The sequence below is a fragment of the Winogradskyella algicola genome (genome assembly GCF_005869935.1).
GTDB classification, from domain to species: domain Bacteria; phylum Bacteroidota; class Bacteroidia; order Flavobacteriales; family Flavobacteriaceae; genus Winogradskyella; species Winogradskyella algicola.
Genome location: NZ_SZQF01000001.1, coordinates 115,343 through 173,013 on the forward strand (window position 1 = coordinate 115,343; position 57,671 = coordinate 173,013).

43 protein-coding genes (2 of these 43 running past the window's edge) are annotated in these 57,671 nt (G+C 34.7%); 21 read left to right on the plus strand and 22 right to left on the minus strand.

Annotated elements, in window-relative coordinates; translation table 11 throughout:
* Positions 1–76 carry the final stretch of a succinylglutamate desuccinylase/aspartoacylase family protein gene (locus FC091_RS00445; RefSeq protein ID WP_138432317.1) on the plus strand. It extends 890 nt beyond the left edge of the window, so 76 of the gene's 966 nt are visible here — the last part of the coding sequence; the start codon falls outside the window, past its left edge; it ends in the stop codon at positions 74–76.
* The gene (locus tag FC091_RS00450) at positions 76–639 is read left to right on the plus strand and encodes a 5-formyltetrahydrofolate cyclo-ligase (RefSeq protein ID WP_138432318.1); all 564 of its coding nucleotides are present in this window, start codon (positions 76–78) and stop codon (positions 637–639) included. The genes FC091_RS00445 and FC091_RS00450 overlap by 1 nt, the downstream gene beginning before the upstream one ends.
* On the opposite strand, the gene FC091_RS00455 is transcribed toward FC091_RS00450, so the two are convergent.
* The 12 genes from FC091_RS00455 to panC all read right to left on the minus strand — a co-directional run bounded on the left by FC091_RS00455 (position 611) and on the right by panC (position 17,095).
* Entirely contained in the window at positions 611–1,258 is a 648-nt protein-coding gene (locus FC091_RS00455; protein WP_138432319.1) for a lipoprotein signal peptidase, read from the minus strand. The two genes, FC091_RS00450 and FC091_RS00455, sit on opposite strands and share 29 nt — an antisense overlap.
* Positions 1,259–1,480: 222 nt before the next feature.
* Positions 1,481–1,864, minus strand: coding sequence for a TraR/DksA family transcriptional regulator (locus tag FC091_RS00460; protein WP_076619677.1), 384 nt, complete (start codon positions 1,862–1,864; stop codon positions 1,481–1,483).
* Between the two features lie 5 nt (positions 1,865–1,869).
* Entirely contained in the window at positions 1,870–5,274 is a 3,405-nt protein-coding gene (gene ileS / locus FC091_RS00465) for an isoleucine--tRNA ligase (protein ID WP_138432320.1), read from the minus strand.
* 126 nt (positions 5,275–5,400) lie between these two features.
* On the minus strand, positions 5,401–9,657 hold the full coding sequence (locus FC091_RS00470; RefSeq protein ID WP_138432321.1) for a LamG-like jellyroll fold domain-containing protein: 4,257 nt from the start codon (positions 9,655–9,657) through the stop codon (positions 5,401–5,403).
* A 210-nt stretch (positions 9,658–9,867) separates the two neighbouring features.
* Complete coding sequence (locus FC091_RS00475) at positions 9,868–10,665, minus strand: T9SS type A sorting domain-containing protein (protein WP_138432322.1); 798 nt, start codon at positions 10,663–10,665, stop codon at positions 9,868–9,870.
* A 244-nt stretch (positions 10,666–10,909) separates the two neighbouring features.
* Complete coding sequence (radA, locus tag FC091_RS00480) at positions 10,910–12,268, minus strand: DNA repair protein RadA (protein ID WP_138432323.1); 1,359 nt, start codon at positions 12,266–12,268, stop codon at positions 10,910–10,912.
* 58 nt (positions 12,269–12,326) lie between these two features.
* Entirely contained in the window at positions 12,327–12,476 is a 150-nt protein-coding gene (locus FC091_RS15130) for a hypothetical protein (RefSeq protein WP_171032426.1), read from the minus strand.
* Positions 12,463–13,644, minus strand: coding sequence for an alpha/beta hydrolase (locus FC091_RS00485; RefSeq protein WP_138432324.1), 1,182 nt, complete (start codon positions 13,642–13,644; stop codon positions 12,463–12,465). The genes FC091_RS15130 and FC091_RS00485 overlap by 14 nt, the downstream gene beginning before the upstream one ends.
* Positions 13,645–13,721: 77 nt before the next feature.
* Positions 13,722–14,870: an alpha/beta hydrolase gene (locus tag FC091_RS00490; RefSeq protein WP_138432325.1), complete on the minus strand. Its 1,149-nt coding sequence runs from the start codon at positions 14,868–14,870 to the stop codon at positions 13,722–13,724.
* 43 nt (positions 14,871–14,913) lie between these two features.
* Positions 14,914–15,873: a lysylphosphatidylglycerol synthase transmembrane domain-containing protein gene (locus tag FC091_RS00495; RefSeq protein ID WP_138432326.1), complete on the minus strand. Its 960-nt coding sequence runs from the start codon at positions 15,871–15,873 to the stop codon at positions 14,914–14,916.
* Between the two features lie 6 nt (positions 15,874–15,879).
* The gene (panD, locus tag FC091_RS00500; RefSeq protein WP_138432327.1) at positions 15,880–16,230 is read right to left on the minus strand and encodes an aspartate 1-decarboxylase; all 351 of its coding nucleotides are present in this window, start codon (positions 16,228–16,230) and stop codon (positions 15,880–15,882) included.
* 13 nt (positions 16,231–16,243) lie between these two features.
* Positions 16,244–17,095, minus strand: a complete 852-nt coding sequence (panC, locus tag FC091_RS00505; protein ID WP_138432328.1) for a pantoate--beta-alanine ligase — start codon at positions 17,093–17,095, stop codon at positions 16,244–16,246.
* 110 nt (positions 17,096–17,205) lie between these two features.
* Here panC and FC091_RS00510 point away from each other — a divergent pair, with 110 nt between their 5' ends.
* The 7 genes from FC091_RS00510 to FC091_RS00540 all read left to right on the plus strand — a co-directional run bounded on the left by FC091_RS00510 (position 17,206) and on the right by FC091_RS00540 (position 28,246).
* Entirely contained in the window at positions 17,206–18,018 is an 813-nt protein-coding gene (locus tag FC091_RS00510) for a glycogen/starch synthase (RefSeq protein WP_138432329.1), read from the plus strand.
* Between the two features lie 9 nt (positions 18,019–18,027).
* Positions 18,028–19,773 carry a DUF4270 domain-containing protein gene (locus tag FC091_RS00515; RefSeq protein ID WP_138432330.1) on the plus strand — a complete coding sequence of 582 codons (1,746 nt, stop codon included), beginning with the start codon at positions 18,028–18,030 and terminating at the stop codon, positions 19,771–19,773.
* Positions 19,774–19,786: 13 nt separating this feature from the next.
* On the plus strand, positions 19,787–21,634 hold the full coding sequence (glmS, locus tag FC091_RS00520; RefSeq protein ID WP_138432331.1) for a glutamine--fructose-6-phosphate transaminase (isomerizing): 1,848 nt from the start codon (positions 19,787–19,789) through the stop codon (positions 21,632–21,634).
* Positions 21,635–21,802: 168 nt separating this feature from the next.
* Complete coding sequence (locus tag FC091_RS00525) at positions 21,803–24,607, plus strand: TonB-dependent receptor (protein ID WP_138432332.1); 2,805 nt, start codon at positions 21,803–21,805, stop codon at positions 24,605–24,607.
* A 20-nt stretch (positions 24,608–24,627) separates the two neighbouring features.
* On the plus strand, positions 24,628–26,187 hold the full coding sequence (locus FC091_RS00530) for a G-D-S-L family lipolytic protein (RefSeq protein WP_138432333.1): 1,560 nt from the start codon (positions 24,628–24,630) through the stop codon (positions 26,185–26,187).
* A 181-nt stretch (positions 26,188–26,368) separates the two neighbouring features.
* On the plus strand, positions 26,369–27,877 hold the full coding sequence (gene atpD, locus FC091_RS00535; protein WP_138432334.1) for a F0F1 ATP synthase subunit beta: 1,509 nt from the start codon (positions 26,369–26,371) through the stop codon (positions 27,875–27,877).
* 75 nt (positions 27,878–27,952) lie between these two features.
* A complete protein-coding gene (locus tag FC091_RS00540; protein ID WP_138432335.1) occupies positions 27,953–28,246 on the plus strand; it encodes a F0F1 ATP synthase subunit epsilon in 294 nt (97 codons plus the stop codon).
* Between the two features lie 57 nt (positions 28,247–28,303).
* Here the strand turns inward: FC091_RS00540 and FC091_RS00545 are convergent, their stop codons facing one another.
* The 3 genes from FC091_RS00545 to FC091_RS00555 all read right to left on the minus strand — a co-directional run bounded on the left by FC091_RS00545 (position 28,304) and on the right by FC091_RS00555 (position 31,082).
* Positions 28,304–29,278, minus strand: coding sequence for a Gfo/Idh/MocA family protein (locus FC091_RS00545; protein ID WP_138432336.1), 975 nt, complete (start codon positions 29,276–29,278; stop codon positions 28,304–28,306).
* Between the two features lie 27 nt (positions 29,279–29,305).
* A complete protein-coding gene (locus tag FC091_RS00550; protein WP_138432337.1) occupies positions 29,306–29,749 on the minus strand; it encodes a LexA family protein in 444 nt (147 codons plus the stop codon).
* Positions 29,750–29,825: 76 nt separating this feature from the next.
* A complete protein-coding gene (locus FC091_RS00555) occupies positions 29,826–31,082 on the minus strand; it encodes a Y-family DNA polymerase (RefSeq protein WP_138433058.1) in 1,257 nt (418 codons plus the stop codon).
* Positions 31,083–31,223: 141 nt separating this feature from the next.
* Here FC091_RS00555 and FC091_RS00560 point away from each other — a divergent pair, with 141 nt between their 5' ends.
* Positions 31,224–31,643 (plus strand): putative signal transducing protein, encoded by a 420-nt coding sequence (locus tag FC091_RS00560; RefSeq protein WP_138432338.1) that lies wholly within the window; start codon positions 31,224–31,226, stop codon positions 31,641–31,643.
* Here FC091_RS00560 and FC091_RS00565 read toward each other — a convergent pair.
* Complete coding sequence (locus FC091_RS00565; RefSeq protein WP_138432339.1) at positions 31,630–33,126, minus strand: aminotransferase-like domain-containing protein; 1,497 nt, start codon at positions 33,124–33,126, stop codon at positions 31,630–31,632. The two genes, FC091_RS00560 and FC091_RS00565, sit on opposite strands and share 14 nt — an antisense overlap.
* 70 nt (positions 33,127–33,196) lie before the next feature.
* Here FC091_RS00565 and FC091_RS00570 point away from each other — a divergent pair, with 70 nt between their 5' ends.
* From FC091_RS00570 to FC091_RS00595, 6 genes are all read left to right on the plus strand, one after another.
* Complete coding sequence (locus tag FC091_RS00570) at positions 33,197–35,014, plus strand: TonB-dependent receptor plug domain-containing protein (protein WP_138432340.1); 1,818 nt, start codon at positions 33,197–33,199, stop codon at positions 35,012–35,014.
* Positions 35,015–35,348: 334 nt separating this feature from the next.
* Complete coding sequence (locus tag FC091_RS00575) at positions 35,349–35,993, plus strand: hypothetical protein (protein ID WP_138432341.1); 645 nt, start codon at positions 35,349–35,351, stop codon at positions 35,991–35,993.
* Between the two features lie 26 nt (positions 35,994–36,019).
* Entirely contained in the window at positions 36,020–37,444 is a 1,425-nt protein-coding gene (locus FC091_RS00580; RefSeq protein WP_138432342.1) for a flotillin family protein, read from the plus strand.
* A gap of 135 nt (positions 37,445–37,579) precedes the next feature.
* On the plus strand, positions 37,580–38,440 hold the full coding sequence (locus FC091_RS00585; protein WP_138432343.1) for a cupin-like domain-containing protein: 861 nt from the start codon (positions 37,580–37,582) through the stop codon (positions 38,438–38,440).
* Positions 38,441–38,496: 56 nt separating this feature from the next.
* The gene (locus FC091_RS00590; RefSeq protein ID WP_138432344.1) at positions 38,497–38,982 is read left to right on the plus strand and encodes a DUF6646 family protein; all 486 of its coding nucleotides are present in this window, start codon (positions 38,497–38,499) and stop codon (positions 38,980–38,982) included.
* A 286-nt stretch (positions 38,983–39,268) separates the two neighbouring features.
* On the plus strand, positions 39,269–41,464 hold the full coding sequence (locus tag FC091_RS00595; protein WP_138432345.1) for a T9SS type A sorting domain-containing protein: 2,196 nt from the start codon (positions 39,269–39,271) through the stop codon (positions 41,462–41,464).
* A gap of 62 nt (positions 41,465–41,526) precedes the next feature.
* On the opposite strand, the gene FC091_RS00600 is transcribed toward FC091_RS00595, so the two are convergent.
* Entirely contained in the window at positions 41,527–41,997 is a 471-nt protein-coding gene (locus FC091_RS00600) for a regulatory protein RecX (protein ID WP_138432346.1), read from the minus strand.
* Between the two features lie 104 nt (positions 41,998–42,101).
* Here FC091_RS00600 and FC091_RS00605 point away from each other — a divergent pair, with 104 nt between their 5' ends.
* Positions 42,102–46,910, plus strand: coding sequence for a lamin tail domain-containing protein (locus FC091_RS00605; protein WP_138432347.1), 4,809 nt, complete (start codon positions 42,102–42,104; stop codon positions 46,908–46,910).
* Between the two features lie 57 nt (positions 46,911–46,967).
* Here the strand turns inward: FC091_RS00605 and FC091_RS00610 are convergent, their stop codons facing one another.
* From FC091_RS00610 to gdhA, 4 genes are all read right to left on the minus strand, one after another.
* Positions 46,968–49,397, minus strand: coding sequence for a TonB-dependent receptor (locus tag FC091_RS00610; RefSeq protein ID WP_138432348.1), 2,430 nt, complete (start codon positions 49,395–49,397; stop codon positions 46,968–46,970).
* A 30-nt stretch (positions 49,398–49,427) separates the two neighbouring features.
* On the minus strand, positions 49,428–50,147 hold the full coding sequence (gene recO / locus FC091_RS00615) for a DNA repair protein RecO (RefSeq protein ID WP_138432349.1): 720 nt from the start codon (positions 50,145–50,147) through the stop codon (positions 49,428–49,430).
* 1 nt (position 50,148) lies between these two features.
* A complete protein-coding gene (gene porZ / locus FC091_RS00620; RefSeq protein ID WP_138432350.1) occupies positions 50,149–52,530 on the minus strand; it encodes a type IX secretion system anionic LPS delivery protein PorZ in 2,382 nt (793 codons plus the stop codon).
* Between the two features lie 119 nt (positions 52,531–52,649).
* A complete protein-coding gene (gene gdhA / locus FC091_RS00625; protein ID WP_138432351.1) occupies positions 52,650–53,993 on the minus strand; it encodes an NADP-specific glutamate dehydrogenase in 1,344 nt (447 codons plus the stop codon).
* A 219-nt stretch (positions 53,994–54,212) separates the two neighbouring features.
* Here gdhA and FC091_RS00630 point away from each other — a divergent pair, with 219 nt between their 5' ends.
* Entirely contained in the window at positions 54,213–55,016 is an 804-nt protein-coding gene (locus tag FC091_RS00630; protein WP_138432352.1) for a THC0290_0291 family protein, read from the plus strand.
* A 10-nt stretch (positions 55,017–55,026) separates the two neighbouring features.
* Here FC091_RS00630 and FC091_RS00635 read toward each other — a convergent pair whose 3' ends face one another.
* Entirely contained in the window at positions 55,027–56,166 is a 1,140-nt protein-coding gene (locus tag FC091_RS00635) for a cystathionine gamma-synthase (protein ID WP_138432353.1), read from the minus strand.
* A gap of 118 nt (positions 56,167–56,284) precedes the next feature.
* Between FC091_RS00635 and FC091_RS00640 the strand changes: the two genes are divergently transcribed.
* From FC091_RS00640 to FC091_RS00650, 3 genes are all read left to right on the plus strand, one after another.
* Positions 56,285–57,013, plus strand: a complete 729-nt coding sequence (locus FC091_RS00640; RefSeq protein ID WP_138432354.1) for a DUF3298 and DUF4163 domain-containing protein — start codon at positions 56,285–56,287, stop codon at positions 57,011–57,013.
* A 69-nt stretch (positions 57,014–57,082) separates the two neighbouring features.
* Positions 57,083–57,436, plus strand: coding sequence for an arsenate reductase family protein (locus tag FC091_RS00645; RefSeq protein WP_138432355.1), 354 nt, complete (start codon positions 57,083–57,085; stop codon positions 57,434–57,436).
* Positions 57,429–57,671, plus strand: partial view of a DMT family transporter gene (locus tag FC091_RS00650; RefSeq protein ID WP_138432356.1) — the 5' portion only. It continues 651 nt past the right edge of the window; the window shows 243 of its 894 coding nt (coding positions 1–243); the start codon lies at positions 57,429–57,431; its stop codon lies off the right edge, out of view. The genes FC091_RS00645 and FC091_RS00650 overlap by 8 nt, the downstream gene beginning before the upstream one ends.

A 57,671-nucleotide genomic window follows, 5' to 3' on the forward strand; every position in this document is an offset into this window, starting at 1 on the left:
CATTTTTAATGTAAATGAATCCCCAATTATTTATCAAGGTGATGCTATTTTTCATATTTCAACAAAGATGAAATAATGACAAAATCAGAACTTCGTAAAAAATATAAAGCCTTAAGGAAATCACTTGGCTTAGAACAAGTTGAAGGTTTTAGTCTAGCCATTGCTAATCAATTATTACAACTTGATATTTGGAATAAGTCGTTCTATCATATTTTTTTAAGCATTGAAGAACAAAAGGAAATCAATACCGAGTATATCTTAAATATTCTAGCAGGAAAAGATAAAAATATAGTGGTATCTAAAAGCAATTTTGAAGATATTTCTATGACACATTTTCTTTTAACAGATAATACTACAATCAGAAAAAATAATCATAGTATTCCAGAGCCTGTTGATGGTATAGAAATTAACACATCAAAAATAGAAGTCGTATTTGTACCACTTTTAGCTTTTGATAAAACTGGAAATCGAATCGGCTATGGTAAGGGATTTTACGACCGATTTTTAGCAAATTGCAAACCTGAAACTATAAAAATTGGATTGTCATTTTTTGAAGTCGAAACCGAATGTTTTGAAACAGACGACAATGACGTTAGTCTAGATTATTGTGTTACACCGAATCTGGTATATCAATTTTAGAATCTTCTTTAAAAGCCTTTTTATTAAATAAAATCAGAATGAAGATACCTGTACTTATAGCCATATCTGCTACATTGAATACAGGATCAAAAAAAGAAAAATACTTTCCGCCAATTATTGGTAACCATTCTGGCAATACACCACTCCAGATTGGAAAGTGCAGCATATCTACTACATTACCATAAAACACACCCGCATAACCTCCATCTTCTGGAAGAAACTCAGCCACTTGCATGTGACTATCGCCAAATAAAATTCCATAAAAAACAGAATCTAAAATATTACCCAATGCCCCTGCAAATATTATAGAAATAGCAAATATTAATGTTTTAGATTTTTTCTTTTTAGTGACATCTACCAGCCAAAAACCAATACCTGTAACAGCAACAATTCTAAAAAGTGTTAAAATAAGTTTTGCAGATTTATCTGAAATAAAGGTAAAAAAATCGCTCAGTTTAGTGCCCCAAGCCATACCGTCATTCTCTACAAAAGCAATCTTAAACCATGAAAATATAGTAACATCATCATTTAACGCAAAATGTGTTTTAATGTAAATTTTACTAATCTGATCAACTAGTAAAATAAGGATGATAATTATTGAGGCTTTTTTTAAGGACATACCACATTCCTGCGAAAGCAGGAATCTCTTAATGTTAAACAATATCACAAATGTAACGGATTATTCTTGTCTTGCAACTAGATAAGAACAATGATATTCTTAAGCTAAACACAATAGACATGAAACAAAAGACCTCCAAGGTTTTAAAAACCTTCGAGGTCTAATATCGTAATCAAATTACCTAACTTTATCATGAGATCCCTTTTTTTAAAGGGATTCTGTTTACTTCTGCATATTCTTAGCTTCGATACTAAGCGTTGCGTGTGGCACAAGTTTTAATCGCTCTTTATTGATTAATTTTCCTGTTACACGGCAAACACCATAAGTTTTATTTTCAATTCTAATGATAGCGTTTTTTAAGTCTCGTATAAACTTTTCTTGACGAATTGCCAAAGCTGAATTTGCTTCCTTGCTCATCGTTTCACTACCCTCTTCAAATGCTTTAAATGTAGGCGAAGTATCATCAGTACCATTGTTATGATCATTCATATAAGCACTTTTAATTAACTCTAAATCGTGTTCAGCTTTATCAATTTTATCTTGAATTAAAACTCTAAATTCTTCTAAATCTTTATCTGAATATCTATTTTTTGTATCAGTTGCCATAGTCTCTAATGTTTTTGAATGAATAATTTGGTATTTACCTCATCGAAAGCAATTTCTATACCATCATTTAAATTATCCATTAATTGTAATTCTTCAGTTAATGTCTCCGACTTAATATAATCCTCATTTGAAGCGATTGCTGCTGCAACTTGGGCATCATTTTGTAATTGCACATCGATACGGTCTGTAACTTCAAATCCAGAATCTTTGCGCAAATTTTGAATACGGTTTACGAGCTCACGAGCAATACCTTCTTTACGCAGTTCTTCTGTAATTGTAATATCTAAAGCTACTGTTAATGCACCTTCATTGGCAACAAGCCATCCCTCAATATCCTGCGATGTAATCTCTACATCCTCAAGTCCTAAAGTAATGTTTTTTCCGTTAATTTCAACGTCTAAATTCCCGTTTTGCTCGATTTTTTTGATGTCTTCTGCCGAAAATGCACTTATTGTACTGGCTATCAACTTCATATCTTTACCAAAACGAGGGCCAAGTGCTTTAAAGTTTGGTTTTATTTGTTTTACCAATATATCTGAAGCATCTTGTAAAAGCTCTATTTCCTTGATATTTACTTCGTGTTTTATTAAACCAGAAACGGCCTCTATCTCTTCCTTTTGTTGGTCATTATCAATAGGAATCATTATTTTTTGAAGTGGCTGACGCACCTTAATCTTCTCTTTAGCTCTTAACGATAATACTAAAGACGATATTGTTTGCGCATTTTCCATTTTGCGTTCTAACACTTTATCAATCGCACTTTCATCTGCTTTAGGAAACTCTGCTAAATGCACACTCTCAAAACTTTCTTTTTGAGTAACTGCATTAAGGTCTAAATAGAGTCTATCCATAAAGAATGGCGCTATTGGTGCACCAAGTTTAGCGATGGTTTCCATACACGTATAAAGCGTTTGGTATGCCGAAATTTTATCAGCTTGGTAATCTCCTTTCCAGAAACGCCTTCTACTTAAACGCACATACCAGTTACTTAAATAATCTTGTGTAAAGTCTGAAATTGCTCTGGCAGCTTTTGTTGGCTCATATTCGGCATAATACTCATCTACCTTTTTAATTAAGGTATTTAATTCTGACAAAATCCAACGGTCTAACTCTGGCCTTTCATTAAGTGGAATATCTGCTTCTTCGTATTTAAAACCGTCTAAATTGGTATATAAACTGAAAAATGAATACGTATTATATAACGTACCGAAAAACTTACGCTTTACTTCTTCTACTCCATCTAGATCAAACTTTAAATTATCCCAAGGATTAGCATTGCTTATCATATACCAACGCGTTGCATCTGCTCCGTGATTAGCCAAGGTTTCAAACGGGTCTACGGCATTACCTAGACGCTTAGACATTTTTTGTCCATTCTTATCTAAAACCAATCCGTTAGACACCACATTTTTGTATGCTACAGAATCGAATACCATTGTACCGATAGCGTGCAATGTATAGAACCAACCACGTGTTTGGTCTACACCTTCTGCAATAAAATCTGCTGGAAATGCTTCTTTTTTATCAATGAAATTTTTGTTCTCGAACGGATAATGCCATTGGGCATAAGGCATAGAACCAGAATCGAACCAAACGTCTATTAAATCGCTTTCGCGCTTCATTGGTTTTCCTGAAGGCGATACTAAAACGATTTTATCAACTACATTTTTATGAAGATCAATTTTTTCATAGTTTTCTTCATACATATTACCGACTTCGAAGTCTGCAAATATATCTTCAGACATTACGCCTGCTTCTACAGCTTTTGCGATTTCACTTTTTAATTCTTCTACAGAACCTATGCACAACTGCTCTTTACCGTCTTCTGTTCTCCAAATTGGTAATGGAATTCCCCAAAAACGTGAACGTGACAAGTTCCAATCGTTAGCGTTAGCCAACCAATTACCGAAACGACCTTCACCAGTTGATTTAGGCTTCCAGTTGATTGAGGTATTCAGCTCGTGCATTCTGCCTTTGACGTCGGTTACTTTTATAAACCAAGAATCTAACGGATAGTATAGAATTGGCTTATCTGTTCTCCAACAATTTGGGTAGCTGTGCTTATATTTTTCTACCTTAAAGGCTTTATTTTCTATTTTTAATTTAATGGCAAGTTCTACATCTACACATTTCTCTGGTGCTTCGCCATCGTTGTAATATTCGTTCTTTACGTACTTACCAGCAAACTCACCCATTTCTGGTCTAAAACGTCCTTGTAAATCTACAAGTGGCACTAAATTACCGTTCTCGTCTTTTACCAACATTGGTGGAATTTCTGGCGTAGCCTGTTTTGCCACCAAGGCATCATCTGCACCAAAGGTTGGAGCTGTATGTACAATACCTGTACCATCTTCAGTAGTAACAAAATCTCCAGAAATTACTCTAAAGGCATTTTCAGGATTATCGTTTGGTAAAGCATAATCTAAAAGTTGTTCATACTTAATACCAACTAAATCTTTCCCTCTGAATTCTTTAACGACGTAGAACGGAATTTTTTTATCTCCTTCCTTGAATTCAATAAGTTCTGGCTTGGTTTCTACTTGCTTGTATTTTCCATCGAACTGTTTACCGACAAGACTTTTTGCCAACACCACATTCATTGGTTTGAATGTATATTGGTTGTATGTTTCAACTAAAACATAGTCAATCTTTGGTCCAACAGTTAAAGCTGTATTACTTGGCAACGTCCAAGGTGTGGTCGTCCAAGCTAAGAAATGAATATCTCCTTCATCTTGAAGAAAATCTGGTAATGTTTCGGCTATGGCTTTAAACTGCGCAACAACTGTTGTATCTGTAACGTCTTGATACGTTCCTGGTTGATTAAGCTCATGCGAACTTAAACCTGTACCAGCTTTTGGTGAGTATGGTTGAATGGTGTAACCTTTGTACAATAAGTTCTTATCGTAAATTTGTTTCAATAACCACCAAACACTTTCCATATATTTGGATTTATAGGTAATATATGGGTCATCCATATCCACCCAATAGCCCATCTTTTTGGTAAGATCATTCCAAATATCTGTGTAGCGCATTACGGCTTTTTTACACGCTTCGTTATACTCTTCAATCGTAATTTTAGTTCCGATATCTTCTTTGGTAATGCCTAATTCTTTTTCAACACCCAACTCTACTGGCAAACCGTGTGTATCCCAACCCGCTTTACGCTTTACTTGGAAACCTTTCATTGTTTTGTAACGCGGAAAGATATCTTTAATAGCACGTGCTAATACGTGGTGAACACCAGGCAATCCGTTTGCAGAAGGTGGTCCTTCAAAAAACACATAAGGCTCTTTGCCCTCTCTGGTAGTTACACTTTTTTCGAAGATATTATTAGCTTCCCAATAGCTATTGATATCCTCAGCAACTTTTGGCAAGTTAAGTCCTTTATATTCAGGGAACTTTGTACTCATTATTCGCATTTCTTTTCGAGGTGCGAAATTAATGATTTTTTGCTAAAAATCAGGTGTGTTTATTGAAAACAAAAGGCTATCTCATTATCTATGAAATAGCCTTTACTTTTATTAAGATTTTGAACCTTACTTTACAATAATCTTTTTCGTTAGTACTGTATTAGTGTCAGTGGTTAAAGTTATAATATATGCTCCTGTATTTATATTATGCAAATCATATTCATTGTAGCTTCCTTCAAATACATTATTTATTGTGTAAACTGACTGTCCTAGCATGTTGACAACATCTATTTGCTTTATTGCTCTGTTGTTTGGATTAAGAATTACCAGCTTTTTTCTACTGATTGCGTAATACATGTCTAAATCCTCTATGATTTCATCTGTTTGAGATAAAGAGGCTGACTCTCCCTGAAATACAATTTCTAATCTATTGTTAAACTCGCCCGCTTCAGACAAAAACTCATATGGTTCACCTTGTCTTAAATTATAATATGCATTTGTAAGATTATCTCTAAGATAGATTTCCTGATCCTCTGGAATGTTTTCGGTTTCGGTTAACTTAATTGTATAATTATATACACCTGAAGCATTAAGCACTAAAGGAACAACTTTATCTTCTTCTATGACACTGTACGCCTGAATGGTATACTTTTCATTAGCCATAACTAAATTAAGGTCGTCATCATTTTCTTCAGTATTTTTAGCTTCATATCCATAATCAAATTCGTCTGAGGTGTCTTCACTAAAACCTAATAGCAGTTCTCTTCTGGTTTGAGGGCCATCAACTGAATTAAACTCAATACGAATCTTTTGCATAACACTCTCTTCTGAATCTGAACTGTTTTGTTCCGTTGAAGTTTGAGGATTAGGATTTCCTCTAAAAAAGACTGAACCAGAATTATAAGTTCCGTTTGCATCTGATTCTTTTATAAATATACGCTGATCATTATTGAATATAATATTGCCATTTGATACAATCTCAGTCATAAATCCTTGTCCTACTGGCAAATACCTTGTTGGCACTTTGGTACCATCCTGACTGCCATTTGTATCACCTTCAATACCAACAAATTGGTATGCTCGTATTGCTCCTGTTTTATTAACCTGCGCATAACCTCCATTGTACTCATCTAATATATGAGAGTCACCACTCCATTGTTGCCAGAGCTGAAGAGTTCCATCTATAACACCAATATTATCATCTATAAACTTATGAATGTCTAATGCTGAAGGGTAGGGATTACCTAGCAGATAATCTGTTTTAGAAACTGCGGGCACAGAACCACTACCTCCCGTATCTGAAACTGGAACTATTATGGTGCCGTTGTTTGGCTTACCTTCAAACAAATATTGTTGTTCAGTGCCAACACCAGTTCCTTTTTGCGTGTAACCAACACCTGGCTCTACTGGATTCGAGGTGTTTAGCCATGCCCAATCATAATACGTAACACCATTCTTGTAAGTGTATAACCAATATGTACTTATTTTACCAACTTCGTGATAGCTATTGGTGAACTGAAAATTATTACCGTTTGGATGTTTTAACATTGATATATTAAAGTTGGTGTTATTGTTATTATTTGAAGATGTATTGTTATCAGATAATGTTGTTACCGATGTGCTCCCAACTGGTGAAGACCAATAGTTATACCAATAGACACTACTATTTCCTTCTTGACGTCTTAAAATTTTACCAGATGCAGAAGTTACTAAATCACTATGTTTTGTTTGAATAAGTTGAGAATCACCTTCTAAATCAATAGCACCATTTAATTCTAAATAATAGCTGTTCTCAATTTTATTATTTCCAGTAATTGTAAACTTTTTATCATACTCTACGATTAACCCTAAACTAGTGTGAGAACTATTTGACGTAATGTTATTGTTAATTTGAACAATGCTCCAATTTTTGTTGTCATTTACCTCTTCAATATCCCAGACATCTCCATGCAACCAGGTTCCTTCCGTTGTCCAAGGTCCGTCGGTAGTTGTCACATAAGGCATAGGAGCCGTTTGCTCTTGGACTGTGGTAATATTTACGAGTCTTAAGGTCTTATTATTCCCGGAATAATCTACAGTTGTGCTATTTTTTATTCCAGACATAGGATAATAGCCTATCAAATTATTCCAAGAAACTGTCTCTAGTGTTTTAGTATCTATAAGATCTTTTGGAATGATGCTTCCTGTTACAATTCCATTATTGTTTTCAATTTCTTGATAAACCATCTGCTGAATTTGCTCATCAGACAAGGCCTTATTGAAAACTCTTACCTCATCAATAGAACCGTCAAAATACTCTTTATTAGTAACATTAGTTGATTTTCTTCCAACCTCAAAATTTCCATTAGCATTAGCGCTACCGCTAAGCACACCACCAACCATTCCACCTTTGGTTGCACTAGCAACCTCAACACCATCAATATAAAGTGTAAGTAATCCTGTTGTATTAGTAAAAACTCCGGCTACGTGATGCCATTCATTATAATTAATTATTCCTGGTGCATATAAATTTCTACCGCTAGTAGCGGTATAAGCGCCAAAAACAATTTTATTACCATTTTGAGTAAATATTCTGTAAGCAATATCCTCACCTACAATTGTAGAGTATGTTTGGTTAGCATTATTAGGATCAATCTTTATCCATGCCATTATTGTAACCTCTCCAAGACTATTCATAAGACTATTACCTGTTAAATAATCATCTACTCCATCAAAATCTATAGTTGCAGTAGCAGAAGGATTAATATTAAATAAATCTCTATAATCTAAATCACCACCAGAACTTAAGTCCCCATCTGAATCTGGTAATATTGAAATATTAGGATTATCTATTTCGTCATTAACGTCTAATGGATCATTTGTATTCGCTCCTTCAAAATTATTATCTAATCCATCAAAGTCTGAATCAATGCCTAATAATACATTAGACATTCCGTTCTCTTCAATATCTGGAATATTGTCATTATCACTGTCAGTATCTACGTAATCATAAATACCATCACCATCTGTATCTTCTGGCACTAAGAAAGTACCATAAGCATCGTCAACTCCATCTTCGTTAAAATCTACAAACAAATTCCCTATACCACTTGGATCTAAATAAGTTATAGTTGGCTGCGCCTCAATATTGTCAGGAATACCGTCATCGTCCGCATCAATATCCATAAAATCTGGATTAAAAATTCCGTCTGTATTTATAGGCACGTTTCCTGTACCAGCTGTTTGTGGTATTCCCATGGTCGCAACTAGCTTCCCAACTTTACCATCTGCCATACCATCTTTATTGCTATCTGTCCCATTAGATTCTAGAACATCTGTAATGCCGTCATTATCGCTATCTTTATCAAAATGATTAGGAACACCATCTGAGTCGAAGTCTAAATTTTCACATATTCCATGCGTATTTAGAACACAAAAGTCTGAATCTTCGTAATTTGGAATACCATCTAAATCATGATCTGCTGAAGGATCTATATTATTGGATTCATCTACGTCTTTTATGCCATCATTATCATCATCTAGATCATCAACATCACTCATTCCATCCTTGTCGTAATCGGGTAAGGTAAGAATGAACATCTTACCATCACCATTATCTTCAGTAGCAGCAGTTATTGTAGCCTTAGTTATTAACGAACCAGTAGGTGCGATATCATCTAAGTAAAAAAGTGCAATTCCTATGGTCCCCTTATTACCAACAACCCTATCACTTAACCAATAATCAGTTCCAGTAGGTGGTGGACTCACAGCTCCTGGTGTACCTAAACCATTTGGTCCACCTGTACCTGTGCCGCCAAACCCATAACGAATAGTCGTTTGATTTATAAATGTTTCACCTAAAGACTGCTCAACAGTACTATCTTCTGGATAGCCAAAAAATTCTATATGCAAACAATTGTTTGCGTTACGCTCAGTAACTGCAATTACACCACTAGAACTGGCAACTATGCCGCCACTGTAAAATAAAGTGTGTTTTTGTGCATCGGTTGTTGCTTCAGAAATGAAATCGTTACAGATGTCATCACCATTTCCGTTAGCTTCGAAAAAATAATTAAGATTTAAAGACTGAAAAGCATCTAATGCGGTTTCATCCCAAGTTGGGCTGTCACTCTTGTTTTCGATTCTAACGCCATTTTTTGCAATCTTATTAATGTTATGGCCTGCAGGACCAAGTTGTGTCATTTCATAAGCTGATGGCACACCAAAGTTGAAATATATGTTACCGTTAACAGTAATACTTTCAATAGTTGCTGGGTGATTTTGATGAGTTTGTATATCGCTCCATTGAAATGTTACACCAGACTGAATGCTAGGTGCATTTGTTTGAGCCGTTGCACTTGAGACCGCGCCAAAAAAAAGAAAATAGAAAATAGTTTTGTACATAAGCCTTATAATTTAGGGACTAACTTTTATGCACTTAAAACAAATTTTATGTCAATGGAATTATAAACTTTGAGGGAAGTCTGTGTTTAATTTATATCGTTAGGAAAAAAACACACTTTACAATAGTAATGATTATCAACGAGTTAAAAAAATAAAATATCGATAAAATACATGTTTTATCCGACAAAATGCTGAATCTGCAGCATTTTATTATATTCTTACCAATATCTTTTTGGTTAAAATATCTTTAGTTTCTGTAATCAATCTTACAATATATACACCTGTACTCATATTACTAAGCGTATACTCTATGTGCTGATTTTCATTTTCAACGATCTTATTTTCAACTATTTGACCAGAAATAGTATACGTTTCTATATTGCTAATCTTTACATTTTTTGGGTTATGAACAATAATTGTATTTGAATTGGCAATAAAATTTATATCAATATCTTCAAGTTCAAACTCAGATTGCGATAATGTTTGGGTTTTGAAAAATATCTCGAATCTATCTGTAAAAAAGCCAGGATCTGATGAAAATTGAAATGCATCACCACTTCTTAAATCATAAATATTCCCTGTGTATTTGTCTCTCAATCTAATACTCTGGTCTCCCATATTATCCATAGAAGTCAATTGAATAGTGAAGTCATAATTTCCAGTACTTTGTAGAGCTAATGGCACTAATTTTTCTTCAGTAATTGGTCCATAGGCTTGTACAAGCATAAGTTCTTCATCTAAAATTAGGTTTAAATCGTCAGCAAGAACATCTAAATTTTTAGTTTCGTACCCATCATCAAAACTGTCAGATGTCATTGAGCTAAAACTTAGTTGAAGTTCTCTTGCTACCTCTAATCCGTCTAAGCTGATAAATTCTAAAGTAAATCTTTGCATTTCATCTGCAACACTGTTACTTGATGTGTTTTGTGCAATTGAAACTTGTGTATAGCTAAAAGCTAAAAGAACAAATAGTGTAACGTTTTTCAGGTTAAGTAGTTTTGTTTTCATAGTATAAGGTTTAATGTTGTTGAGGTCCTTTTTAACTATGTACTACAATAAAATTTTAAGTCTAATGGATTATTTTCTGAGGGAAAGAATTGTAATTATCTGATTTACAATTACAATACAATAGTAGCCTCAAGAAATTTAGTTGCAATTCTTATTCGATAAAGTGAGAATAAAGTCGTTAAATCATTAATTTTTAACCAAAAAGACAAAAAAAATCGACAAAAAGACAGTCATTCCCAAGTAGTTAGACCAAGAAATCTACCAAATCCTCGATCTTAGAAATGAGTTGCACTTTAATCGAAGGGTTCTTAAATGTAATTTTATTGTATTTAGAAACGAAAATTGTAGAAAAGCCTAATTTTTCAGCTTCTAGAATGCGTTGTTCCACACGTTGTACTGGTCTTATTTCGCCAGATAGTCCAACTTCAGCAGCAAAACAATAATCACTTGGTAAAGCCACATCTTCGTTTGAAGACAAAATTGAAGCCACAACTGCTAAATCTATTGCTGGATCGTCAACGGTAATTCCACCTGTAATATTCAAAAAGACGTCTTTGGCTCCCAATCTGAAACCAGCACGTTTCTCTAAAACTGCCAATAACATATTTAAACGTTTAGCATTAAAACCTGTTGCCGAACGCTGAGGAGTACCATAAACTGCTGTGCTTACTAATGCTTGAACTTCTATCATTAGTGGTCTTAAGCCTTCAAGCGTAGCTGCAATTGCATTACCCGAAAGTTCCCCATCTTTTTCAGAAATCAATATTTCTGATGGATTAGAAACTTCACGTAAACCAGAGCCTTGCATTTCGTAAATACCTAGCTCATTGGTTGATCCAAATCGGTTTTTATGTGCTCTTAAAATTCTAAAGACGTGATTGCGGTCGCCTTCAAATTGAAGAACAGTATCTACCATATGTTCTAAAATCTTTGGCCCAGCGATATGGCCATCTTTAGTAATATGGCCTATCAACAGAACTGGTGTTGCTGTTTCTTTAGCAAACTTTATAAGCTCTGTAGTGCATTCTTTTATTTGCGAAATACTTCCTGCAGAAGACTCAATATAATCGCTATGAAGTGTTTGGATAGAATCTATTATTACCAAATCTGGCTCAACAGCTTCTATTTGCTTAAAAATATTTTGGGTTTTGGTTTCTGTAAGAATATAACAGTTGTTCTCTTTGGGGTTGATGCGCTCAGCACGCATTTTAATTTGTTTCTGGCTTTCTTCTCCTGAAACATAAAGGGTTTTATACGGTAAGCTTAAAGCTACTTGAAGCAACAATGTACTTTTACCTATTCCTGGTTCACCACCTAAAAGTGTCAGAGATCCTTGTACCATACCACCTCCAAGAACACGATTAAATTCAGCATCTTGCATATTTAATCGAGCTTCTTTAGCTGTGTCAATCTCATTAATTTTAAGTGGCTTTGAAACTCGCTTAGTTGTTGATGAGCTCGGTTTCCAATCGTTTTTCTCTGGTTTTTGAATAACTTCTTCAGCAATAGTATTCCATTGCTTACAAGAGTTACACTGTCCTTGCCATTTGGCATATTGCGCTCCGCAATTCTGACAAAAAAAAGTTGTTTTTACTTTAGCCATGTACTTTTAAAACCACAAGATTGAAGCTGATTTTTAGAATGGCTAAATTAAGATAATTTTAATTGATGTCTTTAAACCAAGTTGCAATAGTTAAAAGTTTCACGATTTGTAATTTTGAGTACTTTTCAATTGACACAAAAGACTTGACTTTTTTATACAAAGCTTCAAAATAATAATCTGTAGATAGTCCTCTTTTAGTTTTCTTCATTGTCCTCCTCCTCTTCTTGTTCGTCTGTATCAACTACGGTTAGTTCATCTATTTTGGAAAAAATAAAATCCCTATCTATATGACTTACATCGCTTAACTCTAATGCAGACTCATATAGCTTTTTGGCTTTTTTGTTTTTACCAATTTTCTCTGAGTGCTGCGCTAAATAATAGGTTCCTAATAAAGATCCTGGATTGAGTTTTTTAGCTAACCTCCCTATTTTCTCAAGAGATTCTAAGTCGTTGCGTTGCTCAGCAACTTTAACAACTTTTTCGAACTCTTCTTCTGTAATTGGCTTTTTTATTCCGAATAAATCTTCAATCCTATCGTACCTATCAACAAGATATTTGTCTAGTGTGCCTTCGTATGGTAGCACCTTTTCTTCTAACTCTTTTTCACGAAGTGGTTTGTAGAGTTCAAAAATTTTATCAAAAGATCTTGCTATTGCACTATTAACCAAAGTATAATGGTTGTCGTTTTCAAAATCATCAAAATAATAGGTTAGGTACTGATTTTTTACTTGAGATATTTGAGAATTAGCATTTATTACAGCTTCTCTAATGTATGGCAAATCCTTGTCTGATGTTGCCATGTAATAGAAAATATCATCTTTGAAAAACTCTAATCGTTTACCCAGATAATCTCTTACTGTACCAGATAAATCTGGACTTATACATACATAAGCGTTAAACAACGGATCCTCTTTAAACAAATATGAATTAATAAAATTACCCATTAAATCATGACCTACAGCAACTCTAAACTTACTAGTGTTATACCTATTATCTAAATATGGTATAAGTTCTTCAGAAACAAAATCATGGAAGCGCAAACCAGATTCTTTTGGTAGACCTGTAACTTCATCGCAATATCCATCATAACGTCTTTCGCTGCCTTGTACTACACCTACTATGATAGAACTTGGCATATCATCAAAATATGTTTGAAAATCTACTTGACCTGCAATAGGTTCAAATAAATAGTCACCATCAAAAACAATAATTAAAGGATATTTGATTTCTGATGAAGGATCGTAATTTTTGGGTAACTTTATTTTAAGTTTACGAACTGCATTTAATTTTGATGAATTAATTTCATCATAGCTAATTTGCGCAAAAATTGGCATACAAAGGAAACATGCCAAAAGTATTAGGGTAGCTTTTTTCATTTATAAGTAGGTTTGACTTGGGGTATCAAACATACTAAAATATCGTTAACTTGTGAATTTTTTTCGATGAAATACAGTTAGTCGTCCATTGCATCTTGAACCTCGTACATTTTTTCTAGCATCATTTCCTTATCAATATACTGAGATGGCTCTAACATTAAGCCTGCTTTATAACGAAGTAATGCTTTTCTTAGATTTCCTTCCTTTTCGTAATACATACCCATGTAATAAGCGCCTAGCATAGATTTAGGAAACTCTTTATTAACCAATTTAGCTAACTTTTCTAACGAATCTAAATCATCTCGTTTTTTACATGCTGCAGCAATAGCTCTAATGTCATTTTCTGTCAGCTTTTTTTCAAAACCATAAAAATACTCAATGTTTTCGTACTTTTTTATTAGGTAATCATACGGTGAACCTTCATATGTGAGTATTTTTTCTCTGTATTCTTTACCACTAATCGGCTTATAGAGTGTAAATATTTCATTCAATGCTTTTGGAATGCCTCTACCTACGAGTGAGTAATGGTTGGCATCTTCAAAATTGTCGAACTTATAATGGAGTTTGTCATTCTGTATAGACTTTAACTTAGCATCACACTCAACAATATCATTTCTTAAGACTTTAATATCTGCGTCTGCAGTCGCCATGTAATAAAATGTTTCTTGCTCTAAACCAGATAAACGTTCTTGCAACCTATTAACCATTTCTGGCGCCAAATCTGGACTTAGACTAATATACGCTCTAAACAATGGTTTATCCTTAAAAAGATAGTAATTGATAAAGTTAGCGCCAAGATCATGCCCAATGATAACCTTAAAGTTAGACACTTTATAACTTTCTTCTACATAAGGTATTAATTCACCACTCAAAAACTCATAAAAATTAGCTCCTCCGTCAGAAGGGAAATACGTACTATCATCGTAAGAAAAATCTACTTCTCGCGTTGTATCTTGTTTAACGCCAACTACGATACAATCTGGAATATCTTCCCAATACGCCTGATAATCAATATTACCCGCAACAGGTTCAAAAAGATAGTCTCCATCTAAAACAATTACCAATGGATACGCTCGTTCTGCTTCAGGGTCATAATTTCTAGGCAATTGAATCTTTAATTCTCTAGTACCATCTAATTTATAGGAATCAATGGTCTTATAAATAGCTTGTGCATGGCTATTAATTAAAAAACATAATAAAAACAAGGAGGTGAAGAATGTCTTCATACTGATGGTTGACTTAAAAGTTAAAGCAAGGTAAAAAATATTTCTAAATACTTTCTTGCTTTCTATTATAGATTGGTAAATAGATTAAAGAAATACCTCCAAGAATAATAATAACTAAAGTTTGTGTAGACCACATTATCCAACCAAAGGCTCTGCTTGGGTCTTCAGCAATATTGAATAATGCGAAAGCTATTACTATGGCTTCAGGAAATGAGCCTATACCACCATTGGTTGCAGCAATGCTAAAACTTGCTAAAATAAACCCTATTAAAATAGCTGCCAATGGTATTTTATCCAATTCTGGCAAGGCGAATGTTGTAACATAAAACATAGATAGATACATCACCCAAATGAAGATTGTATGAAAAATAAAAGACCACTTCTTTTTCATTTTAAAAATACTAAGTGCACCTTCCACCAATCCACCTATAAACTCTTTAATCTTTAATGCCATTTTAGAACCGCTTCTAACGACAAAAATGTACGTTAAAATAACCAATGCAATAAGAGCTAATGCTCCTATTATTAACGTTGAAGAATTAAGCTTGCTGGCAAAAAAGTTATAAATAAACTCAAACTCTAACGCCAGTGCCAAACCTATAATTAAAAAAAGCATTATAGTATCCGCAACACGCTCGGAAACTATTGTTCCAAAACCTTTTTCAAAAGGCAAACCTTCATAGTTGGCTAAAATTGAAGCTCTTGCCACTTCACCCGCTCTAGGTATAGTTAAGTTTATAAGATAAGCAGAATACACCGACATAAAGCTATTGGCCAGCTTGGGTTTATAGCCTAAAGGTTCTGCCATAAAAAGCCAACGATATGCTCTAGACAAATGGCTTAAAACACCGAAAATGACACCTAGAATTATCCAAAAATAATCAGCATCCTTAAAATACTGAACTAACTTTGAAACAGAGATTTGAGATAATGAGTACCAAACCAGCACCACTCCTAAGAGTAAGGGAATCACAACTTTTAGGATGGATTTGAATTTGCTCAAACAAATTTATTTTAGGAGATTGGTAGCTTCGTCTGGGAATACTAAAGAGGGTTTAAACACTTTGGCTTCTTCAATATCCATAAAAGCATAAGTGATTAAAATTAAAATGTCACCAACTGCTACCTTACGTGCAGCTGCGCCATTTAATGTTATTTCACCACTGTTTCTTGGGCCAGGTATACAGTAAGTTTCGAGACGCTCACCATTGTTATTATTAACAATCTGAACTTTTTCACCTTGTATAATATTGGCAGCATCCATTAAATCTTCATCAATAGTTATACTACCAATGTAGTTAAGATCTGCTCCTGTACATTTAACGCGATGTATCTTGGATTTTACAACTTGAATTTGCATGAGGCTAAGATAATTAATTTAAGGCGATATTGTCTATTAGTCTTATATCACCAGCATACACTGCAATGAAAGCTCTGTATGTCTTTTTTGTTGATTTACGTTTTACTGGTTTTAAGGTTTTTGTGTCTGCAATAATAAAATACTCTAATTCTAAAAGAGGTTGTTTATTAAATTGTTTCTCAACCCATTCCTTTACTTTTTTAGCACTTTTTGTGCCAAACTTAGTTTTGGCAGTTTTTAATATTTTGTATATAAATGGCGCAGCATTTCTGTGCTCTTCTGATAATCTGGTGTTTCTTGAGCTCATGGCCAAGCCATCTTTTGCTCTATGAATCGGACAACCTATTACTTTTACAGGGATATGATAAAGCTCAACTAGTTTCTTGATGATCTGTAATTGTTGAAAATCTTTTTCACCAAAGTACGCTCTGTTTGGTATTACAATTTCGAATAGTCGTTTTACAATGGTGCCTACTCCATCAAAATGTCCATCTCTAAAAGCTCCTTCCATCTCATTTTCGAGTCCATCGAACTTAAAAGATTGAGACTGTACGTCATCGTTGTAAATATCTTCAACTGAAGGTGCGTACACTATAACTTTATCGGTGCTAACAGTTTTTAGCAATTTTACATCTGCGTCTAGAGTTCTAGGGTATTTAATTAAATCTTCTTTGTTGTCAAACTGTGTAGGGTTGACAAAAATACTGACCACAACAACGTCATTTTCACTAAGTCCTTTTTCTACAAGTGATAAATGTCCATTATGTAGTGCCCCCATTGTTGGCACAAAACCAACTGCTTTATTATTAGCCTTGAACTCATCAATAAGATGAGACAATTCAGATTTATTATGAAAAATTTTCACTTTGGTAACAAAAAATTAACGCGTGCAAACATAATATTTTACTGGCAATCTGCACAAATTTTTGTAATTTTGCATGTTTTTTACTTTTAATTTACAAAAGCAGCAGATTTATGAAAGATAAACGAATATTGTATGTGTCCTCGGAAGTAGTTCCATATTTACCAGAAACAGAGATTTCTTCAATGTCATTTGAAGCTCCAAGAATGGTAAACAAACAAGGAGGGCAAATACGAATATTTATGCCACGCTTTGGTAATATTAACGAGAGAAGACATCAATTACATGAGGTTATTAGACTCTCAGGTATTAACTTGGTAATTAATGACTTAGATATGCCACTAATCATTAAAGTTGCCTCTATTCCAAAAGAGCGTATTCAGGTATACTTTATTGACAATGAAGAATACTTTAAAAGAAAAGCGACTCTAACTGATGAAGATGGAAACCTATTCCCAGATAATGATGAGCGTGCTATTTTCTTTGCTAAGGGTGTTATAGAAACCGTTAAAAAATTAAACTGGGCTCCAGATATTATTCACGTCAATGGTTGGTTAGCATCCTTGTTACCATTGTATCTCAAAGAATTCTATAAAACAGAACCGTTATTCACTGAAAGTAAAATAGTGACCTCTGTATACAATCAAAGTTTTGAAGGTACGTTAGATAAAGGAATGATTAATAAGGTGAAATTTGACGGGATTGATGAGGAGTCTATTAAATCCTTAGAAAAGCCTGATTATATAAACCTTATGAAAATAGCTATCGACAACTCTGACGCTATAATTAGAGGTTCTGAAGAATTACCTAAAGAGCTAGATAGCTATATTAGTGAGTTAGAAAAACCTGTACTAGATTTTCATTCTATTGAAGAGTTTGCAGATCCATACACAGAATTTTATAAAGAAGCTGTATTAAACAGTTAACATATATCTATGAAAAAAAATAAATTTGCCCTTAACATAATCATCCTCAGTCTCTTTGTTGGTAGTCTTATCGCTTGCGATAATGATTTTAACAACCTAGAGACCGATGTATTAAATAGTGATGTAGCGACAAATTTCAATATTAAAAAGCTAAGTGAAACTAATCCCGAATTCACCGATGTAATCACTTATTCACAAGTCTTAGGACCTGTACAAACTAATAACAGTTTAGGCCTAAGTACATTAGGGATATATGATGATGTTTATGGTAGGGTTACATCTAGTTTTGTAACTCAAGTCTCTTTGTCTGCATATTCGCCAACATTCTTAGGTGAAGCTAACGAACTAGAAATAGACTCAGTTGTATTAACGCTTCCCTACTTTTCTACTATTACCGACATTGACGAAGATAATAATATTACCTACGACGTAGATTCAATTTTCCCTAATAGCGATACTAACAATCCTATAAGATTAAGTGTTTACGAGAATAATTATTTCATAAGAAACTTTGATCCCAATGCAGAATTCAATGAAGCACAAAATTATTTTTCTAACAAAACTGCCTCTTCCTCTGAAGCAATAGCACCGTTAGAAGGTGCAGAATTAACTTTTGTGGAATATAATTCAGAAACCGATGAATTTGATGAGATAAGCGACGTTATTGATATTAATAAACAAGGATATATACTGAGGGCTGAAAGCGAAGATGGAGAAGAAGATAACTCTTTAACTACATATGTTCCACCAGGCATAAGAATTTTATTAGAACCTAGCTACTGGCAAAATAAAATATTTAACCAAGAAGGACAAGCTGTATTAAGTAACGAAAACAATTTCTCTGAATATTTTAGAGGTCTTTATTTTAAAGCAGAAGCAGTAAATAATGACGGAAGCTATCTTATCTTAAATACAAATTCTCCAAATTCTAACATCACTATTTATTATACCACCACAACCGTAACTGAAGATGAAAATGGAGAGGATGTTGTATCAGAAGAACAGCAAAGTTTTGTCTTAAACTTTAATGGTAACAAAATCAACTTTTTTGATAATGAATTTAATATTACCATCCCTGATAGCAACCCTAACGTTGGAGATGAAAGGGTATACTTAAAAGGTGGTGAAGGTTCAATTGCAAAAATCAAACTCTTTAATGGTGACGACCTCAATGACGGTGACAACACAACTTTTGACGATTGGAAAAACTTTTTTGTAGAAACCGATGCTGAAGGCAATTTTGAAGGTATTAAACGCATTGTAAATGAAGCTAATCTAGTTTTCCATGTGGACCAAGACTTTTTAAGTCAGTCTGCCTCTTATCATCCTGAAACAGAACCAGATCGTCTTTATATTTATGACTTAAATAATGAAACACCTCTCACAGACTATTTTTTAGACCCTACTATTAGTACCATTCCATATTTTTCTAAATTCAATCATCTTGGCGCTTTACAACGTGAAAACGATGAGTCAGATGAAAATGGCATAAAATATAAATTTAGAATAACCGAACACATTAACAATCTATTATTAAACGACTCAACAAACGTTGAGCTTGGTTTAGCAATTTCATTGAACGTCAATTTAGAAGAGCTTATTCAACAAGAGGTTCAAACTAGTAATGATTCGGATTTAAAGACACCTATAAGTTCAGTTTTAAGCCCAAAAGGCACTGTCCTACACGGAAATAACACAGGAAATCAAGATAAAAAAGTTTATCTAGAAATATATTATACAGAACCAAACAATTAAATAAAATTACCCTATGTGTGGAATAGTTGGTTATATTGGTCATAGAGAAGCTTATCCTATAGTAATTAAAGGGCTTCAAAGATTAGAATATCGTGGTTATGACAGCGCAGGCATTGCTTTATATGATGGCACTGACATAAAACTCTCTAAAACTAAAGGAAAAGTATCTGATCTAAAAGAAAGGTTAGAAAATGAGATCTCAACCAACGGCACTCTAGGTATTGGTCATACACGTTGGGCTACCCACGGTGTCCCTAATGACATAAACTCTCATCCTCATTATTCTAATTCTGGTGACCTAGTGATAATTCACAACGGAATTATAGAAAACTACGATGCTCTAAAAAAAGAGCTTATTAAGCGAGGTTATACTTTTAAATCCGATACTGATACTGAGGTTTTAGTAAATCTGATTGAGGATGTAAAAAAGAATGAAAACATAAAACTCGGTAAAGCCGTGCAAATTGCATTGAACCAAGTGATTGGAGCTTATGCAATAGCTGTTTTTGATAAAAACAAACCTAATGAAATTGTAGTTGCTAAACTTGGTAGCCCTTTAGCAATAGGTATTGGTGAAGATGAATTTTTTATCGCTAGTGATGCTTCACCTTTTATAGAATTTACTAAAAATGCCGTTTATCTTGAAGATGAACAAATGGCAATTATAAGAAGGGGTAAAGATATTAAGGTAAGAAAAATCAAAGGAGACTCGCTTGTAGACCCTTATGTCCAAGAACTTCAATTAAATCTTGAGCAAATTGAAAAAGGTGGTTACGACCATTTTATGCTCAAAGAAATATACGAACAGCCAGAAGCAATTTTAGACACCTTTAGGGGAAGGCTCCTTAGTAATGAAGCTGTAATAAAATTGGCTGGTGTAGAAGATAATATGAAAAAATTCCTAGCAGCAGACAGAATAATCGTTGTTGCTTGTGGTACTTCTTGGCATGCAGGTTTAGTTTCAGAATACATTTTCGAAGATTTAGCTAGAATACCTGTAGAAGTTGAATATGCATCAGAGTTTAGATACAGAAATCCTGTAATTACCGAAAAAGATATAGTTATAGCTATTTCTCAATCTGGAGAAACTGCTGATACTCTCGCTGCTATTAAGTTAGCAAAATCAAAAGGTGCTTTTGTATTTGGAGTTTGTAATGTAGTAGGTTCGTCAATCGCCAGAGAAACAGATGCAGGTGCTTATACACATGCAGGGCCAGAAATTGGTGTAGCTTCTACAAAAGCATTTACTACTCAGATTACGGTATTAACACTTATAGCTCTTCGATTAGCCAGAGCAAAGGGAACTATTTCGAGTTCAGAATTTAGACATCATTTGATTGAATTAGAAACCATACCAAGTAAGGTTAAAGAAGCTCTTGAATCTGATGGGTATGTTCAGACTATTGCGGATATATATAAAGATGCCAAAAACTTCTTATATCTTGGACGTGGCTATAATTTCCCAGTAGCCCTAGAAGGCGCATTAAAATTAAAAGAAATTTCTTACATTCATGCTGAAGGCTACCCTGCTGCCGAGATGAAGCATGGACCTATTGCCTTAATTGACGAACAGATGCCAGTTGTTGTTATTGCTACCAAAAAAGGCCATTACGAAAAGGTTGTAAGCAATATCCAAGAAATAAAATCTAGAAAAGGTAAAATCATAGGAATAGTAACTAAAGGCGATAAGAGTGTCAAAGAATTGGCTGACCATGTGATTGAGGTTCCTGAAACTATAGAATGCCTAACACCTCTTTTAACAACAATTCCTTTACAATTATTATCGTATCACATTGCTGTAATGTTAGATAAGAATGTAGATCAACCACGTAACTTAGCAAAGTCAGTTACTGTAGAGTAATCAACTTTTTTTAAAATAATACAAAAGCCTTAAAATTGCAGAATCCTCAATTTTAAGGCTTTCATTTTTTTGAATATTGCTATGCGTGCATAATTTTTTGAGAATTTCTTATCTAATTTTCATATATTTATTTAAATTGGCGTCAAATAAATTAACTAATTCTCTAAAATGAAGACAATCTTAAAGCTTTTTACAATGCTTTTTTGCGTGGTATCTTTTGCTCAGTCCACGGTTAAAGGAAAAATTATTGATGAAACTGGGTTACCCTTACCTGGTGCAAATATTGTAGTAGTGGGTACTAGCACAGGTACCGTTTCGGATTTTGATGGTAACTACACCCTATCTGTAAATCAAAATCCACCATTTTCAATTCGTGTAAGTTACACAGGTTTTGAAGCTCAGACTATCGAGATAACAAGTAATGAACAAACTGTTGATGTTACCCTCAAGGAAGGCAACTCATTAGATGAAGTTGTTATATCTGCTTCACGTACACCAGAGCGTATTTTTGAATCTCCAGTAACCGTAGAGCGTTTTGGAATAAAGGAAATAAAGAATACCGCATCTGTAGATTTTTACGACGGTTTAGAAAATCTTAAAGGAGTAGACATAAATACTAACAGTTTAACCTTTAAATCTATAAACACAAGAGGTTTTGCGACATTCGCTAACACACGTTTTATGCAATTGGTTGACGGTATGGATAACTCGGCACCAGCACTTAACTTCCCACTTGGTAACTTGTTAGGTATGACAGAAACTGATGTACAAAGCGTAGAATTGCTACCAGGTGCTGCTTCGGCATTATATGGTGCAAATGCTTTTAACGGTATATTATTTATGCGCAGTAAGAACCCTTTTGATCATCAAGGTATAAGTGGATATTTAAAAAGAGGTATTACATCTCAAGAAGCAGCTGGTGATAATGACTATACCGATCTTGGGATTAGAATGGCATACAAGTTTAGCGAAAAGTTTGCTGCTAAAGTTAATTTTGGCTACTTAAAAGGCACCGACTGGTTTGCAGTAAATGAAGCCGATAAGCTTAATAGAGGACTAACCAGAGCTGATATTGATTACGATGGAATTAATGTCTACGGTGACGAAGTTAGTACAAACATAAATGATGTAGCACAAACATTAGAAGGCTTAGGGCTTGCACCTTCAGGTTCCTCTGCACTTGTGCCTTCAGTTGACGTAAGTAGAACAGGTTACAACGAAAGAGATCTAACCAATTATAATGCTGAAAGTATAAAAGCTGACTGGGGACTTTATTTCCGCCCTTGGGAAAATGATTTTGAAATCCAATATGTTGGTAAAGTAGGTTCTGGTAATACTATTTACCAAGGTGCTAACAGATATAATATCAAAAACTTTTTCTTACAACAACACAAACTTGAAATTAGAAATGACAACTTCTTTGTAAGAGGTTATGTAACTGAAGATAAAGCTGGCGACTCTTACGACATGGTTTTTACAGGTATTAATATCAACAGAGCATGGAAAGATGATCAAACTTGGTTTGGGGAATATGTAGCATCTTATATCGGAGCTACTCTAGGTGGCGCTACAGACACTCAAGCTCATGCTGCAGCAAGAGCTCAAGCTGACACAGGTCGTTATTTACCTGGTACACCTGAATTTCAGGCTGCTTTCAACAGAAGTATTAACGACCCTGATTTAACTACAGGTTCGAAATTTCAAGACAATTCAAAAATTTATCATGCGGACGCCAATTACAACTTTGGTGAATTAATAGATTTTGCTGAAATTCAAGTTGGTGGGTCATATAGAAGATACAGTTTAAATTCTTTTGGAACAATTTACACAGATAATGACGGCCCAATTAATTACTCTGAAGTAGGGGTTTACACACAATTACAGCGTTCTTTAGAATTATCTGAGAGTGTAGAACTTAAGCTTACAGGTTCTTTGCGATATGATAAATCTGAATTGTTTGATGGATTTTTCTCACCGAGACTGTCAGCTGGTTTTACAATTAACCAAGACCACAATATACGAGCTTCGTTCCAAACAGGATTTAGAAATCCAACGACTCAAGATTTATATATCGGTTTAGATGTTGGTAGAGCTATTCTTATTGGTGGCGCTGCTGATAATCCAGCAAGGGATATCAGGAACTACGACTTAAGTGCTAATGGTACGGCTATTACCGGTCAAAATAATATTGCTTTTGATGGTACTGGTGCTTATAATAACTCTTTCGCCGCAAGCTCTGTATCTAATGGCTTTGCCCTTACAGGTAACCCAGCTGATTTAGAAATAGCAAATTCTAATTTAGTAAAGCCCGAACAAGTAAGTTCAGTTGAATTAGGGTATCGTGGCAAACTAGATGGTATAATTGTAGACGCTTCGGTTTACTACAATCAATATCAAGACTTCTTAGCTAATGAAACTGTAATTGCACCTTTTTATGGTGATGTTGAACTTACGGAAACATTACCAGACGGCACACCATTAGCAGTAGCTGCAATTGCAAATGGAGACTTTCAAGCGTACCAGACCTATACAAATTCTGATGAAGATGTTAATTCTTATGGTGCAGCGATTCAAGTTTCTGCAAAAGTATTTGACGGCTTCGATCTTAGTGCCAACTATACCTATGCTAAATTAGATTTTGATGTAAAACAAAATCCTGATTTTAGAACGTTCTTTAATACACCTGAGCATAAAGTGAAAGCATCTTTTGGTAAGACAGAGTTATTTAAAAACTTTGGTTTTAATGTGTCTTGGAGATGGAGTGACAATTACTTCTGGGAATCTTCTTTTGGTGATGGGGATGTGCCATCTTTTAATGTTATTGATGCTCAAATCAACTTTAGAGTACCAAGCTTAAAATCTACTTTCAAAGCGGGTGCTACGAACTTATTACAGGACGAATACTTTACTGCATTTGGTACAGGTTTCATCGGTTCTCAATATTACGTGTCTTGGACAATTAATAACTTATAATAACGGAAAAGAAAATTAAGATGAAAAAAATTAAATATATAGCTCTATCATTACTAACCCTAGGAATGGTAGCTTGCGAAAACGAACTAGTAGAGGATTTAAGGGACAGAAACAACCTTGACTCTGAGCCATTACCAGAATTAACTGCTGGCTCAGCGGATTTTTCAAATTATGTTTCTATAGGTGCTTCTTTTACGGCTGGATTCACAGACAGCGCCCTTTTTGTGGCAAGCCAAGAAAATTCCTTCCCAAATATTATGGCAAGTAAGTTTGCCAATGTTGGTGGCGGTACTTTTACTCAACCTTTAATGAATGATAATTTTGGAGGACTCTTATTAGGCGGGAATCCTGTAATAAGTCCAGTCACTGGTGAGAGACTTTTTGAAGAACGTCTTGTATTTGGTGGTGCTGGACCAGTAGCATTACAATCTGTAAATCCTACTGCAATGTCTACCACAGACTTTGCTTTAAATAATCCCACAGGTCCATTCAATAATTTAGGTATTCCTGGTGCTAAAAGTTTTCATTTATTAGCTCCTGGTTATGGTAACTTAGCTAATTTCCCTGCTGCTGCTAACCCATATGCAATTAGAGTTACCGGCAACGCACCAAATGCCTCAATATTAGAGTTAGCTATAGCTCAAAACCCTACGTTCTTTACAATATCTGAAGTAGGAGGAAATGATGTTTTAGGTTATGCTCTTTCTGGAGGAGATGGTACAGACCCTATAACTGACTCAGCAACGTTTGACGCATCTTTAAATGCTTTAGTTGCTGGTTTAACTGCAAATGGTGCAAAAGGTGTTATCGGAAACCTTCCTAATATTACTAGTTTATCTCATTTTACGACCGTACCTCACAATCCAGTGCCTCTAGACGCAGCTACTGCAGGTTTTTTAAATAGTGCAAGTGCATATGGTGCATACAACGCAGGTGTTGCTCAAGCTTTAGCTGGTTTAGTACAGTTTGGTCAAATAACACAAGAAATGGCTGATGCTGAATTGGCAAAAAGAACAATCACATTTTCAGCTGGTGAAGGAAACGCTGTAGTTATTATGGATGAAAACTTAATTGACTTAACAGGTCTAAATCCTGCACTTGTAAGCATGAGACAAGCAACTTCAGAAGATTTGATAGTGTTACCTGCATCAAGCTTTATTGGAACAGAAGCTGTACCTGGAAATCCACAAACCGTAAATGGTGTTGCTATACCATTAGCAGACAAATGGGTTTTAACGCCAGAGGAGCAGCAAGAAATCGCCGATGCAACTGCAGCTTACAACGCAACAATATCATCTGTAGCTAGTTCTAATGGCTTAGCTTTAGTAGATTTAAATTCTATTCTAGAACAAGCGTCTTCTACAGGAATTATGTTTGGAGACTATAACATGAATACAGATTTAGTTTTTGGTGGTTTGGTAAGTTTAGATGGTGTGCATTTAACAGCAAGAGGCTATGCCTTAATGGCCAATAGCTTTCTACAAGCTATTGATACAACTTTCGGGTCTAATTTTGAAGCCTCAGGTAATCTCGCAGAAGCAGGGGATTTCCCAACTAATTACTCCCCAACTTTACAATAGAAACAACTTTTATTTATAACTAAAAAACACGCTCAATGTAAGCGTGTTTTTTTTATTCAAAAAAGAACTATTTTTTTAAATAAAACTATATCTTTGCAGCGCGAAAAATGCACGTATTTAACTTAATTGTAAGGTGTTGTTTTTCAGATTTAAATTATTGCAAAACAAAAACATATAAGTAATGTCTAAAGTTACAGGTAAAGTTGCACAAATTGTAGGACCGGTTATCGATGTAGAATTCGGTGCTGGAGCTGAACTTCCAAAAATTTATGATTCATTAGAAATTAGTAATCCAGATGGTTCTAAATTAGTACTAGAAGTACAATCTCACATTGGTGAAGACACAGTACGTACTATTGCAATGGACTCTTCTGATGGCTTAAGTAGAGGAACTGAAGTTGTTGCAACTGGTGCACCAATCCAAATGCCAATTGGCGAGGATGTTTACGGACGTCTGTTTAACGTAATTGGTGACGCAATTGATGGATTAGGTGATTTACCTAAAGCTGGTGAAGCGGGTTTACCTATTCACAGACAAGCTCCTAAGTTTGAAGAATTATCAACATCTACTGAAGTTTTATTTACAGGTATTAAAGTAATTGACCTTATTGAACCTTATGCAAAAGGTGGTAAGATTGGATTATTTGGTGGTGCTGGTGTAGGTAAAACAGTATTGATTCAGGAGTTGATTAACAATATTGCAAAAGGTCACGGTGGTTTATCAGTATTTGCTGGTGTAGGTGAAAGAACTCGTGAAGGAAATGACCTTTTAAGAGAGATGTTAGAGTCTGGTATTATCAAGTATGGTGATGACTTTATGCACTCTATGGAAGAAGGTGGATGGGATCTTAAGAAAGTAGATAAAACTGCTATGAAAGATTCTAAAGCTACTTTCGTATTTGGTCAGATGAATGAGCCTCCTGGAGCTCGTGCTCGTGTAGCATTATCTGGTTTAACTATTGCTGAGTATTTCCGTGATGGTGCTGGTGACGGACAAGGAAAAGATGTACTTTTCTTCGTAGATAATATCTTCCGTTTTACACAAGCTGGTTCTGAGGTATCTGCACTTTTAGGTCGTATGCCATCTGCGGTTGGTTACCAACCAACGTTAGCAACTGAGATGGGTGCGATGCAAGAGCGTATTACTTCTACAAAGAAAGGTTCTATTACATCTGTACAAGCGGTATACGTACCTGCGGATGATTTAACGGATCCTGCTCCTGCAACAACGTTTGCTCACTTAGATGCAACGACAGTATTATCACGTAAGATTGCTGAGCTTGGTATCTATCCTGCAGTAGATCCTTTAGATTCTACATCACGTATTTTAACAGCTGAAATTTTAGGTGATGAGCATTACGATTGTGCACAACGCGTAAAAGAGTTATTACAACGCTATAAAGAATTACAAGATATTATTGCTATCCTTGGTATGGAAGAATTATCTGAAGAAGATAAATTAGCTGTATCTAGAGCAAGACGTGTACAACGTTTCTTATCACAGCCTTTCCATGTTGCTGAGCAATTTACTGGTATACCAGGTGTATTAGTAGATATTAAAGAAACTATAAAAGGTTTTAACATGATTATGGATGGTGAATTAGATCACTTACCAGAGGCAGCATTTAACCTTAAAGGTTCTATTGAAGAGGCTATTGAAGCTGGTGAGAAGATGTTAGCTGAAGCATAACCTAGTAATGAGATGTGAGATGTTAGTAGTGAGAACTTCTAATTGCTCAATACTCAATACTCAATACTAAAAAATATGTATCTAGAAATTGTATCACCAGAAGCCACGCTATTTAGTTCAGAAGTTGATTCTGTAGTTGTACCAGGTATAAATGGTGAATTCGAAATGTTATCAAATCACGCTCCTATAGTTTCTATCTTAGGTGAAGGTACTATTAGAATCAATACGCATTCTCAAAGTCATTTAGTTTTTGATGAGTTGCATGAAGATGTTGTTCCTCATGCTGACGATAAGAAAGTGTTAAACGTAAAGATTAACTCAGGAACTATTGAGATGAAAGATAACAAGCTAATCATATTAGCTGATTAAGAATAATATTCTTTCAAAATAAAAAAAGCGCCGAACATTATGTTTGGCGCTTTTCTTTTATAGTTGATTTAAAATAGAATCCATTACCCAAGCAGTATGTGTGGCAGTTTTCCCTGTTGAAGGATGCTTAACATCAAATTGCAAGTGCTTTGCCATATTCTCAACATGATACTGTTGAATGTGTTGAGGATTATCTATTTGAAAAGTTTCTAAACCTTTTGAAGTTATTAATTGTATTGGTTCCTCTAAAAAAACCGAAAAAGATAATTCTCCTTTATTGCCAATAATCCTAACTTTATCTTCACGCTGATAAGTACCAAAACTCCACATTCCTGTTCCTAAAACTCCATTCTCATGCTCCCATGATGCTGAAATAATATCTTTTGCTGTGTATAGTTTTTGTTGGTTAGAGCTAATACCTTTTGCTTCTTTTATATCTCCCAGTAAATAGTTAAACAAATCCAACCCATGACTTGCTAAATCATCAAAATAACCAGCTGGTGCAATTTTAGCATCGGTTCGCCAATTATAAGTGTCAGATGTATCCAAATCACTTGGTGTGCGACTCAAATACCAATGAATATGTCTCACATTACCTATCGCCTTCTCTTCTAATAATGACTTCACCTTATTAAATCGTGGTAAGGACCTGCGGTAATACGCAACAAATAAGGGCAGACCTTTAGTCTTAAATATATCGGTAATTTCAAGGCATTCCTTATAACTCGGTGCCATTGGTTTTTCAATACAACATATTTTATTGGCTTGTGCCACCTTCATGGCATAATAATGATGTGTATCTGGTGGTGTGGCAATATAGACAGCATCAACTTCAGGATCGTTAATTAGTTTATCAGCATCATTATAGTAGCATGGTACGTCGTGCCGTCTAGCATAATCTTTGACTAGCTCTAAATTTCGTCGCATGACAGCCACCAACTCAAAACCTTTCGTCATTTTGTAGGCTGGTCCACTTTTAACTTCGGTAACATTACCACAACCAATAATTCCCCATTTTATGGTTTTCTTCATATATAGTTACCTTATAAACTCTTAAACCTAATACAATTTCTTGATTACATTTGTTACGATTCCCCAAATAACAAAATCATTCTCTTCTGTAATTTTCATTATTGGATAATCTGGATTTTCAGGTTGTAACCATACTTCACCCTTTTCTACTTTAAGACGTTTTACTGTGAACTCGCCATCTAAAAAACAGACTGCAATTTTATTATTTTCTGGTTCTAAACTTCTGTCTATAACTAACAAATCATTATCTTCTATACCAGCACCAATCATAGATTGACCACTAACACGCGCATAAAATGTTGCTTCTCTATTTTTGACTAATTCTTCATCTAATGATAAGCGTTGCTCCTTAAAATCATCTGCTGGTGATGGAAAACCTGCAGAAATTCCTGTGTCGAAGAAATTTACTCCGGCATCTTCAACAGGCTCTGGAATAAAAAATGTTAAGTTTTGAGATTGCAGTGTTTTCATAATTATTTGATTCGTTCTTTTTATAAGCGCTTGAATTTTGTCATTTCACCTTTCGACTACATTCAGCCTGACTATTCTATTTTACAACAATAATATCATTAATATTAGTTGTATATTTTGGTGACAAACGCTCTTGTCGCATTTTCCAAGTACGCTTTAAATCTTGATTGCCTATTTTAATTTTGTCCCCTTTATATTTCTTATTAATCTTATCTATGGCAGACATTAAAGGTTTGTGTTTAGGATCTTCGCTTTCAAACATATCTAGCTGATAATTGTCTGTTGGCACCAAACCTGTAACCACTACTCCTGCTCTTTTGTACTTAACTCCTTTTTTAAAAATTGTATCTACCGCTTTAACTGCTTGTTTGCTTATAATTAAAGACGAGTCTGTAGGATAAGGAAAGTTTATTATGGTACTTGCTCTATGCTGTTCCTCTTCCTTTTTGTGTCTATTACTACTTATAGATACAATAACCATGTGGCAGCTAGAGCCTTGTCTCCGCAATTTTTCGGCACAGCTTGTAGCAAAGGTAGAGATACGCTCTTTTATATAATTAATATCGTCGTAAGTATAATCAAAACTTCGGGTGGTTGCAATGGCGCGCTTACGGGTAGGTTCGTCTAATTCAATTTTAGAAACACCTTCTAAATCTTTTTTGAGCTTCCACTCTGTAATAGAAAATGTTCGTCGTACCCATTCGTCATCTAGCTGTGTAAAATCATATGCGGTTTTACAACCCTTAGCTTGCAGTCGATGTTTTAATTGTCTACCAATTCCCCAAACATCTTCGAGCTTCATCCATTTTAAGGCTTTAATTCTAGAATTTTCAGAATCTATAACATAAACACCATTGGTTTCTTTAGGAAACTTCCGCGCTATTTTATTAGCCACTTTGCTCAAAGCTTTTGTTGGCGCAACACCAACACAGGTTGGTATACCTGTCCATTTTAGAATACGCTTTCGGATTTGATTGCCGTATACTTCAAAATCGTAATCCTTAAAACCTTTGAATTGCAAAAAGGCCTCATCTATACTATAGACCTCAACATCTGGTGTAAACTGTTCTAAAATCTTCATTACACGGCTACTCATATCACCATATAGTGGATAATTAGATGAAAACACCTTAATATTATTTACCTTACAAAAACCTTCCCACTTAAAAATTGGTGCACCAAAGGGTAGTTCCAAAGCTTTTGCCTCATCACTCATAGAAATAACACAACCGTCATTATTGCTAAGTATAGCAACAGGCTTGCCGTTTAAACTAGGATTAAAAACCCGTTCGCAAGACGTATAAAAGTTATTACAATCTACAAGTGCATACATAAATGTAAAGATATAAAAAAGACCTGTCTGGTTTTGAAAACCTAACAGACCTAAGGCATTATTTAACACTTTTATTTTAATCCTCTACATATTCTAAAGTACTAGTTGGCACACAACCTAAGGTCTTAGTATATTTACTAAATGCAAAACACATTTAAAACCATCGCCAGATTCACCTACTCTAGTGAAGCACAAATCATAAAAGGTCGTCTCGAAGCTGAAGGCATTAAAGTATTTTTAAAAGATAATATTACCATAGATACTGATCCTTTGGTAAGTAATGCCATTGGTGGTGTAAAATTGAATGTTTTGGCTGAAGATGAAAGCAAAGCGAAAGCAGTTTTAAATTCTATTTCGGCTTATGCTTTAGATGACAATGGTAATGCTCTTATTTGTTCTAATTGTGGCAGTAATAACATTAGCCTCTACTCTACTATTAATAGTTTTAAATCCTTGGTTCATTTTATAATAGGTTTCGTTTTTGGCTCACTTCCGCTAAGTGCGCGTTACGAGTATAAATGCGATAATTGCAACACTATTGTTAACTTTAAAAAGCAATAATCCTATCATGGGCTTGTTTTAACCTAGACACTACAATCTCAATTTCATCTTCATCTAAATGCCCAAAACCAAACCGAATAGCACAGGTATCTTTATCTTGGTATAAAATTGTTTTTGGTAAAAACACATCTAAAGCTTCCGCTTCATTTGCTAATTGCACCAGAGAAATCTGTTTTAAAAATCTTAACCAAATAGCTAAACCGCCTGAAGGTTTTTCAAACTGAATAACATCTCCAAATTGTTGTTTTAGAGCGTCACACAAAACATCTCTTCGTCTTTTATAGGTTACGATATTCTTCTTTAACAGTCTGTAAATTTCGCCTTCAGCAATTAATTCCGATAGCATTTGCTCTTGTATAATATCGCCTTGCTCATCTAAAAGCGTCAAATAATTATGAGCTTCGGCAATGAGATTTTCGGGTGCTACAACAAATCCAGATTGAAAGCTTGGAAAAAACGACTGACCCATTTTACCCAAATAAATCACCATACCATTAGGATCTGCCGTTGCCATTGGTAGCATAGCAGAACCATTATACTGAAAATCATAATCATAGTCATCTTCAATTATAGCAAAACCATACTCCTTAGCCAACTCCAATAATTGTATGCGTCGTTCTGCACTCAAGGTTTTTGTAGTTGGGTAATGCCTATGCGCACTTACATACACACATCGAATTCGATTTTTCATAAAATGCTGCCTTATATAATCTACATCGAGACCATCATCATCTACAGGAATTGTCCTAATCGTGGCACCAGCTTCTTGAAAAATAGTGTTAGACGCATAATGACTCAACTGGCCAACCAAAACCAAATCGTTTTGCTTTATCAGCAATTGCGATACAATGTAAAGACTCATTTCAGAACTTCTTGTATTCAGTAGGTTGTTGGACTTTATACGAAATCCTCGTGTGGCATTGAGGTAATTACACAACTGCGTTTTAAATACTGAAGTTGATGACGTTGTGGTTCTGTTCCATTTTTGAATGAGTGGTTTACGTTTCATAGCTGCACTGTACCATCTCGAAAATTGATGTGTTGGGTGCAAACGTAAATCTGGCTTACCATCATTAATAATATATTTGGCTTGCGTTTGTTGAAGATTAGTCGCCAAATGAAATGACTGCTGAAATGGAAAACCAGCCTCCTTAGGATAATGATAAGCCTGATGCACTTGCTGTGCAGTAGCTTTAATTTTTGCTGTGGCTTGCTCTGGCAGTAACACAAAAGTGCCTTTATTCGCAATGATTTCTACCCAACCTTGAGATGCCAACTCATCGTAGATTGCAACGGCTGTGTTTCTATGCACCCTTAAAAGTTGGCTTAATGTTCTTGTGCCTGGTAATTTTGTTCCTTTTACCAAATAACCACGTTGAATAGCATTTATAATTTGCTGAGACACTTGCACATAGACAGGTTGCACGATAGTTTTATCGAAACTAATTAGCTGTTTTAAAATTGCTTCAACCGGACTATTCATTCTTTTAAAAGTGGACTATTTTAATCGTCCGGAAAGTTACGACTTTTGCACTTTCAATTTAAAACAAGACATGAGAAAAAATATTACGCTTTTTGTATTACTGTTTTTGGTCATAATTAATGTTGGTGCGCAAGAAGTCACACAAAAACTAGATTCGGTTACTTTAACTGGTACACGTATTGATTTACCTTTTAAAGAAAACTCAAGAACGATAAACATCATTACATCAGATGCTATTAAAAAAAGTGCCGCTGTAAATCTTGCAGATTTATTGCAGCAAGTGGCTGGTGTAGATATTAGAAGACGTGGCACAGGTGGCAGCCAAGCCGATCTTTACATAAGAGGTGGTGGTTTTGACCAAACACTTCTACTGATCGATGGTATAAAAATGGACGATGCACAAACAGGTCACCACACCATGAATGCAGCTTTGCCATTAGAAGTTATTGAGCGTATAGAAATTATTAAAGGTCCTGCAGCCAGAGTTTTTGGTCAGAATGCCTTTAACGGTGCCATAAATATTGTAACTAAGAAGAACCTCAAAAATTCAACATCTGTAAATTTTGAAACTGGCTCTTTTGGACAACTTAATGGTAATGTTACTGCTGGTGTAGATTTAGAAAACTCATCACATATTGTTCATGTTGGCAGAGTGACTTCTGAAGGTTACCGAATTAATACCGATTACGACAATGCTAATTACTACCTAAAAAGCACCTTTAACAAAAATGCTCAGGCTATTGAAATGACCGCTACATTTCTTGAACGTAAGTTTGGTGCACAAAACTTCTACACAACCAATCCTACGTTTAACGAGTACGAAGAAACGCAGAATAGCTTAATTGCATTTGGCACAACGTTTAGAACTGAAAAATTTAAAATTCAGCCAAGAGTTTACTGGAGACGTAATCAAGATATCTTTTTATTACGACGAGATGAACCAGATTTTTATAGAAATATGCACATTTCTGATAAAATTGGAGCGGAAACAAATGCCTCTTACACTTCAGAATTAGGTATTACTGGTTTTGGTGTAGATCTTTCTAAAATTTATTTAAGAAGTAATAATTTAGGAAACAGGCAACGTTTCATGGCCAATGCATTCTTAGAGCATCGCTTTAGTTTGTTAGAGAACAAGCTAGACATTACACCTGGTGTTGCTTTAACGTATTTTTCAGATTTCAAATTTCATGCATTTCCTGGTTTAGATGTAGGTTATGACATTACAAACAACTTCAAAATTTATGGAAACATCGGTTATACCTATCGTGTACCAACCTACACCGACTTGTACTATAATGACCCTGTAACCAGTGGCAATGAAGATTTAGAACCAGAAGAAGCGTTTGCACAAGAGCTTGGTTTAAAATACGTTTCACCAAAACTTACAGCTAGTATGGCTGTATTTAACAGAGACGCGGACAACTTAATTGATTATGTAAGAACGTCTGTAACCGAAGATGTATTTACTGCCGAAAACATTACTGAAGTTAACACCAAAGGTTTAGAGTTTGATGCTGCATACAACTTTAATATTAGCAACTACAAACAAACTTTAGCGTTTGGCTACTCGTACTTAGATGATAATATTTCAGACCAAAATGAAGAATTATCACGCTATTCACTTAATACGTTAAAGCACCAATATATTACACGATTAAGCACGCAGTTATTTAAAAACGTAAGTCAAAACATTGTTTACAAATATGCCGAACGTACAACAGGACAAACCTATAATGTCTGGGATGCCTCAATTGCTTTAAGATTTAATCAAGCGGAATTTACAGTAACAGCTAGCAACATTTTTGATGCTGACTACATTGAATCTGGCTTTACACCAATGCCACCAAGCAACGTGTTATTTGGTTTACGATATACGTTTAAATAGATAGTAAACAACATATCACACTATAAATCCTGTCCTAACCGACAGGATTTTTTTGTTGCAATTGTAACAAAAAGAATAACTAAAACACTAATAAATTGAAGGTAGTAATAAATCTAGCTTTTAAGAGCTCAAAAAAGAACAGATTTATTACTCGCTAAGACTAACCATCTCGCTTCTCTTTTATTGGATACATTTTTATCCTTAAATCAACATCAAAAAGCTAGAACTAATTAAGTCTTCTTGATGGTAATGTTTTTGTCGAAAACTTTCAAATATAAAGTCGAATAATCTTACAATGGTTGTATATTTAATAGCGCATTAAAACTTAGTAATTATGATAGAGTGGTTTTCAAATTTAGATTTTCTTTCAAAACTGTATTGGTCCGTTGCCACAGTAGGTTCATTAGTATTTATTGTTGTAATGATTATGGCTTTTGCTGGTGGAGATGCAGATGATTTAGGTGATGTAGACACAGATATCGACAGTGATGCAGGTGCAGGTTTTCACTTTATAAGCTTTAAAAATCTAGTCGGGTTTTTTACCATTTTTGGCTGGAGTGGTATTGCCTGTATTGATGCTGGTCTATCCACACCTTTAACCATTATAATCTCGGTCGTTTGCGGATTAATGATGATGGTCATAATGGCTGCACTGTTCTACTTTATAAACAAACTTAGTGATAGTGGTACGCTTAATTACAAAAATGCCTTAGATGCTGTTGGTGAAGTATATCTTACTATTGGTGCAGATCGCTCTAGTATGGGAAAAGTAAGTGTCAATGTACAAGGAACAGTTAGAGAGCTAGATGCACTAACAGATTCACAAACACCATTAAAATCTGGCACTATTATTAAAGTTGTAGATGTAACATCTAACGGTATTTTAATTGTAGACCACACGCGCAAGCCCATTGAGCCGACGTTAACTGAACATGAGACCTTACAACAAGGACAAAACAACTTACTAGAAAACAAATAACTATTAACCAAAACACACATTAACCTATGATTAATTTACTCATTCAAGACAATTTAAATTTAGAGGGCTTTGGTGGACCAATGCTACTCATTTTTGTTACGCTTTTTATAGTGCTTACTTTAATTATTCTTATTAAACGCTATAAACGATGTCCTTCTGACAGAATATTAGTTGTTTACGGAAAAGTTGGAGGTGGTAAATCTGCCAAATGTATACATGGTGGAGCTGCATTTATAATGCCTGTTATTCAAGATTATGAATATTTAGATTTAACACCTATTTCTATTGAGGTTAACTTAGTAAATGCGCTTTCTAAACAAAATATTCGTGTTAATGTTCCATCTCGCTTTACTATTGGTGTTTCTACAGAACCAGGTGTTATGCAAAATGCAGCAGAGCGTTTGCTTGGTTTAGGTTTACAAGATATTCAAGAATTGGCTAAAGAAATTATTTTTGGTCAGTTACGTTTGGTTGTAGCTTCGATGGATATTGAAGAAATCAACTCTGATAGAGATAAATTCTTAACCAACATTTCACAATCTGTTGAGTCAGAATTAAAAAAGGTTGGTCTTAAATTAATCAACGTAAACATTACCGATATTGTTGACGAATCTGGCTATATAGAAGCTTTAGGTAAAGAAGCTGCGGCACATGCCATTAATGCTGCACGTAAGTCAGTTGCTGAGAAAAACAGAGATGGTGCAATTGGTGAAGCTAATGCTGTACAAGATGAGAAAACACAAGTAGCTGCTGCAAATGCAAAAGCTGTTGAGGGTGAAAATACTGCAAAAATATCGGTTGCCAATTCTGACTCATTGCGTCGTCAGCGTGAAGCAGAAGCAGAGCGTGTAGCAATTGCCTCTGAGAAAGTACAAGCCGCAAAGGCACTACAAGAGTCTTATGCTGCAGAGCAAGAAGCAGAAACTGCCAGAGCAGAACGTGAACGTTCTTCACAAATGGCAGATGTTATTGTACCAACTGAAATTGCTAAAAAGAAGGCAGAAATTGATGCAGAAGCAGAAGCTGAGCGTATTAGAAGACGTGCAAAAGGTGAAGCTGATGCGATATTATTTAAAGCACAGGCCGAAGCAAAAGGACTTTATGAAGTATTAACCAAACAAGCTGCTGGTTTAGATGAAATTGTAAAAGCTGCTGGTAATAACTCTAAAGATGCTGTACTATTATTAATTGCTGATAAACTACCAGAATTAGTAAAAACACAGGCTGAAGCCATTAAAAACATTAAGATTGATAAGGTTACCGTTTGGGAAAATGGAGGAAGCAAAGACGGCAAATCTTCTACCTCTAACTTTATCTCAGGCATGTATAAAGCAGTACCACCTTTACAAGAAATGTTTAATATGGCTGGTATGGATTTGCCAGAGTATTTAAAAGGTAAAGATAAAAAAGACATTGAAGTAGATGATGTTGAAATTGAAACCAAAGAATAACTAATAAAGCCCACAAAATTGTGGGCTTTATTTTTTCACCATAGGATTTACTAATCAGCAATAAGTCATTTTTTATATACAATTTAAACCAATTGGTAACGTTTTCTTAACTTTGGCCTTCTAAAGTTTTAACTGTTGCAATTAAACCTTCAAGACATACCTCGCGTAAAGACAATTACAAAAGAAGATTTCATTAAAAATTACTTCAAACCACAAAAACCTGTGGTTATTGAGCGTTTTATTGAGGATTGGCCTGCCTATTCTAAATGGAGTTTAGACTACATGAAAGAAGTTGCAGGAGACAAAACAGTTCCATTATACGATGACAGACCTGTAGATTATAAAGACGGTTTTAACGAAGCTCATGCTGAAATGAAAATGAGCGATTATGTAGATCTTCTTAAACGTGAACCTACCAAATTCAGGATTTTTCTTTGGAATATTTTAAAGGAAGTACCTCAACTCCAAAAGGATTTTAGTTATCCAGATTTTGGGTTAAAATTAATGAAAGGCTTACCTATGCTGTTCTTTGGTGGTAGAGATTCATATACCTTTATGCATTACGATATTGATTTGGCCAATATTTTTCATTTTCATTTTGAAGGTAAAAAACAATGCATTTTATTCGACCAAAAGCAGAACAAGTATTTATATAAAGTACCTCATTCTTTAATTACGAGAGAAGATATAGATTTTGCCAACCCAGATTTTGATAAATGGCCTGCATTAAAGCATGCTAAAGGTTGGGTTTGTAATTTAAACCACGGAGAAGTACTCTATATGCCAGAAGGTTACTGGCACTATATGCGATACCTTACACCTGGTTTTTCTATGAGTTTGCGTGCCATTGCGCGTAATCCTAAAAATTTAGGTAAAGCACTTTACAATATATTTCTAATGCGTAATTATGATAATGTAATGCGACGTCTGAGAGGTCAAAAATGGATTGACTGGAAAAACGAAAAGGCGATAACCAACACGAAGCCTTATGTTTAATTTTCTTACAGACAATCTATTTGTATATTTGCGGACATTTTTAAAAAACTTATCACATGAAGAATATTCTATTAATAGCTGCATTATTATTATTTAGTTTTGGAAACGCACAGGCATTTGAAGGTAAAGGAGACCAAAAATTTCAGGTTGGTGCTAACTTTCAGGATGAAGCTACAGGTATTAACCTTACTTACGATTATGGATTAGGAGATAACATTTCTGTAGGTGTTTCTTCTTCGTATGCCTTAGGAATTGATGATGTCTTAGCTGATGCCGCTGATTTTGGAGATCGTTTTGACTTAAAAGCAAGATTTAACGCCAACCTTGGTAATGTTATAAACATTGACCCAAATTTTGATTTTTATCCAGGCCTTAGTCTTAGCTTAAAGAATTTTGGCGGACATCTTGGTGCTCGTTATTTCTTTTCTGAAGGATTTGGAATTTACACTGAAGCTGCTTTCCCACTTGCAAAATATGACGACGACGTCGATTTATTTTACAACCAATTTACATTTAACATTGGTGCAAGTTTTAACTTATAAGCTTGTAAAAATAGTTTTTTGAAGCGTTATTCAAAGTTTTAAAATTATACTAATTACAAAAAAGTCTCTTCAAAGTATGAAGAGGCTTTTTTTATTTCGGTCAATAATTAGCTATTGCTCAACCACTCAAAAGTGTTTTTAATCGATTATTTTACACACTTAAACTTAAGTGAATGTATTTTGTCGAAAAATACCGTGCTTTATCCATAAATAATTTTAGCTTTCATTTACTTTAAGAACAAATAGCCTAAGAGCAAAGTATTAACCCTTACAAATCTAATTAACTATGAAGACAACCTACGGTTTTCAGATGTTAGTTACTAGTCTATTATGTACGGTTTTTAGTTATTTTGGATATGGTAATACTACATTTGAATTTAAAAAAGAAACACTAATCTTTAATTCATTTCCAACAACGCTTTCAGGTTTTACCTATGAGGCAAATACTGGCCCCTCAGCAAATCAAACGTTTTCAATAAACGATGGTCTTTTACTAACACGGCCTTATACAGTAACTGCACCATCTGGTTACGAAGTCTCTACCTCTGCTTCTTCTGGATTCAGTAACACTATTGTGATTCCTGGTAATATTATAGATCTTGGAGATGTAACTGTATATGTGCGTCTTAGCTCTGGTTTGGCAACAGGTATTTACACAGGTAATCTAAATATTACCGCACCAGATACTACTGTTTTGTCAGTTTTTTATCCTGGAGTTAATGAAATTATTAGCTTGTCTGGTAACGTAACAAGAGTTATAACATCTTGGAATGGTAGCACATGGAGTAATGGAACACCAAACATCGAATCCATAACAACAATAAATGGAGACTATGACACATCAGTTAATGGTAATTTTAGCACTTGGTCTTTAACTGTTGGCACGGGACAAAATTTAGTTATTGGTGACAACTCTTACATAGAAGTAGAACAAGATGCTGTAATTAATGGCACTTTGCAAGTAGCGTCATCTGGCTCTTTTGTGCAAAATGACGATACTGGTACTTTTACAGTTAATAGTGGTGGCGAAGCTTATCTTAGTAAAACAACTTCTGTATTGAAAAACTGGTATGATTATACATATTGGAGCTCACCTGTTAGTGGTAGTACTGCCAATCAAATCTTCCCTTCTTCAAATTCGAGTTATAGATATTGGTTTAACGCACAAAATTATTTAGATATATTACAAGAAACCAACAACGGAAATACTTACGTAGCTGGACATGATGATGTAGATGACAATGGAGATGATTGGACAACCCTTAACGATTCTGATATTTTAATACCTGGTGTCGGTTATGCTATAACAAATGCTGCCTCTGGCTTTGTTACCGGAAACACGTATCAATACATGTTTTCTGGTCCTTTTAATACTGGTGTTATAAATACTTCTATATATTATAACGGTAATAATGGTGATAACGATTGGAATTTTATAGGTAATCCATACCCATCAGCAATTGATGTAGACTTGTTTTTTGCTGAAAACAATACTGTTGTTGGTGATGCTATTTATTTATGGTCCCACGCCTCACCTGCAAGTAACTCAAACAACGGTAATGAAATCTTAAATTTTAGTGCCGATGACTATGCCATTATTAATGCAGGAAGTGGTGAGGTAGCCGGTGGGTCTACTATTATACCCAGCAGATATATCCCGTCCTGTCAAGGATTTTTTATTCAAGGAAAAGTAAATGGAAATGTAGTGTTTAATAACGCTATGCGTATGAAAGATGGCACAAGCAATAGTCAATTCTTTAGACAAAATAATAACACAACACCTAATAAACTTTGGTTAAACCTAACATCAGACAACGGTGTGTTTAGTCAGATTTTAGTAGCCTACGTAAATGGGGCAACAGACAACAATGACGGTTTAGCATATGACTCTCCGCGTTTTCTATCTTCTGGTACAGCTGCCATATTATATACCACAATAGAAAATGAATTAGATAAAAAATATGCTATACAAGGTAAATCCATATCGAGTATTAATACTCAAGAAGTTATTCCTTTAGGGTTTTATACATCTATTTCAGACGCTACCATTTATAGTTTTTCAATACCCAAAAAGCAAGGCTCTTTTATAAACAACCAACCAATCTTTATAAAAGATAATCTTTTAAACTCCACTCACAATCTTTTGGAATCAGACTATACTTTTACATCTTCAACAGGTGATTTTACAGAGCGTTTTGAAATTGTTTTTAATGCAGAAACTCTTAGTAATAATGATAATTCTGTGAATGACTACGGACTTTCAATAATACCCATGAACACAAAAGACGTTAAAGTTAATATAAGTGGCAAATCTTTAATAGAGAACATAAAGCTCTATAGTACTGAAGGAAAGCTTTTTTACAACAATACTTTAGGTGCGCAAAGTACCATTATTAATCTACGTAATTACAGCTCTGGCATTTACATAGCGATGGTTGAACTTGATAACGGTGTAGTTGTTAAGCGAAAATTAATACTGTAATTTTTTTCAGTTTATTTTGGGACCTGAGACCTGTAGTGCCTTATGGCATTGCAGGTTTTGGATTATAAATACTCATTGAGTTTTTGATAAACTAGATGGCTTTCCCAGCCTCTGTACAGCAAGTAATCTGCAACTTTTTTCTTTTTCTTGTAGCTGTTTTTTTCTTTCACTTGTGCTATACGTTTTTGGGTAAGTTCATCTAAGGTTTCAAAATAATCCTTTTCATCAATTTCTCTTAGACCCACATCAATAGCATACTTTGATATATCTCTAAACTTTAATTCTCTAACCAACCGATTTTTTCCCCATTTTTTTATTCTGAATTTTCCGCGTACAAAAGCTTTAGCAAACCGTTCTTCGTTTAAAAAATTATGATCTATAAGATGTACTATGATTTTATCGATAGCCTGAGGAATCATTTTCATATCCTCTAATTTTGCTCTTACCTCTTTATGGCAACGCTCTTGATAAGCGCAATAATTCTCAAGCTTTTTTTGCGCTTCATCGACAGTATAGGTGGTTTGTAGGTTCATTTAGCGAAAATAACAATTTGTTAATACTTTGCAACACTTAACTACCTGTTAGTTAGGTAATTTTGATTTATCTTTGTGAGTGATTAATAGTTAATCCAATCCCTATGAAAAAGAACTACTTATCTCTTATACTACTCTTGTTTGCGCTAAATTTTAGTTTTGGGCAATCTGACGTAGTAATTAGTCAGTATATAGAAACTAATTCTGGTACCACACCAAAAGGAATTGAAATATTCAATATTTCTGGTGCACCTATTGATTTTGCTGTAAATAACTTAGAGATTTTTCAAGGCACAAATGGAGCTGCATGTAATTCACTTATTAATGTAACATCAGGAACTTTAGCAGCAGATGAAGTTTGGGTTATTGGAACATCTAATCTAACCTCATACGCAACAACAAATGGTACTGATTTGAGTGGTACTACTGATTATGCATTTGCATTTAATGGTGACGATGCCTTAAGGGTTGAATTAGGAGGTATTGTTCAAGATATGTTTGGGATTTGCGGTGCAGATCCTGGTGCAGCTTGGACAGGAGGTGGCGTTTCAACAGCTAATAATAACCTCCAAATACAAAATGGAATATGTGATGGAGATACCGATGGGTGGACTGATCCAAGCTCTAGGTTTGACCAGATAGCTGATGGATCTACAATGACTGGTTTTGGAAATGCTCCTGCATCTTGCTCCACCACCAACACAACCGTTCAATTCACTTCCACAACATCCACTTTACCAGAAGGTGGTTTGTTTATCGATGTTTGTGCTAGCATAACCAATCCTTCAACCACTGTAGCAACTACGGTAGATATAACTTTAGATGGAGCTTCAACTGCAACCAATGGTACCGATTATGACGATGGTGCAGGTACACCAGCTGCAATTGTTTTTCCACAAACTTTAACATTCCCTGTAGGTAGTAGTGCAGACCAATGCTTGACCATCTATATTTCTAATGATGATCTTTTGATTGAAGGCAATGAAACGGTTGTCTTGAATCTTACCAACCCTACAGGTGGTGATGCTGCGGCTTTAGGTATTGACACCCAACATGTTCTCACCATTACCGATAATGACGCTGCTTTTCCTGCGGATGTTGTTATTACAGAGATAATGTATAACTCTGCTGGTGCAGATGATGAATGGATAGAAATTTGCAATGTTTCAGGAAGCACACAGGTTTTAAATAGCTATACCATAGACTACAACGGAAGTCCAATTTTCACGTTTCCAGCTACTGGTGTTATTATCTTAGATGGCTCGTGCATCACAGTATCTTTAGGTAGTAATGGTGACGGCACCTATAATAATCTTTGTCCATTTACACCAGATTATGGTATCGATGCATTTACAAACAACACAAATAATTTATCTAATGCAAGTGGCACGTTGAGTCTGGTAGCTTCTGATGGTATTACAACCATAGATAACGTTGTCTATGATGATGGTGATGGAGCGGACAATACTGGTGAGTCATTACATATTGTAGATACGTCTGTTGATAATTCTGTAACTAACACTAACTGGTGGGAAGTTTTAAACGGTGGTTCACCTGGAGTAAATTCCTTAATATCACCATGTACTCCGCCAGGCCCAGAAATTAATGTTGAAGGAACAACTGCAAACTTCCCAGATATAGCAGATGGTGACACCACTCCTGCTCCTTTTGATGGTACTGATTTTGGTAATGTTCCTGTCTTTGGTACTAGCACAAATACGTTTAGAATAGAAAACTTTGGTGGCACACAAAATCTAACTATCACAAGTGTAACTGTTTTAAGTGGTGATGTAGGAGATTTCTCAATTTCGGCGTTACCTTCTTCTCCGATTGCACCTGCAGATCCAAATGGATTTAGCAACTTTGATATAGAGTTTAGTCCAACCACCATTGGTGTTAAAACAGCTGTAATCCAAATTATTAGTAACGATGCTGATGAAGATCCTTATACTTTTACAGTAGAAGGTAACGCAGAATGTGTGGCAAATACAATTACAATAAGTCCAAATTCTGGACCAATAAATACTGTCGTTACAGTCTCAGGAACAAATCTATCTACTGCTACAGCTTCATTTAACGGACTAGCTGCCTCTGTAAATAATATTTCTGCCACTTTGATGGAAGTTACTGTGCCGCCTGGAGCTATATCAGGAAATTTGGAAATTATTGATGATTTAGGATGTCCTGGTTCTACTCCATTCGCCATTATCAGTTCGCAAATATCGAGCTGTGAAGGATCTAGTGGAACTACGCCTACAGATCTTTTCATTTCTGAAGTTACTGATGCAAACACTGGAGGTCTTACCTATATTGAGATATTCAATGGTACCGGTGTTGCTGTCAACCTAGATAATTACAGTATACAGTTTTTTAATAATGGAAATGCGACACAGAATGGTGGGTTAATAAATCTAAATAATGTCAATTTAGCGTCTGGCAGCACCTATATCGTTGGCGTGAGTGCTGGCTCTACTTGTACTGGCATTACAGGCTCTGATGGTTCACTTGCCGATCAGACAGGATTTGGTGGCGTAAATTTTGGTGTTAATAGTGACGATCACATCCGTCTGTATGATGGAACAACTCATGTAGATTCTTGGGGAACCTACCTCTCTAATACATGGGCAGATACGTTAGGTATTGGTTCAGAGGGTGTTGTTTTTACCCGAAATAATAATGCTCCTAACCTTCCCGATACTACATTTAATATTACTGACTGGTCTTATGTAGATTGGGCGTCTTGTGCTGATAATGATTACTCTGATATTGGCAATTATGATTTTTCAACAGGGACACCTCCAACCGTCAATAGTATTACCTGTACCACTACAGCTTGTAATGAAGTAACAATTTCTGTTTCGGCCACAGAGGGATTTGTGACTGGTAATGCTTTAGCATATTTCTGGTATGCCTTCGATCCCTTAAACGCTGGTCTGGGTTGGCAGGCCATAAACAATGGAGGTATTTACACAACAAATCCAAGTTCGCCAAACTTAATCATTTCTAACCCAAATAGCGTTTTAGATTTTCAATTCTATTGCGAGGTAAGAGAGGATAATGCAACATGCTATTCGGCCTCAAATGCAATACAAATTACCTACGGCACTGCTACTTGGGACGGTACCAATTGGATTTGGAACGATAGTACACCTATTGACACCATGCCAACGACCATGAGTAATGTCATTATTGATGGAGATTACGATACAGCTGTAGGCGGCATACAAACCAGTTTTGAAGCCTGCGACTGTGTTGTAAACACAAGTTATGAACTAAATATAAGAAACAACACTTATGTTCTTGTAGAGAACGACCTAATCGTTAATGGAAATGTGGTATTGGAAACCGATGGTGCATTTGTTCAAATCAATGATACAGCTTCTGTAAGTGGTGATGTTTTAACGGATAAAACTAAGATTAGTGTTGAAAAGGAAACGGCTCCTCTAGCCTCTCACCTAGAATATACCTACTGGAGTTCACCTGTTAATGGAGAGCTAATAAGCGATGGTTTATTTGAAGCTAATGCCAATAGAATATTTTCTTTTGATGGTCAAAACTTTAGAGACTCAACAAGAGAGACAAATAATAATGACGCCACACTTTTAGGTCAAGATGATATAGATGATGACGCTAATGATTGGCAGTTTGTTAATGGAGCAACTGTAATGTTGCCTGGTGTCGGTTATGCTTCAACTCACGACCCTATAGGGTTTATAGGTCCAAATCAATATATATACACTTTCGAAGGTCCATTTAATAATGGTATATATAACATTCCTATTTACAGAAATGATGCTGAATTAAACGATAATAATTGGAATTTTATTGGTAATCCTTATCCTTCCGCTATAGATGCAGACTTATTTTTAGCTGCTAACGCTAGTGTAGACCAAACTATAGGAGCTACAAATGGTGCTATCTTCTTTTGGTCTCACAATACTGCAGCAGATGGTAACACCAATGGCAATGAAAACCTTAACTACGCTCAGAGCGATTACGCTATTATCAATGGCTCAGGACAAACAGCAGGAGGTGATGGAGTTGTACCGACTAGATTTATTCCTTCTGGACAAGGCTTCTTTGTGTCTATGGATGATGGAGTAACAGCTTCAGTACATAGTGGATTTGTAATGACCACAAATGTTGTGTTTAATAACAGTATGCGTGTCACAGGAAATAACAATCAGTTTTTTAGAACCGCTCAATACAACAAGTTGTGGTTAAATTTAACATCAGACAATGGTGTTTTCAATCAAGTACTAGTAGCATATGTAGATGGTGCGACTGATGGAGATGATGGTATGTACTACGATGCACATAAGAATTTATCAACTGATTTATACTCTGGCATCTATACTACTTTAGATTCATCTAATGACAAAAAATTTGCCATTCAAGGGAAAAATCCTAACAGTTTAAATATTGATGAAGTTATTCCATTAGGATTCAGTACTAGCATTGAAGAAGCTACCATATATACAATTTCAATTTATACGACTGAAGGTGATTTTATGGCTGAAAATGATATTTTTATTATTGATTATGACTTAAACATTATCCACAATCTGAAAACGGCTGATTATAACTTTACAGCTAACAAAGGTGAATTTAACAACCGCTTTGAAATTGTATTTACTTCTGAAGCGCTATCTGTAAATGATAATACTCTAACCTCTAATGATCTTATTATTACCGAACTCAATAATGGTGAAGTACAGATTAAAGTTAATGCATCGTACATCATAGAGAATGTAGAAATCTTAGATGTATTAGGAAGACGTATTTACAACTTGGTTGGGAATAATTCTATTGAAGTTTACAACTTATCTAAACTAAGTAAAGCAGCTTATATTGCTAGAGTTACCTTATCCAACGGACAAGTGATTAGCAAAAAAGCGATAAAACAACAATAGCATAATATAAAAATATAATATATTTAAAAGGCTTCTATTAACAGAGGTCTTTTTCTTTTAGAAGGCATATTGTATTGCTATAATTAAGTTTCTACCTGCCGCAGAAATACCGGATGAATACGGTCTATAGCGTTGGTCAGTAATGTTTTCTAAACTTCCTGTTAGTGTCAGCTTATCTTTATATTGGTACTGCGCTCTTAAATTGAAAGTATACCAAGAAGGTGAATAAGGGTTACCATTAGAATCCTTAGCATATAAGTAATCCTTTGACAACTCAGATGGTGCTAATTGATTAAAAGACAATTCATTATTATACACTAAATAGGCATCAAAACTTAATTTGTCTTTTTTCCAGATAAGATGTGTTCTTCCAAAATTTGGAGCTACATGTCTTACTGGTACTTCTACTCCGTTGTTGTCTTCTGTGCCACCAATAATATTATACTGAGAGCGTAGTTTTAGAGCTTTAGAAAAATTAACTTCAGCACCAACTTCAAATCCATAAATCCAAGCTTTAGAGGCATTTTGTATGGCTTGTACTGTACTTAATTCACCATCATAAACTATTTCGGTTTCGCCATCTATATCATAATCTCTTCTTATGAGTGCATTATCTAAGAAGGTATAATATGTAGCCATATCCAATACAACTTTGTTGTCAAAATTTAATTTTAAACCTAATTCACCACTATAAGCATACTCAGGTTTTAAATTATTATTTGGCACCACAACAGAACCTGGTTCAGAATCAAACACTTTACCAATATCGTCTATATTAGGTGCTCTAAAAGCTGTTGAGGCATTTAACTTCCATTGTATCATACTACTTGGTGACCATGTAATTCCTGTAGTACCCGTTAGTGCACCCGTATTGATATTGGTTTCGTTAAAAGGAAGGTTTAAAAAGGCATTGTTAGCTGTAAAATCTGCCTTAGCAATAATTTGATTATATCTTAAACCCGATTGCAGTACAAATTTAGAATTTGGTTTATATTTTATGCTAGAATAAGCCGCTAGAGATTGCCATGTTGCACCATCTGGATAGCGCGTTACATTTGGGACTTTCGTATTGGCTTCAATATTTTCTTCAAATCCTTCAGACCCTACACGATTAAATAAATATTCTAATCCATAGGACATTGTTGTTTTAGGACTTAATTTTTTCTCTAAATCTAAATTAAAAGATAAAACATCTACGTGCTCTTCTCTTACTTCGCGAATTACAGATTGAAAATCTCTATCTTTTCTACTTTCTTTAAAGTTTTGAAAAGCAACTGTTGCTTGGATTTTATCATAAATATTAGAACTGCTACTTGTTTTAGTAACCTGAAGATTACTCATAAACCAGCGTTGCAGCCCATAATCCCATTCTGCAGATCTTAAAGTTTCACCTCTTGGCCTCACCAATCTATCATACCTTGGATAATCTGATGTTGTGGTAAAAAATAAACCTAAATCGAATTTTAGATTATCTCTGGGCTCATACCTTACTTTTTGCATTAAATTGATTTGACTATACGCTGTTGGTACTTGTAGCTTTGGGTTGCTGTTCGCTATAATAACATCTTGCCCATTTTGCCTAACAACATACTCAGGTCTTAAATAATCTTCAGGTCCATGGCTTCCCATTCTTAAATCATCAAAATCTGTATAGCTAATATTGGTCAAAAAAGCCCATTTTTTGTAACCTAAATTAAAATCGATATGTGACGTTTTTTCATTATTGGCACTTGCATAACGTACCATAGCATTACCGCTAATTATTGATTCATCTTTGTAAGATAATTGTGGCTTTTTAGTATAAAAACTCATAACACCACCAATAGCATCACTTCCATAAACTACAGATCCTGCTCCTAAAGTAACTTCGGTACTTTGAATTGATAAAGGATCTATAGAAATGACATTTTGCAAATTACCTCCTCTAAAAATAGCGTTGTTCATACGGACACCATCGACAGAAATAAGTAATCTATTGGTAGAGAAACCACGAATCATTGGGCTACCTCCTCCCATTTGGCTTTTTTGAATAAATACGTTACCTGTATTATCTAGTAAGTCTGCACTGGTTTGTGGGTTGGCAAAAGCTATTTCTTTAGCGTTTACATTAACAATAGATTGAGGAATGTCTTTTTTACTTTGCTCAAATTTAGAAACAGATATTACAATTTGCTTGAGACCTTCTACTTTTGGTTTTAAATATACAATGAAGTTATTTTGAGAAATTTCAAACTTTCTTATCTCTAATTTTTCATATAACAGATTCTGAAAAAAGATAACCTCCCTATCATTAAACTTATCTAAAACAGCATTACCATCAAAGTCTGTAACCTCATATTTAGTTTTCTTTAAATTATATAAAGAAACACCAGAAATAGGCTGGTTAGTGCCTTCTTCTAAAACTGTTATGGTTTGGGCAAATGTACTATAGAAGCATAAGCACAAAAGGACACTAAAAATGATATTACATTTTAGTTTTATATACATCTTCAATAAAATCTTTGCGTAATAATTGGCTTAATGAAACACTTCATTTAACACTTGTAATGACTTCGGTTTCCTAAATCCGTCCAAATGTAATTCAAAATAATGCAATAACACATTCAAAAACTCTTGTCTTTGTTTTGCACTTATTTTAATACTGTGTAATGCATCAAAATTTGTGCCTAATAGCTGTTTTAACAATGTTAAACTTTGTCCTGAAATTGAATAAATGCTGTGATTGTTAGACTCAAAAACTCCTGATTCTAAGTTAAAATAAGGTAAGTCTAAATTTTTATCTTCAGGCTGAAACCCTAGATAACGGGTAAGTTTAAGCAAAAATAATAAGTGAAAATTTGAATACTGTTCTGAGGTATCAAGGTATTGGAAAGCTATTTCGACATAATTAAAAAGTGCTTCATTTTTTTCTTCTTCCCTTAGAGCATTAGAGAGCACTTCTGAAAGGAATAATACAATAGAGCTTTTATATATATTGCTATGTACACTACGATATATGTAGCTGAACTTAACTTCTTTTATACCTTGAAGCGATCTGTTAGATTTGAAATTCTCTTCGAATTGGAGTTGAGATAACGCTTGATAATAAATAGTCTTACTACTCCCTTTCCTAGATTTTAAAACTCCTCTGAGAAGATAACTTACAACTCCGCGCTCTTTAGTGTAGCATTTTATAATAAGGTCATTATCCCTATACCTTAATTTTGAAAGAACAATGCCATGGTTTTTTGTCAGCATTTTATCGCACTATAAGAACCTTTAGAACTTTTGTTTCAAACGAATCTAGATCTGATATCATTACTAAATAAACACCTGTTCTAACAATAGCATTTGCTAGATTTTTACCATTCCATACTGCAGTACCACCATCTACAGCAAAGTTATAGTTAGCACTAGACGATCTTAAATTTACATTAGACTGCGCTTCTGCAACAAGATTACCTTCAATATCTGTAATCTTAATATTTACATTTTCTGTTAAGCCGCTAATTTTAATGCCTTTATTAATATCGTTTAGGTCATTAAAACCAAGCACGTTGTATTCTGGTCGTACTGGGTTTGGATATACAAAAGCATTCTCTAGTGTTTCTTCTGGTTTTGAGCCACCAGCTCTAAACGAAAGCATACCCTTAGTAGTAGCGATATACACTATACCATTATTGGGATCTAAAGATATATCGGTAATCCGATTAGATGGTAGCGGCGAATTGTCCTTGGTAAAATGATAAATCGTATTCTGTCCATCTGGTGAAAAATAAAATACACCAGAATCTACTGTACCAACCCACTTATTATTAGATCCATCAGCTTCAATATCTGAAATTGTTTGGGACGCTAAGAGCTCTTGTGCTAAGCCATCTTCTAAAATTATGATAGAATTCAATGTAGGATTTGGATCATCGAAAAAACCTGATGTATTAAATAAAACCCTTAATCCTGAAAATGTACCAACCCAAAGCTGATTACGATTGTCAATTTCCAAGGCTGTTACTCTAGGGAAGGGAAGGTTTTGGTCTTCGGAAGTTATATTCTTTAGAGGGTTAGTTAAGTTTTCGTTATATGCATACAGCCCATTAGAATAACCTCCTATCCATTTTGTTCCATTATTATCAATGGCAATATCAAAAAAACCGAATTCATCTAACAAGGCATCTTCTATAATTGATGAAAAATCGTATCCTTGCCAGGTGCCAGAATTTGGATCATAAGATTTTAGAGGATTCGGTGCACGAGCCGTCATACTCCAAAGCACTCCATTATTATCAAAAGTAGACGCTGAAACTCTTATACTAACTACTTGGGGAGCGTTTGGCACTACTAAAGACTCTAAACCGCTGTTATCTTGATTGTAAAGGATTGTGGGAGAATTCTCATTAAGTTCTAAAATACCATTTTGAAAAGAACTTATAAATACCTGATTAGGATTAAAGGGATTGACTGATATTTCGGATAAATTTCTTGCTCCAAAAAGACTATCGTAAGGTATATTTTCCCATATTTCATCCCTTAGATAGCTTAGTCCCCAGGTTCGTTGTGGTGCAGGGTCAAATGACTCGGTGTAGTCGCCAAAGCTTGCCCAAACAACTTCTGACTCGGCATTGAGTCTGAATATTTCATTAAATAAAGGTCCATTAGGCTTAATTTCCACGTAATTTAAACCATCTGTAATAAGACTTTCTAAAACCCCAAAATCTTTTGTCCCTATGTAAATTCCATTGTTTACTAAAACAGCAGATGAAAAACGGGTGTCAAAATCTTCATTAGGTATATAACTCGCTATTAATTGAGCTGCTTCATCGTAAACTTGAATTGTATTAATATTTGATATTATTAAATTTTCTCCACTTACTTCTGTATCTGTTGGAATTAAGGGTAAAACAAATAATTGAGCGAAACTAGTATTAGTTATTTCAAAAAAAGCTTTATTTGCTCTTACAGCATAAGCTTGATCTCCAACTGTGTTGATATTTACGAAATTACCACCTAAAACCGTTTGCCATTGCGCAAAATCTATAAGATTGGGATTACTTAAATCTGCTTTTTTTAGACCATTACCGCTAGAGCAGGCAGCAAAAACCTCGTTGTTTAAGACTGTTACTTGATTCACTATAATTTGTGACCCTCCATTACCTAAAAAATAAGTATCCCCAAATTCTAATCTTTCTAAGTCATAAACTGAAACACCATAATCGGTAGAAATATAAACCAAGCCTTCATGCTCATAGAGATGATTGATTGATTTATTGGCTGGTGTAATGTTTTCTTTCTCTAAAATATCTACAATAGTTAATACTGAGCCATCGATTTCAGAATATACTTCTAAAAGGCCTGTTTCATAACCTACAACCAGATATTGAAATTCTTCACTGTAGAGAATGGTAGTAATCTGTTCTCCAGAAAGTCCTTCAACAGTTGTTATTGTAGCTATTTCTTCGGTTAAAGTATCATACTCAAACACCGCATTTTGAGCTGCAGCATAGATCTTATTAGGACCACTAACAACATCTACAATATCATTATAGGAGAAATGTGCTTGCCATAATGCAGAAAAATCTTGTGCGTCTATATGAAGGGATAAACCAAAAAAGAAAAGTAAAAGTTTAAAAACAGTTTTACGCATTATAAATTGTTTGCTCAAATATATTTAATAGTAACGATAATATTACGCTAATCATATAATATGTAACAAAAAAAGCTTCCATTTGTTAATGGAAGCTTTTTTATATTTTAAATTTTTAATTATATAACTCCTTGAGCTAACATTGCATCAGCAACCTTAACAAAGCCAGCTATATTAGCTCCTCTAACATAGTCAACTGTACCATCATCATTCTTACCATATTCAACACAAGAATCATGAATATCTTCCATGATATCCTTTAATCTTGCATCAACCTCTTCTCTTGTCCAGCTTAAACGTAGTGAGTTCTGGCTCATCTCTAAACCAGAAGTAGCTACACCACCAGCATTAGATGCTTTACCTGGTGCAAATAAAATCTTTGCATTGTTAAACTCATGAATAGCTTCTGGTGTTGATGGCATATTTGCACCTTCTGATACACAAATACAACCATTATTTATTAATGCTTTAGCTTCTTCGCCATTTAATTCATTCTGAGTTGCACAAGGCAAAGCAATATCGCATTTAACAGACCATGGTCTTTCACCTGCAAAATACTTTGCATTAGGATACTTCTTAACATACTCGCTAATTCTTCCGCGTTGGTTGTTCTTAAGATCCATTACAAATTGTAGTTTCTCTGTATCAATACCTTCTTCATCGTAAATATATCCGCCAGAATCAGAAAGCGTAAGCACAGTAGCTCCTAACTCAATAGCTTTTTCTGCAGCAAACTGAGCTACATTACCAGAACCAGAGATAACCACTTTTTTACCATCAAAAGAATCTCCTTTAGTCTTTAACATATTTTCAGCAAAGTAAACATTACCGTACCCTGTTGCCTCTGGTCTAATTAAAGATCCACCCCAAGATTGTCCTTTACCTGTTAAAACACCTGTAAATGTATTATTCAATTTCTTATACATACCAAACATAAAACCAATCTCTCTTGCACCAACTCCTATATCTCCTGCGGGCACATCTGTGTTATGTCCGATGTGTCTGTACAATTCAGTCATAAAGGCGTGGCAAAAACGCATAATCTCGTTATCTGATTTTCCTTTAGGATCAAAATCAGAACCACCTTTACCGCCACCCATTGGTAGCGTAGTTAAACTATTTTTAAATACTTGCTCAAATGCTAAAAACTTGAGAATACTAGCATTTACTGTAGGATGAAAACGTAATCCACCTTTGTATGGACCAATTGCAGAGTTCATTTGAACTCTATAGCCTCTGTTTACCTGTATTTCACCTGAATCATCTACCCAACTTACTCTAAACGAAATAAGTCGTTCTGGCTCAACCATTCTCAAAAGAATATTTTTACCATTGTAGATATCATGTTTGGCAATGTAAGGAATAACTGTCTCAGCTACTTCTTGAACCGCTTGTAAAAACTCAGGTTCGTGCCCATTTCGCTCTCTTACAAGATCTAAAAAAGCTTCAATTTTATCTTTCATATAAAAAATTGTTAAGAAATTGTGATTTATAGGGTGCAAAGATACGTTATCTTTAAAAATAAAGGCTTATTTTTTTTATATTCTCAATTATTTTTTAAATATTTCGGTATTGTAATAAAATTCTTCTCCCTAAAAGAAATTTGCATTTTATCCGTTTTATTTTGTAGTTCGTCGAGTTTTTATATATTTGTTCGGCAACCGCTTAATCATAAGTGTTATATGGCAAAACATATTAATAAACTAATAATGTTGTTTGGGTTGATATTTACAATTCAAACTTCTTCTGCCCAATTGGGTTTCTCTCACGAAATAGGTGCATTTGTAGGAGCGGTTGCTTTTCAATCTGACTTTGGTGTTAGAAATGATTTTGAAACCAATTCTGGTAATACTGGTATTGCCTTAGGTATTGTGCACTACATTAATTTTGCGTACAGAGCAGATTGTAATTGCTATAGTACTGACACCTATTTTAACGACCACTTTAAATTAAGAAGCGAAATTTCCTGGAATAAAACTCCCCTAGAGCATTTTGGCAAATGGGTAGATGATGCAAGAACAAGTGTTGATGCAGATAAGTTAAGAGCACATAGTGGTGAGGCTGAAAACTGGGATATTGGTATGCAATTAGAATATTTCCCAAGAAGTATTAGGGCTTTCTCAGCAGGCGCTTATTCTTTTGCTCCTTTTGCGGCTGTTGGTGCTCACTTTGTATCGTTTAATCCAAATGTTGAGACTACCTATGGAGATGGTAATATTTTAAACAACAACAACTTTTACACACCTTGGGACAATGTTTCTGAAGGTGATCCTTTTGTAAGTGCAGAATCTGGATCTACATGGTCTGTAGTTGCTAGTGTGGGAACACGCTACAAACTTACAATACTGTCTGACTTGTTTGTAGAGTTAAGATGGCAATATTATTTTGATGATTTCATTGATGGATTAAACCACAAGCTTTCATCTAACAAAGCTAATGACTGGAACCTTTGGCTAAACTTTGGTTACATTTACTACTTAGATTAACATTGAGCATTTAACCAATTGCCTGTTTTAAATCGTTTATAAGATCTTCCTTATCCTCTATTCCAACACTCAATCGTATTAATGAGTCAACAACTCCTGTTTTTTCGCGTTCCTCTTTTGGTATACTTGCATGTGTCATACTTGCTGGATGACCAGCTAAAGACTCAACACCACCAAGAGATTCAGCAAGTGTGAAGATTTTAAGATTCTCAACTATTTTAATGGCTTCCTTATAATTGTTTCCTTTAGTTGTAAAAGAAACCATACCACCAAAATCTTTCATTTGCGATTTTGCAATGTCATGATTAGGATGATTTTCTAAGCCTGGCCAGTATACGTTTTCAATTTTTGGATGACTTATTAAAAACTCAGCAACTGCTTTACCGTTTTCACAATGACGCTGCATCCTAACATGTAAAGTTTTTATACCCCTTAGAACCAAAAAAGCATCTTGAGGACCGCAAACGGCTCCGCTTGCATTTTGAATAAAATACAGCTTCTCTGCTAATTCTTTATCTCTAATAACTAAGGCACCCATTACCACATCACTGTGACCGCCTAAATATTTAGTAGCAGAATGCATTACAATGTCTGCTCCCAACTCTAATGGTTGTTGCAGGTACGGAGTTGCAAACGTATTATCTATAGCTAACAACAAATTATATTTTTTAGAAATTTGTGAAACAGCTTTTATGTCAATGATATTCATCATTGGGTTTGTTGGAGTTTCCACCCAAATGAGTTTGGTCTTGTTACTTATATAGTTTTCAATTTTATCTAATTTACCCATTCCTATGAAGTGAAACTTGATTCCAAAATCCTCATATATTTTAGTAAAAAGCCTGTATGTGCCACCATATAAATCATTTGTAGAAATCACCTCGTCACCTGGTTTTAACAATTTTAATACTGCGTCAATCGCTGCCAAGCCAGAGCCAAAAGCCAACCCGAAATTTCCGTTTTCTAAACTTGCGAAAGATTGTTCAAGAGCATGTCTTGTAGGATTGTGAGTTCGAGAATACTCATAGCCTTTGTGATTACCTGGTGATGTTTGAGCAAATGTAGTGGTCTGATAGATTGGTGGCATTACAGATCCATAAGCTGTATCGTGCTTTTGACCTCCATGAATAGTTTTTGTGTTAAATTTCATTATAATTTCTAAATGGTTTATCTTAATCGTGGTAACTTTACAGAAACAAGGTTCTTTAAGGCATAACAAATTTAATCTATAATTCGTTCTTAAATAAGCACTACAACACCTTTAATGAATGATTAACAAAAACCACATTTCGCTTTTATTTCTATACTTAACTTTATTTTTTTCATGCAGTAATGAAACGAAGACTATAAGTTTTGAAAACAATTCATATGAAAATCATTACGAAGCCGATATTTCTGTTTCTATTGATGAGGCTATTGGCAATAGTGAAGTGAGCAAGATTATAAACTTCAAAATAAAGGAAGCTATAATTTCAACACTAAGTGATGTCACAAAAAAAACAAGTCTAGAGTCTGTCTTAGAAGATTTTGATGCTGAATTTATAACTTTCAAAAAACAATTTCCAGAAGCATCTCATCCTGCTTGGGAACTACACATAGAAACCGAAAAGGTTTATCAGTCAGAAGAAATCATAACTTTATCCATTAACACCTATGAGTTTAAAGGTGGTGCTCACGGAAATGATAAAATTAAATTTTTAAATCTTAATGCTAATACAGGTGAGGTTTACAACCTCAGTGACATTGTAAATAATTCAGACGGTTTTAAGGCACTGGCTAAGGACCATTTTTTAAAATCTATTGATGTCGATAAAGAAAACAATCAAATAGAAGATTACTTTTTTGGAAAAACATTTCAATTACCTGAAAATATTGGCTTTAGTGACGATGGGTTAGTATTCTTATACAACGTGTATGAAGTTGCTTCTTACGACCAAGGTTACACAGAGTTTGTTATTCCGTTTGATGCGGTTGAATCTTATCTAAAAGTTGAATAAGCATTCTATAAATATTCGCATTAAAAGTCCGTTCTTTGCGACGTTATAAATACAAGCTCAAAAAACGCTATGAAAAAAATCTATCATCTAAGCACTTGTGACACTTGCAAAAGAATAATTAACGACCTTAATCTACCTGAGGATTTTCAGTTTCGGGATATAAAGACCGAAGCTATTACAGAAAAACAGATTGAGGAAATGCGTAGCTTAACTGACAGTTACGAAAGTCTTTTTAGTAAACGTGCGAGACTGTATAAAGAGTTAGATTTAAAGAACAAATCTCTTACAGAAGACGATTATAAAAACTACATACTAGAGCACTATACTTTTCTTAAAAGACCTGTGGTAATTTTTAATGACACTATTTTTATTGGCAACTCTAAAAAAGTAGTTGAAGCGGCAAAAAAAGCAATACATGGATAGTAGAAAGTATGCGTTAGTTGCACTGTTTACGGTACAGCTTTTATACGGTCTTAACTATACTATTGCTAAAACCGTAATGAACGAAAATTACATTAAACCATTTGGGTTTGTACTCTTACGAGTAATAGGTGCAACTGTTCTATTTTGGTTAATAAGCTTCTTTTTTCCTAAAGAAAAAATTGAAAAGAAAGATTATATCAAATTTGTAGTAGCTGCTATATTTGGTATGGTAGTA

What these genes read in the sequence shown, in the direction of transcription:
- FC091_RS00555 (WP_138433058.1), bottom strand. Translation starts at nt 31,082, where the DNA reads ATGTATGCACTTGTAGATTGTAATAACTTTTATACGTCTTGCGAACGG.
- FC091_RS00475 (WP_138432322.1), bottom strand. Translation starts at nt 10,665, where the DNA reads ATGAAAACAAAACTACTTAACCTGAAAAACGTTACACTATTTGTTCTT.
- FC091_RS00565 (WP_138432339.1), bottom strand. Translation starts at nt 33,126, where the DNA reads ATGAATAGTCCGGTTGAAGCAATTTTAAAACAGCTAATTAGTTTCGAT.
- FC091_RS00645 (WP_138432355.1), top strand. Translation starts at nt 57,083, where the DNA reads ATGAAAAAAATCTATCATCTAAGCACTTGTGACACTTGCAAAAGAATA.
- gdhA (WP_138432351.1), bottom strand. Translation starts at nt 53,993, where the DNA reads ATGAAAGATAAAATTGAAGCTTTTTTAGATCTTGTAAGAGAGCGAAAT.
- FC091_RS00540 (WP_138432335.1), top strand. Translation starts at nt 27,953, where the DNA reads ATGTATCTAGAAATTGTATCACCAGAAGCCACGCTATTTAGTTCAGAA.
- FC091_RS00545 (WP_138432336.1), bottom strand. Translation starts at nt 29,278, where the DNA reads ATGAAGAAAACCATAAAATGGGGAATTATTGGTTGTGGTAATGTTACC.
- FC091_RS00490 (WP_138432325.1), bottom strand. Translation starts at nt 14,870, where the DNA reads ATGAAGACATTCTTCACCTCCTTGTTTTTATTATGTTTTTTAATTAAT.
- FC091_RS00605 (WP_138432347.1), top strand. Translation starts at nt 42,102, where the DNA reads ATGAAAAAGAACTACTTATCTCTTATACTACTCTTGTTTGCGCTAAAT.
- FC091_RS00530 (WP_138432333.1), top strand. Translation starts at nt 24,628, where the DNA reads ATGAAAAAAATTAAATATATAGCTCTATCATTACTAACCCTAGGAATG.
- FC091_RS15130 (WP_171032426.1), bottom strand. Translation starts at nt 12,476, where the DNA reads ATGAAGAAAACTAAAAGAGGACTATCTACAGATTATTATTTTGAAGCT.
- FC091_RS00570 (WP_138432340.1), top strand. Translation starts at nt 33,197, where the DNA reads ATGAGAAAAAATATTACGCTTTTTGTATTACTGTTTTTGGTCATAATT.
- FC091_RS00600 (WP_138432346.1), bottom strand. Translation starts at nt 41,997, where the DNA reads ATGAACCTACAAACCACCTATACTGTCGATGAAGCGCAAAAAAAGCTT.
- FC091_RS00640 (WP_138432354.1), top strand. Translation starts at nt 56,285, where the DNA reads ATGATTAACAAAAACCACATTTCGCTTTTATTTCTATACTTAACTTTA.
- FC091_RS00470 (WP_138432321.1), bottom strand. Translation starts at nt 9,657, where the DNA reads ATGTACAAAACTATTTTCTATTTTCTTTTTTTTGGCGCGGTCTCAAGT.
- FC091_RS00450 (WP_138432318.1), top strand. Translation starts at nt 76, where the DNA reads ATGACAAAATCAGAACTTCGTAAAAAATATAAAGCCTTAAGGAAATCA.
- atpD (WP_138432334.1), top strand. Translation starts at nt 26,369, where the DNA reads ATGTCTAAAGTTACAGGTAAAGTTGCACAAATTGTAGGACCGGTTATC.
- FC091_RS00460 (WP_076619677.1), bottom strand. Translation starts at nt 1,864, where the DNA reads ATGGCAACTGATACAAAAAATAGATATTCAGATAAAGATTTAGAAGAA.
- FC091_RS00550 (WP_138432337.1), bottom strand. Translation starts at nt 29,749, where the DNA reads ATGAAAACACTGCAATCTCAAAACTTAACATTTTTTATTCCAGAGCCT.
- FC091_RS00510 (WP_138432329.1), top strand. Translation starts at nt 17,206, where the DNA reads ATGAAAGATAAACGAATATTGTATGTGTCCTCGGAAGTAGTTCCATAT.
- FC091_RS00455 (WP_138432319.1), bottom strand. Translation starts at nt 1,258, where the DNA reads ATGTCCTTAAAAAAAGCCTCAATAATTATCATCCTTATTTTACTAGTT.
- porZ (WP_138432350.1), bottom strand. Translation starts at nt 52,530, where the DNA reads ATGCGTAAAACTGTTTTTAAACTTTTACTTTTCTTTTTTGGTTTATCC.
- radA (WP_138432323.1), bottom strand. Translation starts at nt 12,268, where the DNA reads ATGGCTAAAGTAAAAACAACTTTTTTTTGTCAGAATTGCGGAGCGCAA.
- FC091_RS00515 (WP_138432330.1), top strand. Translation starts at nt 18,028, where the DNA reads ATGAAAAAAAATAAATTTGCCCTTAACATAATCATCCTCAGTCTCTTT.
- FC091_RS00595 (WP_138432345.1), top strand. Translation starts at nt 39,269, where the DNA reads ATGAAGACAACCTACGGTTTTCAGATGTTAGTTACTAGTCTATTATGT.
- FC091_RS00485 (WP_138432324.1), bottom strand. Translation starts at nt 13,644, where the DNA reads ATGAAAAAAGCTACCCTAATACTTTTGGCATGTTTCCTTTGTATGCCA.
- FC091_RS00630 (WP_138432352.1), top strand. Translation starts at nt 54,213, where the DNA reads ATGGCAAAACATATTAATAAACTAATAATGTTGTTTGGGTTGATATTT.
- FC091_RS00610 (WP_138432348.1), bottom strand. Translation starts at nt 49,397, where the DNA reads ATGTATATAAAACTAAAATGTAATATCATTTTTAGTGTCCTTTTGTGC.
- recO (WP_138432349.1), bottom strand. Translation starts at nt 50,147, where the DNA reads ATGCTGACAAAAAACCATGGCATTGTTCTTTCAAAATTAAGGTATAGG.
- FC091_RS00560 (WP_138432338.1), top strand. Translation starts at nt 31,224, where the DNA reads ATGCAAAACACATTTAAAACCATCGCCAGATTCACCTACTCTAGTGAA.
- FC091_RS00575 (WP_138432341.1), top strand. Translation starts at nt 35,349, where the DNA reads ATGATAGAGTGGTTTTCAAATTTAGATTTTCTTTCAAAACTGTATTGG.
- glmS (WP_138432331.1), top strand. Translation starts at nt 19,787, where the DNA reads ATGTGTGGAATAGTTGGTTATATTGGTCATAGAGAAGCTTATCCTATA.
- ileS (WP_138432320.1), bottom strand. Translation starts at nt 5,274, where the DNA reads ATGAGTACAAAGTTCCCTGAATATAAAGGACTTAACTTGCCAAAAGTT.
- panD (WP_138432327.1), bottom strand. Translation starts at nt 16,230, where the DNA reads ATGCAAATTCAAGTTGTAAAATCCAAGATACATCGCGTTAAATGTACA.
- FC091_RS00635 (WP_138432353.1), bottom strand. Translation starts at nt 56,166, where the DNA reads ATGAAATTTAACACAAAAACTATTCATGGAGGTCAAAAGCACGATACA.
- FC091_RS00580 (WP_138432342.1), top strand. Translation starts at nt 36,020, where the DNA reads ATGATTAATTTACTCATTCAAGACAATTTAAATTTAGAGGGCTTTGGT.
- FC091_RS00590 (WP_138432344.1), top strand. Translation starts at nt 38,497, where the DNA reads ATGAAGAATATTCTATTAATAGCTGCATTATTATTATTTAGTTTTGGA.
- FC091_RS00525 (WP_138432332.1), top strand. Translation starts at nt 21,803, where the DNA reads ATGAAGACAATCTTAAAGCTTTTTACAATGCTTTTTTGCGTGGTATCT.